Raw genomic sequence first — 57,671 nt, forward strand, 5'->3', positions numbered from 1 at the left:
AGTCTCCCTTGGAGAGGCGATTCATCCCCTACCTACTCATTTGGTTTTACCCTATACATTCCTTGAGGAAGGGGTCTTCTCGCCAAAGGAAGATAAAACCCGCTAATTTTGTCATAAAACATTTTTGACCATATTGAATCAGGGCTCCCTATCCTATGCAAAACTGATGAAATATTAAAAAGGAGTGGCCTCGTTCACAGCCTGCCACTCCTTCACCCATCATTCCAAACAATCACACCACATTGTTCATCATGGTCAATTTTCACATCAAAATCATGCTTGCCGTAAAAATGTTTTAGCCGGTTAACATGATCAAAATCACGTTCCACAATGTCACCAGTTATATATTGAACATTTTCATCACGGGCAACTTCTTTCAGATGTTTCATAAGAACAGATCCGTATCCTTTATTTTTCTCCCCTTTTATATCCGCAATAAACAGGGTATCCTCCCCTTTAAATTCCGCTTGAATTGCAGAATGCCATTTACCACGATACGGTGACTCGCAATCATGCAGCATTAGTTGGAGAGTGTCTTCCTTTTTATCCGCATAAACTACTACCAATTGCTCATCTCCAGCCCGATCAATACTAATCACTGCTGATTTTTTAGCGATTTGTTTAATATTATTTTGCATTCTCGCCAATTGTATTTCCAAGGCGTCCAATTCTTCTTTTAGTTCCGCTTTACCTTTTTCTTGTTGCAAAAAGGCTGAATAAACCATCGTTACACCCCCTTCTCTTTCCTCCGTTCAACATACACAATTTGCTATTTTACAAGAAAGACAACCTTGATTTCAAGTGTTAGAAAATTCTTTTTCCCAAAACAAGAATAGTACTTAATACTTAGACGAATGATGCCGATATAATAGAAAAACGCGTTTCAATTAAATGGGGGATATAAATGAAGAAAGGAAAATCGGCTAAGCCAAAAACAAAGAAGCAAACGATGAAAAATCGGCGGTGGCACAATATAAAGATTGGTCAAAAATACCTAACTGTATTTATGATCACAGTAGTTTTATTTATTGTTGCTGGCGCGGTTGTCTATTTTCAACTGTATAAGAGCCAACAGGATATTGATGCAATTGATCAAAGAAGCGATCGGGCCAATGATATAGCAAAAATGGCCGAATTAATCCAGACCAAGGATGTGCAAATTGCCGATTTTATCGTTACTGGCAATGAAATGTATATTGCTGAATTTGTTGAATACCAAAAACAATTCAATGCTTTGGAAGAAAAAATAGAGCCGAAAATGGATACTGCCAAGCAAAAGAAAATATTTGCTGAGGTTAAAAAAGCGGATGAAAAAGTAAACGATATGTTTTTAAACGATATTGCAGCGGCTGTACACACGGAACAGGCTTATATGTCCCAATCACTGAGAGACCAATCGAGCACACTACGGATGAAAAATACAGAACGCATGGGTGAGCTAATGGAAATTGTTGATCATACCCAAAAACAAGCTGTAGAAAATGCAAAGGCCGGCATAAACTACAGTATCATCTCACTGGCGATTGCAATCATTGTTGCGATTGGGATTGGCGTTTTATTGATGTTTGTCATCAGTAGAAGAATCACCGCTAATTTGCAGAAGGTTGTTACCGTTACCACCGAGGTAGCAAATGGAAATTTACTGACTGAATCCGTCCATTATCAAGGGAAGGATGAGGTTGGGCAGCTATCCGCTGCTGTTAACCAAATGAAAGAAAACATTCGTACTATTTTATTTAAAGTTGCCGAGGCTTCTGAATCTGTATCCTCCAGAAGTAAAGAACTAACGCAATCGGCAAACGAAGTAAAAGAAGGAAATGAACAAATCGCAACAACGATGGAGGAAATTTCAGCAGGCGCGGAAACGCAGGCCAACAGTGCTTCTGATTTATCAGAGAACATGAATGATTTTGTCCAAAAAGTGCAGCACTCGGAACAAAATGGTAAGGAAATCGCTAAAAAATCTGATGATGTACTGGGGCTGACCTATGAAGGTACAAACCTGATGCAAAGGTCCGTGACACAGATGAAGCAGATCGATGCAATCGTCACAGAAGCAGTTGATAAAGTTCAAGGATTGGATAAACAGTCGGATCAGGTTTCCAAATTGGTTCTTGTGATTAAGGATATTGCAGATCAAACCAATTTATTGGCACTAAACGCTGCAATTGAGGCTGCACGTGCTGGTGAACATGGAAAGGGTTTTGCCGTTGTAGCAGATGAAGTTAAGAAACTCGCGGAACAGGTCACTGCATCTGTAAAGGAAATCACAAAGATTGTAACGAATATACAAAATGAAACGGATCAGGTAGTCGAGTCCCTGAATTCCGGATACAATGAGGTTAAAGAAGGTACGAAACAAATTCAGACTACAGGCAAAAACTTTCAATCGATAAATAATGCCGTCTTAGATATGGTTGAAAAAATCTCAGAGATATCCTCTAACTTAATGGATATAGCTGATAACAGTAATGATATGAATAACTTAATCGAGGAAATTGCTTCTGTTTCCGAAGAGTCAGCGGCTGGCGTCGAACAAGCGGCAGCATCCGCACAGCAAACCTCAAGCTCAATGGAAGAGGTTTCCAATAGTGCAGATGAACTGGCAAAACTTGCAGAGCAGCTTAATGAGGAATTGAAGGTGTTTAAACTATGACCTTTGGAAAACAGCTACTTCAAGTGAAGCAGCTGTTTTTATTATTTGTTATTCCCGTGATACAAAAAGCAATCCTGCGTATGATCATTCACCATGCCAGTTGCCTGCATAAACGCATAACAAATGGTTGGTCCAACAAATGTAAACCCGCGCTTTTTTAAATCCTTGCTCATTAGCTCTGATTGCTTAGTCGAAGCGGGAACCTCAGTATGTGTTGCCCAGTCATTTAATATAGGTTTCCCGTCAACAAACTGCCAGATATAGGAGTCAAATGAGCTGAACTCCCTTTGCACATTCAAAAAAGCTTGTGCATTCGTAATAGCCGAATGGATCTTTCGTTTATTCCGGATAATTCCTTCATCTTGCAGGAGCTCATTTATTTTATGTTCATCATAAGCACTTATCAGCTCCGGGTCAAAATTATCAAACGCGGCACGATAATTTTCCCGTCTTTTTAATATCGTAATCCAGCTTAAACCTGCCTGTGCCCCTTCCAAACAAAGCATTTCAAACAATTTCTGATCATCATGGGTTGGTTTTCCCCATTCGTCATCATGATAATCAATGTAAATTTGCTCTGAGGTTGCCCATTCACAGCGTGTCTTCATTTGCTAACTTCCCCATTCTTTATATTACTCAGCATCCGTCTCCACTTCGTTTTCCTCATAGGAGATCCAGTCACTGAAACTTCCCGGATATAGCTTCACATTTTCATAGCCTGCCATTTTTAATGCCAGTACGTTTGGACAGGCTGACACACCCGATCCGCAAGAGACAATGATCTCATCGTCTTTGGATAGTGCCTTAAAATGAGAAGCTAGTTCCTTCTCATTTTTCCACAACCCATTTTCATCAAGAACATCTTTCCAAAAATAGTTTTTAGCTCCTGGAATGTGCCCAGCTTTTGCATATAATGGTTCTGTTTTACCCAAGTACCGATCTCTTGCACGCGAATCCAGTAATACAGCTGATCCGTTTTTCAACCTCTCTTTTACGCCATCGATGTGAACAACTTTATTGGCGCGTACCGATGGCTTAAATTGCTTCACCTCTGGAACCGGGATTTTATTAGTCGTTACATGGCCTTGTCGCATCCAACTTGCTAAACCTCCATCTAAAATGTAGACATGCCCATGGCCAGCATAGTGCAGCAACCACCATAACCTTGCAGAGAACATATCATTATCCTGATCGTAAATGACAACTGTCGTTTCGTTGTCAATACCGATCTCACCCATTTTTTCGGCGAAGTCATTGATATCTGGTAATGGATGGTTTCCACCATGCGTTTGAACAGGGCCTGACAAATCTTTGTTCAAATCCAAATAGACCGCACCGGGGATATGCGATTTTTCATATGCCATTCTCCCTGCTTCCGGATCGGCTAAGGAAAACCGGACATCGATGATTGCTGTGTTTTCCGGCTGATCCTTCAAGCGTCTAGCTAACCATTCTGACGATACTAAAACAGACATCCAAATCCCTCCATTTCTTATTTCCATCATAACAATTTCGCCATGCAATATTCATCCACAAAGGCTCCGTCAATGAACAGAGAATGTTTTTTTACACCCTCCATCTCAAACCCTGCTTTTTTATATAAGCCAATTGCCGCTTCGTTTTTCGCAACAACTGTTAGCTCCAAACGGTGCACCCTCTGCTTCCGTGCCCATTGCTCTGCCGCTCGAAAGAATGCTGTTCCAATTCCTTTCCCACGAAAAGCCGGCAAAATACCGATAACTATATAGGCACTATGTCTTGTCCGATTCACTTTTCCCCCAACTGCTAAAAAATAGCCGACCAATGTTCCTGCTTCCTCCGCAACGAAAATGACCGAGTTCGGTTCAGCTGTAAATGCTGCTATCATTTTCTTTATCGATTCTAAAGTCGTTTTTCTTTCATTCGCATCATGGAGCATATAAGCACTTTCATTATCCACTTGTTTGAGCAACTGTAATAATGCCTCTGTGTCGTTTTCAGTAACTTGTCTGATCATGTTTTCACCTTCATTGAATATTCCTTCTACAATAATTCGACAAATACGCTACTGATACCTTTTCATTACGAAAAATAATTCGCCTTGTGATATGCTTATGTAAATATAAAGTGTTCAAAAAACACCAAATTAGCAGTAATTAAGTCGAGGCACCGTAGTGTGAGCACAATGGAGAACTTACCAAAAGTATGTATCGGCACAGAAAAAAAGTAATATTTGCCAAAAAGCGAAGAAACTAGTAAGGGATTATCATTTGGTGGCTTTTTGAACATCCTTATCAGAAAAAGGAGATGGATTCGTATGAAAGACGAACTTATCAAACGGTTCACTACATATGCCAAAGTGGATACACAGTCAAATGAAGACAGTGAAACAACACCATCAACCCAAGGACAATGGGATCTTTTGAACATGCTTGTCGATGAATTACGGCAAATCGGCATGACCGATGTCACAATCGACGACAACGGATATGTAATGGCAACACTACCCGCCAATTCGGAAAAGGAAATTCCAACGATTGGGTTTCTTGCCCATGTGGATACCGCAACAGACTTTACCGGGAAAAATGTTAATCCACAAATCGTTGAGAATTTTGATGGAAATGACATTGCGCTTAACAAAGATGTTGTTTTGTCAGCCAAGGATTTTCCGGAATTGCTAAGCTACAAAGGTCATACATTAATTACAACTGATGGAACAACATTGCTCGGAGCTGATGATAAAGCCGGTATCACTGAAATTATGACGGCAATGGCGTATCTAATTGAACATCCGGAAATAAAGCATGGAAAAATCCGTGTCGCATTTACACCTGACGAGGAAATTGGTCGAGGTCCACATAAATTTGATGTCGATCGATTCAATGCAACATTCGCCTATACAATGGATGGTGGCCCGCTTGGTGAACTGCAATACGAAAGCTTTAACGCGGCCGCTGCAAAAATTACCTTTAAAGGAAACAGTGTTCACCCAGGTACAGCAAAAAATAAAATGGTTAATGCAGGACGAATGGCAGCTGAATTTATTAATAAATTCCCAGCGGATGAAACACCGGAGCAAACAGAAAAATATCAAGGATTTTACCATTTAATTTCCGTAAAGGGAGATGTGGAAAGCACCCAGGTTTACTATATTATTCGTGATTTTGACAAAGAAAACTTTGCCAAACGAAAAGAAACGGTAGAAGCGAATGTCCAAGCAATGAAAGAAAAGTATGGTAAAAGCCGTGTCGAATTAACCATGAAGGATCAATACTATAATATGGGTGAGAAAATTAAACCGGTAAAAGAAATTGTTAATATCGCCTATCAAGCAATGGAAAATTTGAATATCAAGCCAATCGTTCAGCCGATTCGCGGTGGCACGGATGGATCCCAGCTCTCATACATGGGACTGCCAACCCCTAACATTTTCACTGGCGGCGAAAACTTCCACGGTAAATTTGAATATATCTCTGTTGATAATATGGAAAAAGCAACAAATGTGATTGTGGAGATTTGCAGGTTGTTTGAGGAACGGGGCAAGGGAAACAGCTGAGGATTTGCCTCTTATAACATATAAAACACACAGAATGTCAAAATGAACTTCTGTGTGTTTTGGTTTATTCCGCATTAACGGGCTGTAATACAGTTTACTGCAAAAACCTGGAACCCGCATGTTTATGAATATATCTATAATTTAATACTGCCTCCCCTATCCTCATACCTTACCCATAGATTGAACTTTATCCATATGAAAAAATTTCTCATAACGTTGTGCCCCATCCTCGTGCTATAATAGTAAATGGCAAATTCAACATGAAAAAGGGAGATTTAATTAAGATGGTTAAAAAGTCGCTGCCCGTCATCATCACGATGATCATGGGTATTTTCATTCTGACAGCATGTACGAATCAGCAATCAGATCAGAGCGGAAAGAAAAATAATGAAAGCGGAGAAACGGATAATACAAAACTAGTACTGCCAGATCCCGAACTTAAAGAAGGTTCCAAGAGTGATGATGTAAAGCAATTGAAAAACATACTTACTAAACTTGGCTACACGGTCTCGAATAACAGCACATTTGATTCTGATACAAAATTGGCGATCAAGGATTTTCAATCGCAACAGGTTAAGCTCGCAGCAACCGGTATTTACGATCAAGATACGAAAACGTGGCTAAAGAAAGCATTGGATGGGGACTTTAAAATAGACCCTGGTAAAGGTTTTTCACAGGAGGATGTGACAGCAAGTAAAACAGAATCGATTACAGTCACCAATCCGAAAGATATGCTAGTCTTAGTTAATAAACGCCATGCCTTACCAGCCGATTTTGAGCCGGACGACCTGGTAATTCCAAAAGTCCGTTTTCCGTTTACAGAGGATATACCAAAGAAATATATGCGAAAGGAAGCAGCTGATGCACTTGAAAAAATGTTTGCCGCCGGAGATAAGGAAGGACTGGATTTATTTGCACAATCCGGCTATCGCCCCTATGACAGGCAGCAAACCTTGTTTGATGCTTATGCAGAGAAGGACGGCAAGGAAGCGGCAAATAAATATAGTGCACGACCTGGGGAAAGCGAGCATCAATCCGGGTTAGTAATGGATATTACAAGTCCTGATATAGACTATCAGCTGAACATTGAATTTGGCGAAACGGACGAAGGTAAATGGGTCAAAGAAAACGCGCATAAATTCGGGTTTATTATTCGTTATCCAAAAGGAAAAGAGGATATAACGGAGTACCAATATGAGCCGTGGCATTTACGATATGTAGGGAAAAATGCCGCAACGGTTATCTATGAAAAACAGCTCACGCTTGAGGAATATTTAGGTGCCGTGTAAATCAAGAAGCATATATAAATCCTGTATCCCATTATGGTGCAGGATTTTTCTTGTTAATTTTAATTCAATTGCAAATGGATAGGACGAGGAGTTAACTTTGAAAATAAAGATTACCATTTGTATGCCATCCGTGTTATCTGGGTGTAATACGATCCTATTTGGTGTCGCTCGACCGACTTTATCCGTGGCTCGAACGAATTTCGGTGTCGCTCGATCGATTGCCGGTACCTGGATCGATTTTGCCCTTCTTTCGATCAACTTTATATGATTTGATTATTCTGCTCCCCACTTCTATTACCAATCCGCAAATCTAACATGCGAATCCGCTCCAAAGCTTCTGTATCATCAATTTCCCGGTAATGGTGCTTGCCTCCTAATTCCTCATCCGCCTCATCTGCCAGTGCTACAACGTACTGTAATGGTTTTAATTTCAAATTCCCTTCTGGCAAATAGGAATCGGTATGAAGCAGTATCGCTACCGCAATTTCCTTTGCAGCATGCCGATCCTCACCAATTCGAATTAACAATTTATGCGCACGGCTAGCCCCTTTGATCGCATGAATATCATTCTCACGGTATAATTCATAATCCCATTCACCGTCGCGATACCAAGTATAGTGCCCCACGTCATGAAGCAGTGCCGCTTTTGTCGCGAGATCCGGATCAACATGATATCTTTGGGCAAAGCTATAGGCATGCTCCGCCACCGCGACAGCATGAGCAACACCCGAACGCCCCAAATATTTTTGGGTGATTGGATGGATGAAAATCTGTTCTAATGTAATTCTTGCCATTTCAAATCTGCTCCTTTCTAAAATATATTGTTATATACAATAGCATGCTATACCTTCTATTGCAATACGTTTTAACCGAAACTCCATTCTATGAAACTTCTTCTTCCAAAAAAGACTGTTTATGAATTAATTTGATTGTTTTTGGTTGATTTGTGTAATCGCTTCCCTTATACTAAAGGTATTAAAGGAAAAGGGTGCTGTAGAAATGCTCACGACAGAACGACATGATATCATTCTACAATTACTGCGTGAAAAACAAACGATAACACTTCAAGACATAATTAGTGCTACGTCTGCTTCCGAGTCAACCATCAGACGCGATCTGACAGAACTTGAAAAACGCCATGAATTGGAGCGTATTCATGGTGGGGCAACACTGACAGAACGTAAACTGCAGGAATTCAGCATTTCCGAAAAATCAGCCAAAAACCTTCAGGAGAAAATAGCGATTGCCAAATATGCCGCTTCGCTCGTTCAAGAAGGAGATTGTATTTTTCTTGATGCTGGAACAACAACATTACAAGTTATCCCTTTTCTGCAAAACAAAGACGCTGTTATCGTAACCAATGGGCTAACTCACTTGGATTCACTAGTTGAACATGGGATTACAACCTATTTAACCGGTGGATTAATCAAGGCAAAAACCAGTGCACTGATCGGCCAGCAGGCAGTACAATCACTGCAAAATTATCGGTTTGACAAATGCTTTCTCGGTGTAAATGGTTTCCATTCAACATATGGGTATACTACACCTGATCCCGAGGAAGCACATATAAAACAAAGTGCAGGTTCCCTAGCCAAGGAAATTTATGTGCTAGCTGACTACACAAAACTCAATAAAGTAAGTTTTGCCAAAATCTTTGATTTAAATGTTGCTCAGTTGATCACAAATAAACTTGACCAACAGATTTTGGCGGCAATATCACAAGAAACAGAGGTGGTCACAACATGATCTATACATGCACGATAACACCATCAATTGATTACACCGTTTATCTGCCGGAATTTCATGCTGGCGAATTAAATCGCAGCAAGGAAGTGTATTATTACCCGGGCGGCAAGGGGATTAACGTTTCACGGGTCCTGAAAGGACTTGGCGAAAGCAGTATCGCCCTAGGGTTTGCCGGTGGTTTTACCGGCAAATATATTACCGACTTTTTAGAACAGGAAGGAATTCGAACTGATTTTATTCATACTCCAGAAATCACACGTATTAATGTCAAAATTAAAGCAAACGAGGAGTCAGAATTAAACGGTCCAGGGCCGGTGATTACTCCGGAACAACAAGAAGCTTTGCTAGTAAAAATGAAGACATTTGCTGAAGGAGACTGGTTTATTTTAGCGGGTAGTTTGCCAAGTTCTATCAACCGTTCCTTTTATTTGGAAATAGCGAACGTATGTAAACAAAAAAATGTCCATTTTGTCCTTGATACATCTGGACCTGCACTCAAAAATTTAATACCCGCAAAACCATTTTTAATCAAGCCTAATCAACAAGAACTTGGTGAATTATTTGATACAGAGGTCACAACTATTGCTGAGGCAGTCCAGCTTGCAAACCAACTTGTGGAAGAAGGTGTTAAACATGTGATTGTCTCGATGGGTGGTGAAGGGGCTATTCTGGCTACAAAAGATCATGCCTTCGTTGCAAAAGCCCCGCAAGGTACTGTTGTTAACACGGTAGGTTCTGGTGACTCACTGGTTTCCGGTTTTATCGCTTCATATATAAACAATGGGGATCCAGTTCAAGCATTCCGATATGGTGTTGCAAGCGGCAGTGCAACAGCATTTCAAACAGATTTATGTAAAAAAGAAGACGTAATGAAACTTTTCACAAGCGTGCAAATTATTCCATTCCAAGAATAGGATGTGATCAACATGAAAATCACGGATTTGTTAAAAGAAGATACCATTAAATTGGATTTACAAGCAACCTCCAAAACGGATGTGTTAAGTGAATTGGCCGACCAGCTGAACAATGCTGGCAGATTAAACGATAAAGCAGCATTTATTAACAATATCTTTGAACGTGAGGAGCAAAGCACGACCGGTGTTGGCGAAGGGATTGCCATTCCCCATGCCAAGTCGGAAGCGGTAAAAACTCCAGCAATCGCATTCGGCCGTTCGCAAGCTGGTATTGACTATGATTCGCTGGATGGCCAGCCAGCCCATCTATTCTTTATGATTGCTGCAAGTGAAGGTGCAAATAATGCCCATTTGGAAGCATTATCGCGATTGTCAACATTTTTAATGGATCCGAAGTTTCAAGAAAAAATGTACCAGGCAACTACTGAAGCGCAAATTTTGGAAGCGGTAAATACCAAAGAAATGGAATTGGATGGCCCAGAGGAGGAAACCGACCAAACTACTAGTAAGGTTTTAGCGGTAACGGCTTGTCCAACCGGCATTGCCCATACCTATATGGCCGCGGAAAAACTGGCGGAAACCGCAAAGGAAATGGGAATTACCATTAAAGTGGAGACAAACGGATCAAGCGGTGTAAAAAACCGCTTGACAGATGAGGAAATTGCTGAGGCAGATGCGATCATTGTCGCTGCTGATACTAAGGTAGAAATGGATCGATTCAGCGGAAAGCCTGTGATTGAAACAGGCGTCGGTAAAGCGATCCATGAAGCGAAGGACTTATTGAATCGAGCTGTAAATCAGGATGCTCCTATTTATAAAGGAGAAGGATCAAAAAAGAAATCCGATGATAAACAACAGCGAAGCGGCTTTTATAAGCATTTAATGAATGGTGTTTCCAACATGCTGCCATTTGTTGTTGGTGGCGGGATATTAATTGCCATATCTTTTTTCTGGGGAATTAACTCAAGCGACCCGGACAGTCCTGAGTATAATGCGTTTGCTTATATGCTTAACACTATCGGCAGCGGGAAGGCATTCTTCCTGATGGTGCCAGTGCTTGCCGGCTTTATCGCTTCCAGTATCGCTGATCGCCCAGGTTTTGCACCGGGTATGATTGGCGGATTAATTGCAGTCACGGTCACTGGTGTAGAGGGTGCTGCAGGTGGATCCGGTTTTCTAGGCGGACTGATTGCTGGTTTCCTTGCTGGTTATGTTACAGTGCTTATTAAAAAGGCGTTCGAGAAATTACCCGATTCATTGGAAGGCTTAAAACCGGTTTTGTTTTACCCTTTATTTAGTATTGCTATTACTGGATTAATCATGATGCTGATCAATCCACCGTTAACGACCATTTATACAGGTCTAACATCATTTTTGGAAAGTATGAGTGGAACAAACCAAGTACTGGTCGGAATTATTTTAGGTGCAATGATGGCACTTGATTTGGGGGGACCGGTCAATAAGGCTGCCTACACATTCGGGATTGCCATGCTGGATGCACAGAACTATACCTTTATTGCAACAGTAATGGCAGCAGGTATGGTACCACCACTCGGTATGGCACTGGCAACAACATTATTTAAGCGCCGCTTTACCAAACAAGAACGTGAGGCAGGAAAAACAGCATATGCACTTGGTGCGTGTTTTATCACAGAGGGTGTTATTCCATTTGCCGCAGCCGATCCAGCCCGGGTAATTCCATCCGCCATGGTGGGAGCTGCTGTTACAGGTGGACTATCGATGTTATTTGATATTGGATTGCGTGCACCACACGGCGGGATCTTTGTCATTGGATTGGTAGAAGGTGGCATTGGCAAAATACTGCTTTATTTACTGGCAATTATTATTGGCGCGATTGTAACAGCTTTGCTAGCCGGTTTATTGAAAAAGGATATCGAAAAAACAGCATAACAAAACGGGCTTCGTCATATGATGAAGCCCGTTTAACTTATTAAAACGGTTTTGTTATCATTAACGCGATGACTATTAAGAAGATCAGATTTTCGATCCGTTCATAAAAGAATAGCTTTTTTGCTAAGGTGTAGTACCTATCCGGAATATCATCGCCTGCATAACTTTTTAATAATGCTTTGATCGGCTTTGACCTCGGCGACAAAACAATTGGTCCAAAACCGAGTGCTATCAGGAAAAGAATCAGACTTGTTACATACCACCCAGCATGGAATAAATACGGATTCAGTGCTCCCATCCATAACCCGGTTATTAGCAATAACGTTCCCCCTACCATCACAAAAATATGCAATCGATTTCGTATCGCATAAGCGTGACGTAATTCTGTCATCGTCGTTGCTTTCGTTACAACATAAATCATTACAAATCCAGGTCCCATTCCTATTATTGCGGAAAAAACATGAATAAAGACAAGAAACTTATAGAATGTCACAGGCTACTTACCTCCAACTAACAAAATCTCCCTTTGTAATTTTAGTATACCTAACCGAGATATATGACGCTGTGACATTCGCCACGTTTCATAGAACTTTTGTAGTTGAATTTGAGTCTGATCTGCAAATTTTGTGTCTGTTGTTAGCGGCTTTCGTTTCTATCGGCGGGTTTTATAGTTTAATCGGCGCTTTTTTCTCTTCTATCGGCGGGTTTTGTTGTTTTATCAGCGCTTTTTTTCATTTAATCGGCGAATTCCTATGTTTTATCGGCGGGTTTGCACCTTAACAACACCCGCCTCCTTTTACGGTGATTTCGGCCAAATCTACTGTTTCAATTCATCAAGCTTTCCTCTTATTCGCCTTATCTCTTCCATTGCCCGCCTCTGCTCCTCTTCATCCACAGCACTCATTGTCATTAACTGCGTTAGTTTTAATTCCAGTTCCTGGATTTCATTTTTCTTGTGAACATCTTGCTTCCTCATCACTTTATGCGCTAAAAACGCATCATAATCACCATGGTAATCAACAATTTCGCGACCGCCCAGTTCAATAAAGCGGTTTGCCACCTTTTTGACTAAATATCGGTCATGCGAAACAAGCATGATCGCACCCGGATAGGTAACAAGAACGTCTTCAATAATTTCCTTCGTATCCACATCCAGAAAATTCGTCGGTTCATCCAGGATAAGCAGATTCGCGTTACTAAAATACAAATGAAGAAACGCGACACGGCATTTTTCCCCCATGCTAAGATGGTTGATTTTTTTAAAGACCGTTTCTCTTGAAAATAAAAAACAGCCAAGAATGGTTCGTGCCTCGGATTGGGTCATATTCGGCAATTCCAGCATACTATCAAGAATGGTTTTCTCCCCATCCAAATTATCAAGCTCTTGCGCAAAATAACCAATTTTCGTTTGTGGGTTGAATGTAACCATTCCTGATGAAGGCTGGAGTTTGCCGATAGCCAGTTTAAGCAGTGTCGACTTACCGGAACCATTCGGACCTACAACTGCAAGGCGATCTCCTCTGTTAACAGATGACGTAAAATCTGAAAAGAGCACATCTTCGTCACGATAGGAAAAGGTGATATTTTCCATATGCAAAAGCCGTCTCGCGGAAAATCCGCTTCCTTCCAAGTTCATTTGTAACTGTTTGTCGGATTGCGGTTTCTCCACTCGATTTGCTTCTAGCCGCTCCAATTCTTTTTCCTTAGCCTTAAATCGGGACACATTCTTTTTCGCCTTTGACCGTGCAAAATCATTTTGCCCAGCCGCTTTATGAGCCTGTTGAAACCATTGCTGATACTGCTGGATGGTTTGCAGCAGTTCATCCCGCTTTTGCTCCTGTTTCCGATAAAGCGTGGCCTGGGTGCGCTGCTCCAGCTCTTTTTGTCTGCGATAATCTGTATATCCGCCAGCATATTTTTTACACTCATCCGGGTTCAGCTCATAAATGTGATGTGCTGTTTTGTCCAAAAAGTACCGATCATGCGAGACATATAGCACTGCGCCGGAAAAATTTTGCAGCCACTCTTCCAACCATTCAATGGTCTCTTTATCTAAATGATTTGTCGGTTCATCCATTAAAATACAGGATGGATTCTGCATCATTAGACGAGCTAACTGAACCCGTGTCTTTTGCCCACCGCTTAACTGCTGAAAGGAATTCTCCCAGGCTAACTCATCCAGTTTTACATCGTGCAAACATTTTTCAGCCTCGGGCTCAAGCTGGTAGCCATCAACTGCTAAAAACTGGTTATAAATATCATTGTATTTATCTAACAACGCAGTATCGGCACTATCTAATTGCGCTTGAATTTTTTCCAGTTGCTGTTTTAAAAGATAGCGTGTTTCAGCAGCTGATTGTACATAATCCATTACCGTAATGGATGGATTAACGCTTGGGTCCTGCTCAAGCACTCCCCATTGCTGCAAGGGAACAAACCTTGTTATTGTACCATCATCGAAGGCTATCCGGCCTAACAGCCCGTTTAATAATGTCGTTTTACCAGATCCATTCCGACCAAATAATGCAACATGTTCCCCTTTTTTCAGTTCCAGATCAATATAGTCAAATAGTGTTTTTCCGTTCCATTCTTTACGAAGTCTTTTTGCTTTAAAAATAAACATATCTATACCCCCACTCATTTTCTCATTAAAAAACACAGGATTCTGTCCCGTGAATGAATGCGATGGAGATATGGATATGCCTAATAAAAGAAGCCAGATACCAAAGCCCAGAGCTCCAAAACACACCTAGGCTGGCAACCTTCCGGAAAGTCGGCTATCCTGCAAAAGCACACACGTACCCCATTCGTTTCATTCAGACAGAAACGTTTGCCTTGACACCATTCTCAAGACGAATTGGAATAAACGTGGGTTTACTTCATTGCAGGATAGAACCTCCTTCATGTATTGTTGTTTTTATCATACTAATGAGAGTCTCTGTTGTCAACTGGTTCAGGGCTTTCACCCTATAGCTTGCACCAATCCCAGTCATAGCACTAAAAAACGACCCTTTAACAAGAGTCGTTATGATTAAGGTTCAAAGTCGTTTTCCAATTTGGACTCATTGGCTTTAAATGAATAAATTCTATTCCTTTCTTTTTTTATTTTCTTTTCCGCATACTCCCTGAACCCTTCGACATCTTGTGTTGACAAGAAAAAGATATACCTTTCTTTCTCTTCTTTCTCAATAATTAAAGGAGCTAAATCATTCTTTAGCAATAAATAATTCTTCATTAATCTTCCAGTTCGACCATTCCCATCTGCAAATGGATGGATACGTTCAAACGAAATATGACTTTCACAGACCAGTTGGACGATTTCTTCCTTTGAGGTTGCTAAATTCACTCGGTAATTAATATTATCCAACCATTGTTTCATGGCTAAAGGGGTTTCATTTGGTTTCGTTGTTTCGAAATCGGTTCCTTTAATATAGTTCACTTCTGTTTTAAACTTTCCTCTTTCATGATGTAGACGGTTCATCAATAAAGAGTGTGTTTCCAATAAAACATCCATTGTAAAATCCTTTTGTAATGTATCGGGATCAAATAAATACTCCATTGCGTATCGGTGATTATCAATTTCATATAATTCCCGTAAAGAAACCTTATTCGGTACGGTATGATGGAGAATAATCGACACGGTTTCAGGTAAACTAATTGTGTTGTTTTCTATTGCACTGGAATGGTGAGTCATTCGAACAAGAAAATCATCCATATATTCCCTTGGCAGCTCCATATTGCAACCTCCCCACTTTTTCCATAATATCTTATGGAACAGTATACCACTCTACTTATGGCTTTATCACCCAATTTGTTATTGAAAAATATAATTCTTCAGAGATAAATTATAAAAACATTGATTTAACGTATTCTGTAGTGAAAACTAAAACTTCTGGCTGCCTAAGACTGTTTTACGATTTGTCCTATACAATAAACAATAACTTAATTAGCAATCCATCATAAAAGGCCTGTCAAATCGACAGGCCTACCGTTCCACTATCTACAGTCAATGTACGTTCTGAATATTATCCAGTGCAGTCCCTGCTGTTTAAGATCGTTCCTTCCAAATCTTCATCGGATCTTCCTGTCCTTCATCCAGCGGCATTTGCACTATTTTTAGCGCACGTTCTTCTTTTGACTTTTGCAAGTCCTCATAAATTGCCTTCGATTTACCCAACCCCACTTCAACCGCATCCTCAACTGAATTACAGTAATACACCTGATCGATTCCGGCAAAACTCATGGCGGTTAAGCACATTGGGCATGGTTCACCGCTTGCATACATGGTATAACCTTCTAAAACGGTCGTATGCATCTTCTTTTGCGCACGTCTTATTGCCAGCATTTCCGCATGGGCACTCACATCAAAGCGCTTATGTAGTTCGTTTACCCCTTCTGCTACAAGATGACCGTTTTTGACTAACACCGCACCAAACGGCTGGCCACCCTCGCGAACATTTTCTACAGCTAATTCAATAGCACGTTCCATAAATTTATCCATTATGCCTGCCTCCCTTTAACCTTTTGCCTTTTCTGTATTATACCATTTGACAAGCGCAAAATCCTTATACATAAAATGCGGCTATTCGAACCAGAAAGACTGTATTGCTGCTACACAAAATACCATGATAACCAGCACAACGATTAAAACAGCAAACGCTATTGATTTCCGTTCTCTTTTCGGGTACACTTTAATTGATAACAATTATCAATTACACACAGGAATTACAAAGGAGTGGATTTCCGGTGGAAGAAACAAAAGAACAAACTTCGATTGCCAAGATTATCCGTGAACGACGTGCTGTAAAAAAAGGGTATAATGATAAACCTGTAACAAAAGAAGCTGTATTTGAACTATTAGAAGATGCAATTTGGGCACCAAACCATGGACTTCGGCAGCCATGGCGCTTTATTTTTATTGGCCCTGAACATAAACAAAGCTTTGCCAAACAGGTAGCTGCGACCTACCCGGAAGAGAGACAGGAAAACCGTGAAGAATATCTTAACGAACCAAATGCCTTTCTCGCTGTCATCATGCAAGTCCCAGAAACCAAAAAGCAATATGATGAAAACTTCGGTGCGACCGCATGTATGATCCAAAACTTTTGGCTGCTGGCATGGGAAAAGAAACTCGGTGTTGTATGGAAAACAAACCCGCATATCTATGACCCTAAAATGAAAGAAATTTTAAACATTGATGAAGACGAAAAAATCGTTGGCCTCCTGCATCTTGGCTATTTTGATGAAGAGCCGGTAAAGAAAGACAGAATACCTGTAGTTGAGAAGTTTTCAGTGTTTGAAGAGTAATGTAAATAACCTGTCCACCAAAATCACTCGGTGGACAGTACCTCATTTCTGAATCAATAATAAAAAATCCCCAAAGATCGCTAACCTGCCAAAAAACATGACAAAATAGCATCAATTATTCATAATTAGTAATGAATACCTTTACTTTTTAAATGAAAATTAATGAAAACATCAGTTAAGCTTTCCTCAGTAAGCTGATAATTACGTACCTTTTCCGAATCCATTCCATGGCGATAGAGTTTATTTTTCAAATTATAAACATCAACATTTTTTTCTATCCCTTTTTGATATGTTGTTACAATTTCTTTTTTAATTTGCTTTTTTACAATCCGTTCAATTTCTTTTTCTGGCAGCTCCTTCATTAAATCAGTAACAAATCCCTTAAGTTTTACTTCAATTGTAAATTTCGTTTCCTTACCAGAACCTGATAACTTTATATGCGCTTTAGGTTTTTGTATTTCTACCATGCCGATCGTTTCTCCATGATAACGAATGGAAACCGGAGTATTGCTTGTTTTTGGCTCGATCCATCTCAGACCGACAATCTCATCAAACGACATCCACTGCTTATATTTTCCTTCTGATATTGGAAATACACCATTTACTTTCACTGTTTCTTTGTACATTTTATCTTTTTCTTCCTTTTTCACCCAATCACCTGTAGTGAATGAGAGTGAGGGCAATAGGGCAGTACCACCTGGATCTTTATAAGTAGAAACGAAACTGTACATACGGATTGGCTCAATGTAAGAAAAAACTTTATAAGTATCATTCGGTTTATATAAAATTGTATACAAGGGAGGAAGTTGAAAAAAACCTGAAGTACCAAGTATTTTCTCTATCGGCTCTTTTGTTCCAAACATCCATGGCGTATAGCGAAATTCGCCATTTCTCTGTATTGATTGCTGTACCTTTTGAATTCCGTTTTCTAATACAGATTTTGAAAAAATAATTGCACCAATGTGCCCCCAATTAATTGGCTGTTGTGAGGTTCTATACAAATTATTTACTGCCTCTGCTATGGTTTCGCCAGAGCCTTTTCCTAAAAATAATGGAGCACTTTCTCCCTGCTTTTCACCTTCATGTTTCGCCACGTTAACAAAATCGAGTATTTGAACATAAAGCTTATACTGTCCGTCGACATAATCTATTCCGATTGTTGAAGCATAGTTGACCTCTCCTATCTCTTTTTCATCCCAGCAACCAGATGTAATGGCTAAAATCAATATACAGATCCAAATATATTTACATAACTTCAATTATTGTCTCCCCTGTCCTTATCCCTTGTTTTAAGCATTTTTGCACGTTTATTTTCCTTTGTTACCGGCAGCTTGAACAGTGATTTTAATACGTCCTGTTTAACAAACGGAGATATCGGGCTCAAATATGGGATACCAAACGACTCCAACTTAGCAAGATAGGCAACAATAAAAAATAGACTGATAAAAAAGCCAAACATACCTAATACAGATGCACACAAAATTGAAAAAATCCTTAGAATGGTTACTGTTCCAAATAATGATTGATTACCAAGTGTAAAAGTTGCGACCGCAGTGATAGAAGAAATAACAAGCATCGTTGGAGATGTCATACCGGCTCGAATTGCTGCATCTCCTACAATTAGCCCGCCAACTACTGCAATGGTTTGCCCGACAGCCTTCGGCAAACGAACTCCTGCTTCTCGAAAAAGCTCAAACAGACCTAGCATTAATAAAATTTCAATTGTTGTATTGAATGGAATTCCTAATCGAGAGGCACCTATAGTTGCCAGCAAGGGAAATGGAATTTGGTCCACGTTATAAGCAGATAAAGCTATCCAAAATGCTGGTAAAAAAATGGCTAGTATTAGACCGGTAATCCGGAGGAATAGTTCAAGGGTTACATAATAATACGATATATGAGCATCTTCAGAGGAATTTAAAAGCAAACCCAAATTTGCCGGACCAATAATTACGTTTGGGTTATTATCAATAAAAATGGCAAAACGTCCACGCATTAAACAACTCACAACTCCATCCGGACGTGAAATGGATTCCATTAAAGGAAATAAGGAATATTTGGAGTCCCCAAGCAGTTCAATTAACTGATTATCACTGTTAAGGATGTCTATATCCACATTGTTTAACCGTTTTGTCACTTCGTTAATCTTTTCATCATTCTGTATATCTGTCAGATAAACAAGATTAACTTTTGTATTACTTCTCTTGCCAATGGTGAATGATTTTGTCACTAAAGAATTTGTCTTTAGTCGTTTACGCACTAGTCCGATATTAGAATTAATATCTTCGATGAATCCATCCCTTGGTCCTTTTAGTGAAACTTCAGTTATAGATTCCTCGGGAGTTCTTTTTGGCGGATTGGCTGTATTAAAAAAATAAATCGTCTTACCTATTGCAATAGCTGTGAAACCGTCGAACACTTTTTTTCGAATTTGCTCGCTGACCGCAGAGTCTTTTTTGTTCCACTGAACAGATTCCGCTTCGTTCTTTCTTTCTATTGCTCTCCGTCCATGTAAAAAATAAATTCGCTGCAAATCCGGCAAAATACTCTTTGTTAAGAGATCTGTATCGGCCAAAGCCTCGCAATAAACAATAATAATTTGTTCGGAATCAGTATCATTGACTAAACGGTGTTCTTTAACATTAATGTCTAATGAATACTGAAAAAGTTCCAGGAAATAATCGATTTGTTCCGACTCTCTTTTACTTTTCACTTAAGTTCCTCCTGTCCTTTGATTTCCAAACCAAGAACGCAATTAAGAGCGTCACAATAACCGCAAAAAGGCTGCTTCCATAGTAAAAGTAATCCCGTAAAAACAAAATGAAATGTTCATCTGAAATGGGTACATAAAGAAAAATCAAATAAAGAACACAAACACAACTTTGAATAAAAAGACGGCCCTTTTTTGTCTTTATATTAAATGCACTAGTAATTAAATACAGGATCAGTGCCAAACGTATAAAGGCACCGGATAACCATTGATAGATCGATAAAAAATCCAAATGGTTAAAATATGTACCAATACTAAGAATCCTCCATTGAAAAAAAGCGGGATATTTTAATGCTGCTACTTCTTCTGCTCCAAAAACCGCAATGCTTCCTAACAACGGCCCGATTGTTAAAATACTTAGAAAAAAGGTTAGTAATAATAAATGGGAAAGGTTAATTTTTCTTATGATATGCTGTTGAAGAAACAGCAGTAAAAAGACCTCAATATTGGAACCAAAAACTAAAACAACACCATTTATTACATTAATCCAGCTATTCTCTACTAATATTGGTGTAATAAGAGAATAATCTTTATCGGGAATTGTCCCTATCGTTACAAATAAACCAAACACAATCACAAATGGGAGGAGAACCCCTGCACAAATTGCGATCACATTAATTTTTCCGATTGAAATATATAGTGAAGCTGCCAGTATCGAGAAACCAATTATGAACATAGGAGTATTCGGCAAGTATGTCTCATTTGTCCAACTAATTGTTTCTTTGAACGTAATCCATCCTGTAATAAGAAGAAATATAATAAGACAAATAGCCAATAATCTGCTTAATACAGGGCGATATGCAATTTCAAGCCACTCAAATACAGATCGTTCTTTAAAATGCCTGCTTACAAATACAAGTAAAAACATAAACAGTGCGCTAATCAAGTAACCCACTATCACACTAATCCATGCATCTCGCCCGGCAACATCAATAAGTAAAGGGATAATAAGTACGTGATTACTTAAACCAGTGCTTAATAAGAAAATAAAAAAAAACTGCGGTATGTTAATTTTGCCACCCATGTTTTTCCCCCGTTTGTTTCAGTAATATTTAGCATGTGATAGTTGCAGTTTTACTATGTACCTAAATAAGGATTTTGTTACTAAGAAGGTTTGGACAGTGAATATATACAATCTATCGAAAATCACCGAAAAAAGGGAAAGGAAATAATGCAATACAGTTTAGAGAATAGATGGAATTATCAATTAACATGCAATACAAGCATCGCGGTATAAATTGAAGTGAAAAGATTGTATCCGTGGGGAGATGAATAATTGGAAGTGAAGCAGACTTCCTAAAATGGAATTATCCTATTTTCTGTAAAATTATATCTCACTTTCGTTATGGTTTCCTCAGGTAAACAAAATAATTAAAACAATCGATATTTTGGGAAGTATTATTATAACTATGCAAAATGAAATGGATTAAAAGTATCTCAAGAGGGAACTAAGATTTTTAATTTGTTACATTCTGTTCTTTCCTTTACAGGTTACATTCAATTTTAAAGGAAGCAAACAATAGCAGTCTGCTTCCTTCTCTATGAAACTTCACCTCAACCGTTTCCCTTGTAATTACTTGCTTAGGAGTATACCCTGCAACCAGAGATCTATTCCTCACCCCAAACAGCGCTTTTCAGCATTCTATCATTTTCATGACGCTCTATTGCCAATTCAATTAACCTATCAATCAATTCTGGATAAGAAATACCGCTCACTTCCCACAGCTTTGGATACATACTGATTCTGGTGAAGCCTGGTAATGTGTTCACTTCATTGACGTAAATGTCACCCGTCTCTGTTAAGAAAAAGTCAACACGGGCAAGACCTTCACATTGAAGTGCTGTAAATGCATTTACCGCAACTTGTTGTACATTTTTCACCAATTCCCCGGGCAACTCAGCCGGTATCGCCAATTCTGCTCCTTTTTCATCAATATACTTCGATTCATAGGAGTAAAATTCTGTATTTGGCAGAATTTCACCTGGTAAAGATGCGATAGGCTCGTCATTGCCAAGCACCGAGCATTCAATTTCACGGCCGACAACACTTTCTTCAATGATTACTTTATGATCATACTGAAATGCAGCTGCAATTCCCACTTCAAACTCCTCTTTAGTGGAAACCTTGCTGACCCCAACTGACGACCCCTGATTTGCTGGTTTAATAAACATTGGTGTTCCTAAATGCGCAACAATATCTTCGTAAACAATTCGGTCTTTTTTGGCCCTTGTGAAGGCAAATCCTTTGGCAACGTTTATACCTGCCGCTTCCAAAAGACGTTTGGCAATTTCCTTATCCATGCAGATCGAGGAGCTCAGGACGCTTGGTCCGACAAACGGGAGATTTGCGATACGCAGCATTCCCTGCAAACTTCCATCTTCGCCAAGTGTCCCGTGAACAATCGGAAATACCACATCAAGCTGTTCGAGATTTTGAGCACTTGCCTTATTAATTAACTGGTGGTCATTTTCGCCAGGAACAATTGCCACATTTTCATTTGATTTATTCAATTGAATTAGTTTCGGATTTTCCGCATTTAATAAATAGGAGGATTGATCATTTAAATGCCATTTCCCCTGTTTATCGATGCCAATTAACATAACATCATATTTATCTTTATCAATTGCTTCTACAATGTTTTTTGCCGACTGGAGGGATACTTCATGCTCCGCGGATTTTCCGCCAAAAATAATTCCCACTTTTTTCTTTGTCATTAAATGAACTCCCTTTTTTATAAAAAATTCTTATGTATTTAAAATAGCATAAAATAGCTTGTTTGCGACAGTAGAAGCTTGAAATTAGAAAAATGAATAAAGCGCACTGCCTGTAATAGGCAGTGCACTTTATTTTGGTAAGGGCAAGTTACATTCATGAAATACAACTTTTAAATCCTTTCAATTCCGTTCAAATCATAATAAACATTCCTTGCCCTGAAAGGTGATGGGTTTGTATACTGTAATTTAAATTTCTCAAAGTCACTTATTCGTTTGGGGAAATAATAGGGTTTATCAAACTTTAGTTTCTCGTTTCTAAGCCACCTTGGAACGTCTATTCCATGAATTTGTAAATAATAATCTATTAAGGCTGATACCTTTGTTAAGTATTTTAATTCTGCATCATTACATGCACTTATATCCACTGGTGTACACAAACTTTTAATAAATGCCTTGTCTTTTGAGTTTAAAAGTTCCAGCAGCTGGTTTAAACCCGTATCTTCATCTGGATATGCAAACAAGGATTGCAAATAGTTATTTCCAATCATAACCTAAGTCCTCTCCTATTTTATAAACGCCATTTGTCTTTCCCAATGAGTGTTAATGATATATAGTTTATCTTTATCCATTAATCCAATATTATTGGGATTCGCCATCCCTCTTATTTCAGAATTCCTGCACATAATAATTATATCATTTTTGAACCGAAGTTATAATCATTCTCATATATAAAAACACTGAACCGAAATGGACGTAAAGCCACGGTTAGATATTTGCTAAAGAACATTTAGGAAAACTTCCTGCATAAAATTTTCTTTTTTACCCCTTGACATTTAAAATCAATTCCCCTATCATTAATCTCAATAATTAAATTTTACGAACAGTGATGACGAAGAATAGTACTCTTTCTGGATACTTTTAGAGAGCTGGTGGTTGGTGGAAACCAGTAGTATTGGTTAGACGAATGGGCTTCTGAACTCCCAAACCGAACCATATTGCAGTAGGCTTTGGCGAACGTCTCATCGTTACAAGAGACAAATATTAAGTCTTGATATGTGTTCAAAAGGAGGATTTACCGGACTTTTTGAACATCCCCTTACTTGATATTGCCAAAGTGAGCTGTTTGTCAGCTAATAAAGGTGGTACCACGGGTTCCTCGTCCTTTTGGGATGGAGGAACCCTTTTTGCGTTCTTAAAAATTTCATACGGAAAAATCGCTGAGTAAGAAGAGTAAGCTTTACCTGAAGCGTTACAGAGAGCCGGTGTCGGTGTAATTCCGGTACGTTGATAAAGCTGAATGGCCTTACGAGAGGTTTCTTGAACTTAAAGTAGGGAAACACGGAGCTCCGCCGTTAAACGGATAGGATATAGGTTAGCAGAGGTCGGATGTTAGAGTCCGGAAGTCGGAACTTTTCCATCAGACTAATCTAAATGCTTGATCCCGTATCCGAAAGAGATGAAAGCTGTATATCAGTCAGTTTTCAACAGAGGTGGCACCGCGGTCGCAATCGTCCTCTATAAGCACATTAACATGTGCTTATAGAGGATTTTTTATTTCAACTGAAACGAAAGGGGTTTTAACAAGTGACAACACTCCCATATAAAGTAATCAAGCAAAATGCTGATACACTAACACCGATAACGATCTTTAGCCGATTAACCGGAAAGAAAAAATTCCTGCTGGAAAGTTCATTTCAGCATGAAAAGAAAGGAAAATTCTCATTTATTGGGGCAAATCCATATCAGGAAATTATTGGCGAAGAAAGTACTACAAAAGTTCTGCACCATGATGGCAGCGAACACAAAGAATTTTCAGAGGAGCCACTACAGTACGTCCAAAACCATTTACCAAAAATAGAAACAAATCTCCCCTTCCCCTTCTACGGCGGGGCAATTGGGTATATCGGCTATGATGCGATTCGCCAATTCGAGGATATTGGTGTGGCCTTACCGGATGAACGGAACATGCCTGACGTCCATCTGATGCTGTATCAAGATGTCATTGTATTTGAGCATAGAACCGAAACCGTCTATCTTATTGCTATGAATCTTGACAGACAACCGGAAAAAATACTTGATGAGCGTCTGGAACATTTACAGTATTTACTAAACAATAATCCGGAATCGCTCACTACCGAAGATATTGTGCCTGTTCATTTTGAACCGGAAATCACGGAAGAAGCGTTTAAGGAAAAGGTTAAAACTGCCAAGGAGCGGATTCAACAAGGCGACATTTTTCAGGCCGTATTATCCCAACGGATGAAAGCAAAATTTGCTGGCAATCCCTTTACCTTTTACCGGAAGCTCAGGAAGGCAAATGCATCTCCTTATATGTTTTATATCGATTTTGATGAATATCTCGTATTAGGTGCATCACCAGAAAGTTTAATTCAAACGTCCGGTAATAAAATTATTACCAATCCAATCGCAGGAACGCGAGCCCGCGGACAGACAGAGGCAGAAGAAGCCATGCTGGAAAAAGAACTTCTTGCAGATGAAAAAGAACTTGCAGAACATCGGATGCTGGTCGATTTAAGCAGAAATGATCTTGGCCGCGTTTGTGAGGTGGGCAGCATTTCGATTCCAACCTATATGAAAATAGAAAAATACCAGCATGTGATGCACATTGTCTCCGAAGTTCATGGAAAGCTGAAAGCAGGAATGTCAAGTTTGGAAGCACTAAGCGCCTGCCTGCCAGCGGGTACCGTGTCTGGGGCACCAAAAATTCGCGCAATGCAAATCATTAATCAGTTGGAGGCAACGAAACGCGGCGTGTATGCAGGTGGGGTCGGCTATATTAATTTCAATCATGATCTAAACATCGCACTTGCCATTCGTTCCCTTGTCATTAAAGAGAAAATCGCCTATCTGCAAGTTGGTGCCGGAATTGTGCATGACTCGGATCCGGAAAAGGAATTTCAGGAAACATTACACAAAGCAAAATCTTTAATGGAGGTGGCCCAATATGATCTTACTCATTGATAATTATGATTCATTCACCTATAACCTTTATCAATATTTTTCCGAGGAAAACGAACAGGTAACAGTTGCTCGTAACGATGAAATCAGTTTGTCCGAAATCGATGTCCTGAATCCGGAAGCAATCGTTATTTCCCCTGGCCCTGGGTTACCAGATCAGGCTGGCATTTGTATCGAAATGGTCAATGCCTTTTATAAACGAATACCCATTTTAGGTGTTTGTTTAGGTCATCAGGTTATTGCCGCTGCACTCGGGGCAACCATTAAGCAGGCGAAAATAATCAAACATGGGAAAACGTCCCGGATTACCCATAACGGTTCAGGTGTGTTCAGTTACATGTCACAGCCGCTCGAAGTGATGCGTTACCATTCACAAATCGTTGATCCAAAGTCAATCCCTGCGGAGCTTGCAATCACTGCGACATCATTGGACGACAATGAAATCATGGCAATCAAACATCGGCGGTACCCGGTGTATGGGGTACAATTTCATCCCGAATCAATCGGAACTAACACAGGCAAGAAAATGGTACGAAATTTTTTAGCAGAGATCAGAGAGGAGACTAGGTATGAGAAATTATCTTGAAAAATTGGCGAATAAGCAAAATTTATCTTTTGGCGAGGTAAAAGAAGCGGCTTCCCAATGCTTTACGGACCAGATTTCTGATAGCGAAATTGGCGCATTTCTCATTGCTTTACGGGCTAAAGGGGAAACAGCTGAAGAAATAGCAGGACTTGTACAGATTATCCGTGAGCATTCATTACAAACAACAAACAGCATCCCAAACGCCATGGATAACTGCGGAACTGGCGGTGATGGCTCCAATAGCTTCAATATCAGTACTACCGCTGCATTTGTCATCGCGGGCGCTGGTGTTACCGTTGCAAAGCATGGCAACCGCAGTATTTCCAGTAAAACCGGCAGTGCGGATGTTCTGGAGCAGTTAGGTATTTCGTTAGCTTTATCGAAGGAGCAGGTAGAAGAAATTTTAACCGAAAACCAAATCGCCTTTCTGTTTGCACCAAATGTCCATCCGAAAATTAAGCGATTTATGAAGGTTAGAATGGATTTGCGAATTCCGACGATCTTCAATTTGATAGGACCATTAACAAATCCTGTTGAACTGAATACGCAATTACTCGGAGTGAATCGGCGTGATGTCCTGCCAATGATGGCGGAAACATTAAATAAACTTGGGCGTAAGCGCGCGATCGTTATTAATGGCGCGGGATACATGGATGAAGCATCACTCGCAGGTGATAACTACATTACATTGCTTGACAAAGGAACCATTACATCCTTTACCCTTCACCCAACTGAGGTGGGTCTGCCTGTTTATGACAACGGTCAAATCCGGGGTGGGGACGCGAAGCAAAACGCTGAAATTTTATTGAGTGTTTTAAAAGGAAACCACGGTCCTCATCTGGACACAGTACTATTAAACGCTGGACTTGGTTTATATGCAAATGGTGCCGCAGCAACGATCCGTGAAGGTGTTACCATGGCTAAAGAAAGCATCATGTCGGGGGCCGCAATGGAGAAGCTGCAAAAACTAATCCAGTATAGTAAGAAGATACCTAGTGAGGCGATATAAATGACGATTTTAGATGAGATTTTGGAACAGAAGCAAAGGGAAATCGCACAATTAAAAGCATACGGAGGCGGGTTTCCCAGTACATCCGAACAAACAATACCTTCGATCAGACAGACGTTTGCGGAATCAAAGAACATGAATATAATTGCTGAGATTAAACGGGCATCGCCATCTAAAGGTGCGATACAAATGGAGGTAGATCCAGTCAAACAGGCGAAGCGGTATGCACAATTAGGCGCTGGTGCCATTTCCATTTTGACCGATGAGACATTTTTTAAAGGATCAATGGATGACCTGCGAGCGGTACGGGCAGCAGTTGACATCCCATTACTATGCAAGGATTTTATAATTGACCCTATCCAGATTGAACAGGCGAAAGCAGCTGGCGCGAATATTATTTTGCTTATCGTTGCCGCGTTGGATAAAGATCAACTAAGAAGCCTTTACAACTATGCGAAAAGCTTACAATTAGATATACTTTGTGAAGTGCATAACGAGAAGGAAATGCAGATCGCCGTGGAGCTTGATGCCGACATCATTGGGATCAACAACCGAAATTTGAAAACCTTTGAAGTTGACCTGCATGTTACGAAAAAACTTGCACCAATGGTTGAAAATTCAGCTGCATTACTAATTGGCGAAAGCGGGGTCAAGTCTCGCACCGATGTGGAGCGATTGGAGGCCGCTGGTGTAAAAGGAATATTAGTTGGAGAAACGCTAATGTGTTCTAATAACCTGACGGAAACATTCCAGGATTTACGGATTTCACTCACGAAAGGGCGATTGCCAAATGCTCGTTAAAATATGCGGAATTACAACGCAGGAAGCAGCGAATACAGCAGTTCAGGCGGGGGCAGATTTTATTGGTTTTGTTTTTGCTCCAAGCAAACGGCGGATAACACCGGCTAAAGCTGCCACCATAGCGGCGACACTTCCTTCGACAGTTAAAAAGGTTGGCGTTTTTGTCAATGAATCGTTGGAAGAAGTAAAAAAAATTGTTGAACAGGTTGGCCTTGATTATATTCAGTTACATGGAGATGAAACACCGGAGTATGCGAAAATCCTCGATATCCCGATTATAAAAGCATTTTCCGTGAATCCGGAAAATTTGGCGGCAATAAAGACATACCCATGTGATTACTATTTACTGGACAGCCCAAAAGGTGCAAATCGCGGTGGAAACGGCACAACTTTTGACTGGGATTTGCTTGCAAAGGTAAATCTGGAACCAGAAAAAATTATCCTTGCTGGCGGGCTCCATCCAGATAATGTACAGGATGCAATTGCAGCTGCCCGCCCTGCCGGTGTTGACGTTTCAAGTGGAGTGGAAACAGATGGCCAGAAAGACTTAGCTAAAATCAAACAATTTATCACAAATGTAAAACGAAAGGATGAGCACATTGACCACATACGCAATGCCTGACAAACAAGGACGTTACGGAAAATTTGGCGGCAGGTTTGTTCCGGAACTATTAATGCCTGCTTTGTTAGAATTAGAGGAAGCCTATGAAAAGGCAATGAAGGATCCTGACTTTACGGAGGAACTAGACTATTATTTAAAGCAGTATGTTGGACGGGAAACGCCATTGTATTATGCAGAAAACATCAGCAAACAGCTTGGCGGACCAAAAATCTATTTGAAACGGGAAGACTTAAACCATACTGGCGCACACAAAATTAACAATACAGTTGGTCAGGCATTACTAACCAAACGAATGGGAAAACGAAAAGTTGTAGCAGAAACGGGTGCCGGTCAGCATGGCGTCGCTACTGCTACGGTTTGTGCATTGCTCGGCTTGGAATGTGTCGTATTTATGGGCGAGGAAGATATTCGCCGGCAAAAGCTGAATGTTTTCCGAATGGAATTGCTTGGCGCTAAGGTCGAAAGTGTTTCACAAGGCAGCGGCACATTAAAAGACGCTGTCAATGAAGCACTGCGCTACTGGGTCAGTCATGTAGAAGATACACATTATATTTTAGGATCCGTTGTTGGTCCGCACCCTTTTCCAAAAATCGTCCGTGATCTGCAATCCGTCATTGGCGCCGAAACGAGAAAACAAATGCTGGAACAGACTGAAAAACTGCCAGATGCGGTTGTCGCATGTGTCGGCGGCGGCAGTAACGCGATGGGCATGTTTTATCCGTTTATCCAGGATGAAACCGTAAAGCTGTATGGCGTTGAGGCAGGCGGTGCCGGAATTACAACCAATAAGCATGCAGCAACGTTAACTGCGGGAAATCTTGGTGTTTTACATGGGACGATGACACATTTATTGCAGGATATGCACGGACAAATCCAAGAAGCCTTCTCCATTTCGGCAGGCCTGGATTATCCGGGGGTTGGACCGGAACATAGTCATCTGCACGATACTTCACGCGTAACCTATACGTCCATTACCGATAAAGAAGCGTTAGAGGCATTCCAGTATTTATCTAAAATAGAAGGTATTATTCCGGCCTTGGAAAGTGCCCATGCTGTTGCGTATACAATGAAACTGGCAAAAGAAATGGAGCCGGACCAATCACTAGCCATTTGTCTATCAGGTCGTGGCGATAAAGATGTTGAACAAGTAAAAGCTGCATTGGAGGGAAACAAAAATGGGTAAGCAACGTATTGAAGAAGTTTTTCAGGATAAATTAGCCGCTGGACAAAAATTGTTTGTTCCCTATATTATGGCTGGTGACGGTGGACTGGATATTTTAGAGGAACGTTTGCTGTTTTTGGAGGAATGCGGTGCTTCTGCGGTAGAGCTTGGTATCCCCTTTTCTGATCCAGTAGCAGACGGTCCAACCATTCAAGATGCAGGAATCCGGGCGTTACGTAACGGGACAACGCTCACTTCTGTTTTCGAGACACTAGAAGGCTTTAGGAACAAGCTTAGCATGCCAATTATATTTATGGCCTATTTAAATCCAATCTATAAATATGGTATTGAAAAGTTTGCGGCAGATTGTGAAAAAGCAGGCGTCGATGGGTTGATTATTCCTGATTTGCCGCTTGAAGAAGAAGCACTTGTGGTTGACTATTTACAGGAAAAGTCGATCGCATTGATTCGTTTGGCCGCTTTAACCAGTCCGGAAGAACGCCTTCGGGAAATAGCCAAACGGACAGAAGGCTTTTTATACGCTGTTTCGGTTACAGGTACGACCGGAGCAAGAGCCGCTCATCAGGCGAATGTAATAAACTATTTACGGGATCTGAAAGAAATAACCGATGTTCCTGTTTTGGCGGGATTTGGCGTGTCAAACCCGGAACAGGGAAGGGAATTGGGATCAGCTTGTGATGGGGTTATTGTTGGAAGTAAAATCGTGGAATTGTTATATCAAGATAAGATCGATGAGGTTAAACGGTTAATCCAGGGAAGTATCTATAATACAAGCATTAGCAGTTCCAGTACTCGCTAAAGAAAAAAGTGCATCTACATGCTGAAATAGACAGCAGTAGATGTACTTTTTTATAAAAGTGAAACATTTCCCCCGCCTATTATATTTTTAGAAGCAACGTTTAAATTACCTGGAAATAGGCAAAATAGTAATAACAATGATACATTGGAGGAGTTAGGATTGAAACGCTTCATTCAGATTATTTTTACACTATCAATTGCATTATTATTAGCTGCATGCGCCAGCCAGCAAAATGATAATGGCGGGGCCTCTGATAACGACAATGCCGCTTCCAACAATCAAGCCCAAAATAGTAATCCGAAACAACCAGATAATACGATGAATAACAACGATAGCAACACAGATATGTCCGAAAAAATGGGGCAACTGGATTATACTGATATCGAATTGGAAGTTGGCTATGGCAAGAATCAAGAATATGAGGCAGAAATTGAACGGGAGCACAACTCTGAGTTCATTGATGCAAAAATAGAGGATTCGGTGAATGATGTTTATGAAAAGGGTGAAGAGGCCTTTAATGACCTATATCCAAAAGTCAAAAAACTTTCCATTACTCAAGACACGAAAAAAGACGATGCAATTAGTCAGGTCTTAAAAGCGTTTGACCTGCCAGATGATTACACCAAATTCGAAGTCGAAATTACCTTTAAAGATAATACGAAACTTGAATTTGAGGACAGAAAGTAGTAAAAAGGTCTTCCTTGACGGAGACCTTTTTTGCTTTTGATTCCGCAATTAAAGCGTCATCCACGCCCGATCGTTACTCCAGTCAATTTGGACAGGCAAATCAAAAAAACGTGATAAATGTCCGCCGGTTAACATTTCTTCCCTTTTCCCTTTCGCATAAACTGTTCCCTGCTTTAATAATAGGGTGTGCGTGAAAACAGGTAATATTTCTTCTATATGATGGGTTACAAACAGGATCGTTGGTGCATTCTCCTGTACAGCTAATTGATTAACGGAAGACATTAGCTCCTCACGGGAAATAAAATCAAGACCGTTCGTCGGCTCATCTAATATCAATAACTCTGGTGATCCCATTAAACCACGTGCGATAAGAATCTTTTGCTTCTCCCCCTGCGAACAGGTTTGATAGGTTCTTCCTAGCAAATGACTGCATTGAAGCTGCTCCATAAGCTTGCAGGCTTTTACAACATCAGCTTCTGTTGGATTTTCGTACAACCCGATGGAAGCAAATTTCCCGCTAACGATTATATCTTCGACGGTCTCTAGCCCCTTCATTCTTTCTTGAAGGGAGGAACTGACCCAGCCAATTGATTTCCGTAATTCCCGAATATCAGTTTGTCCAAACGGTTTCCCCAATACACTAACCTTTCCCGTCGTCGGCCAAATGTAGCCGTTTATCATATTTAATAATGTCGTTTTTCCAGAACCATTCAGTCCAAGAATTGCCCAGTGTTCCCCTCTTGAGACCCCCCAACTGATATCCGATATAATCGTTTCCCCGTGCCTTTTCCATGAAATATTCTGTATATCTACTATTTTGTCCAATGCTGTCCTTCCCCTCTCTAGCCGCCCATTCTTCTAATCTAGCATATGATGAATTTCTTATATACTACATTTGGTTTGGGAGAAAAACAAATTATTCGAATTATTGCATGGATTTGAGAAGACAATTATCAGATTCATTATTGGCTGAGATAAAACTGCGATATATAGCAGACATTCAGACTTTCGTTTGAGTGTCTGCTATTAATAAACATCACTTCTTCACAATTGGAATCCAAATTTCACAACAATGATCCTCAGCCGTTACATCGCCATTTGGCGGGTAAGCTTCTATTTCCGGTGCATCAACATGCTCATACCCGGTTGAGGGAAACCATTCGGAAAAAATACGATCCCATATCTTTTCAATCGCATGCGGCACCGGACCGATCGCCTGGAAAACCCCCACGTTGATGCCGGAATCTCCTTTTCCTCCCAATCGGAAGGAACCGCTTGATTACTCCGTTCAGCACAAATAAAATAAGTTAATTCTTCTTGCTGTTTATCAAATTCCATACATACACCAAGTAATCCCATTGAACCACAATCGTTTACGAGCTTCTCCGTAAATCCGTTCCTGTTCGATTCATCCCAAAAAGCTGGAATATCACGATGGTTTTGACCATCAATTGTTGCCGTACGTATTCCTTTTCCAACAACCCGAAACGCTTCCTTCTCAACAATTCTGTAATTCATTTCTTCATCACCCTTTAATTGAATTTGAAAAGAGAGACGAGGGAATGCCTTCAACGATTGATTGTAACGGCGTGCGGCTGATGGACTTAAACCATGCAGTTTACGAAACGCCTTGGAAAATGACTCCGGAGTCTCGTAGCCATACTTATACGCAATCTCAATTACTTTGCTTTTCGAATGCGTTAATTCCTGAGCAGCCAAGGTTAATCTTCGGCGTCTGATATAATCAGCAACGGTCACACCCGTCAACATATGAAACATTCGCTGAAAATGAAATCTAGACATACATGCAACCATTGCCACATGTTCAATAGGGAGGTCAGCGTCTAAATTTTTCTCAATGTAATCAATGCTGGCAATCATTCGCTGCAACCCTTCCATAATCGTTCTCTCCTTTCTTAATGCAACTTTATCAGGTGACAATTCTTCTTTCCTGTTCATCTGTGCTTTTTAAAGACATGTCTTTGATCAAAGGTTGTTAATCCTGGAATCGTTAACTTTTATTATACCGTAAGAAGGTAATCCAAACAGCTAAAATTTCCAATTTGCTTTACAATCTGTATGAATCCCTTTACCATATAAATAGTTTAAAAAATATCAACAAATTCACTAGGGGAGCTTTCAAGAGCTGAGAAGAACATTTTCGTTCTGACCCTTTGCACCCGATCTAGGTAATACCAGCGTGGGGAAGTGTAGCTGTATGTAACATGGAACTAATTGTACATACAACCAAAGCTGCATTCCACTGGGGAGCGGTTTTTGTTTTTTTATCACCCTTCCACGTATTTCAGGACATAACATAACAAAACGAGGAGGCGATACATGTGCGTGATGAATGGGGATTTATCGATACTGGGATACACGATGCCATAGTGAATATGGCGTTGGATGAGTTGTTGCTTCATTGGCATAGTGAGGGGAAAACACCTCCAATTTTACGTTTCTATCAATGGTCTGCACCAAGCCTGTCCGTTGGCTATTTTCAGAATGTTGATAAAGCAATTGATTTACCAGCATTAGATCGTTATCAGGTTCCACTCGTTCGACGGTTGACTGGAGGAAGCGCTGTTTTGCATGATGATGAGCTAACTTACAGCATCATTATTGCGGAAGATAAGCCCTATATCCCGGCTTCAGTTGGAGAAGCTTATTACATACTATCGAAGGGGATTTTTGCAGGGTATGAAAAGCTCGGGATTACAGTAAATTATGCGGAAACAACGAAATCAAACAAGAGCCGTTCTGCCGTATGCTTTGAAAAACCTGCATTATATGAATTAATGGTGAATGGAAAGAAAATATCTGGAAATGCACAAACTCGTCAAAAAGGAGTACTGCTGCAGCACGGGTCGATACCACGATCGATTGATAAAATCATGCTTTTCGATCTGTTCCGTTTTCCGAGCGAAGAACTACGGGAAAGAAACAGAAGGGCATTTGATAAGAAAGCAACAACGATCAGTCAAGAGTCTAATGTACCTATTTCAATTGACACCATGAAAGACGCGTTTAAAACAGGATTTGAAACAGGAGTAGACATAGAACTATTTCCATTTGCATTAACCAATGAGCAATGGGATGAAGTATACCAGCTTGCTGAGAAGAAATACAACACAAACGAATGGAACTTCAAACATCAATTAAGGAGCGTGTAAAATGGCTAAACAAGAAGAATACATACGAAAACCGGAATGGCTGAAAACAAAAATCAATACAAACCAATCCTATCGAGGCCTTAAAAAGTTAATGCGCGATAAAAAGTTAAACACCGTTTGCGAAGAAGCCCGCTGCCCGAATATCCACGAATGCTGGAGTGAGCGTAAAACGGCAACATTTATGATTTTAGGGGATACGTGTACACGCGGCTGCCGCTTTTGTGCAGTAAAAACCGGGTTACCTAATGAGCTTGATTGGGGGGAACCTGCACGGGTCGCTGAATCCGTGGCTATTATGGGATTAAAGCATGTGGTAGTTACAGCAGTAGCGCGGGATGATTTGAATGATGGTGGGGCAGCCGTATTTGCTGAAACGGTTCGAGCCATTCGCCGGGAGAACCCTGGCTGTACCATTGAAATCCTTCCATCCGATATGAAGGGTGATTATGATAGCCTTCATACATTAATGGATAGTAAGCCGGATATTTTTAACCATAACATTGAAACCGTACGCCGATTAACGAAGCGTGTCCGCGCACGGGCGATGTATGATCGTTCCCTGCAATTGCTGCAGCGTGTTAAAGAGATTGCCCCAAACACACCAACGAAATCAAGTATTATGGTGGGGCTTGGAGAAGAAAAAGAAGAAATTATTCAGGCTATGGATGATCTCTTGGCACACGATGTGGACATTATGACAATCGGGCAATACTTACAGCCAACGAAAAAACACTTGAAGGTAGAGCGCTATTACCACCCGGATGAGTTTGCCGAGCTAAAGGAAATTGCTTTGGAGAAAGGCTTCCGTCACTGTGAGTCAGGCCCACTTGTCCGCTCGTCCTATCATGCAGATGAACAAGTATCGCAAGCATCCGCCCAACGCAGAATTGATTATATGAAAGGCTATGAGAAGCAAGAAAATAAAAAAGTGGATTTTCAAGTAGAGATGTTTCAAAAATAAGTATTGTACTCGATTGATTTGAGCTTCACTTGATGGAATTTGGCTTGTGCTCGATCGTTTTTTAACGGCACTCGATCGACTCTGGCTTGCGCCCGGTCAATTCTGAACGGCACTCAATCGATGTTGGATTGTACCCATCGATTTTGAACGGCACTCGATCGATTCTACGTTGCGCTGCCTTAATAGATTGTGCGCTCATATATAGTGGAGGCTGTCATGCAAAAGGTACTTCGATAACATGACAGCCACTACATTTATGCCTTAGCTAATTTTCCGTTAATAGGCCAGATCCGTTTCTTATTCCTTTTCCCAAATCGTACAAGTCGTATAGCGTTCAGGATGACAATTAATACGCTCAATTCATGAATTAGCATGCCGGATGCTAGGAATACTTTGCCAAAGAGCACCCCCGCCAATAGTAACCCGACCGTACCGACTGCAAAGAACATGTTTTGCTTCAAGTTCCGGACAGTTGCTTTTGCCAAACGATAGGTGTATGGAATTTTGGCAAGGTTGTCGCCCATTAAAACAACATCTGCCGTTTCCATTGCTGCGTCAGTTCCGACCGCCCCCATTGCAATCCCCACATCGGCTAGTGCAATTGCTGGTGCATCATTGATTCCGTCCCCAACCATCGCTACCCGTTTTCCTTCCGCTTTTAATTGTTTAATCTGGGCAACTTTATCTTCCGGCAGCATTTCAGCAAACACGCGATCAATTCCCAGTTGATCCGCCACTTTTTTTGCGGAATGTTTGTTGTCACCTGTTAACATAATTGTTTGTTTTATTCCCAATGCCCGCAAGTGTTCGATCGTTTCACGGGCCTCGCGGCGGATCTGGTCTGCTATCGAAATAATCCCTGCCAGCTGGTTATTAACACCCACAAAAATGACTGTATTCCCATATTTTTCTTCCTGTATTGCAAATGAGTAGGCATCATTATTAACCCTGGTACCATTATTTTCTAATAATTTTCTATTTCCAATGACTACATGCTTCTTATCAAGCGTTGCGGTTATACCTTGACCTTTTTTTACTGCAAAATTGAATGGCTGATTCGTGAGTACCATATCTCTATTTTTGGCTTCTTTTACAATCGTTCGTCCTAAATGGTGTTCCGAACGTGCCTCTACCTCAGCTGCCAGCTTTATTAGCTGATCTTCCTTCATTCCGAAGCCCTTCACACCTGTAACTTCGGGCTTTCCTTTTGTTAATGTTCCCGTTTTATCAAATACAACAACATCCATTTTCGCCAGGTTCTCCATCACTTCCCCGCCTTTGACCAAGGTTCCCGCCTTTGCGCCATTTCCAATACCCGCCACAAGGGATACTGGAGCCGAAATGACAAGGGCACCAGGACAAGCAATTACCAGAAATGTTAAAGTTAGTTCTATATTTTGCGTGAACAGAAATACGATTACCGATAAAACTAGAATTCCTGGTGTATAAACATTGGCAAATCGTTCAAGAAACCTTTGCGTTTTTGCTTTTGCTTCCTGGGCCTCCTCCACCAATTCGATAATTTTGGCAAATGCTGTATCATCACCCACCTTTTCCGCTTCAACCTCTAGATAGCCATTATCAAGGATTGTTCCACCAAATACAGTATCTCCCCTTTTTTTATTAGCTGGTACCGATTCACCGGTTATCGTTGCTTGATTTATAAATCCCTGCCCCTCTACTACCTTTCCATCAACCGCAATTTTTTCACCTGATTGAATCAGAATTCGATCTCCCTTTACGATATTTTCAATAGGCAATATTACCTTCCGTCCCCCCTGCAATACGGTTGCTTCAAGTGGTACCATATCCATCAATGTTTTTAACGAGTTCCGTGTCTTTTCTAACGTACGAGTTTCCAAATACGCCCCGAACAAAAATAGGAAAGTTACTGCCGCGGACTCTACATATTCTCCAATAATCAAAGCACCCACTACCGCTATTATTACAAGCAGTTCAATGCTAAATGCACGCATTCGTACCGCTTGAACGGCCTTTTTTACAATTGGATACCCTGCCACAACCGTTGCCAAAATTAATGCAGCATCTCTCCAGAGCAATAGTTTTAGCAAATAAAATAAAAATGCAATACCTAGAAGCATTCCCGAAACCATTACAATGTGGGACTTCTTTATCTTTTCCATTCGTATCATCCCTTTCTATGATCGGAATGCTGAATAGAGCCTTCCGAACTGCTATGCGATCTTTTCTGATAAAACCGGGTATCCCAGTTTTTCAATAATTGTTCGTAATGTTTCCACTTCAACATGTGTTTCATCAAACGTCACTTTAACCTTACTGGAATGAAACAGTACCTTCGCTTCTTGAACACCTGTCTGTTTACCAAGCGCCCCTTCTATTTTCTTAATACATGTCGGGCATGTTAACGGTTCTAATTGAAATTTAACTGTTTTCATGTAGTATCTCTCCTTTGTTTTACTGTATCTTTAGCATAATCGAGAACTACAATGGATTCCTTGACACAGGTCAAAATTTCGCAAAAAGCCCGCGAACCATTAAATGTGATAGCACGGGCTAAAAAATTACAGCAAATCTATTGAAGAAATACGAAAAATGTATTATTATACTCTATGTGACTTTAAGGAATGTTCAAAAACCCATCAAATGATAAGCGGAAGATTTTTAAACACGCCTTTAAGATACATTTAAACGCTGGTGTAGCACAGCTGGCAGTGCACTTCACTCGTAATGAAGGGGTCGGAGGTTCGAATCCTCTCACCAGCATCATTTCTTTTCCGGAGAAGTACCCAAGCCCGGCTGAAGGGGACGCACTCGAAATGCGTTAGGGCGCTCTGCGTCGCGTGGGTTCGAATCCCACCTTCTCCGCCATTACATTACTTACAACGGAAAAAGTATTTCCTCCCTAAAACATTTAAACAAACGTTTGATCTAACTTCTACTTATAAAACCCGATTGAATGAAGAAAAAAGACACCAACTATCGAGAAGATAAATCCGGTAATTAAGATTAAAATAGGCGTTTTAAAATTCTTTGTATCTTCAAACCATGCAATAATGGCCACCCCAAGAATTAATAACATACTCAAAAGCACTGCCACAAACGGATTAGTCGGTGTTATCCAATCATACCAATGAACTACATTCACGAACAACACTCCCTTTCGATTGCTTATTTATTATTCTATCTGATCCTTATAATGATAATAACCCTCAGATTGCACGCACGTCATATTTATCTTTCGGCGATTCCATTATGAACGGGCTTTTATTTCCATCTGTCATTAGAACCAGTTCATGCATTGCTCTTGTGCAAGCAGTATAAAAAAGCGTCCGATCTGACTCCAAGTGGTATGAAACGAAGGATGCATCCGGAATAATCACCGCATCAAATTCAATTCCTTTGGCAAGGTAAACTGGCAGAACCAGGATTCCTTTTTGGAAAGAACGGGATTCTTCATTAATTTGCACTATTGACAGATCTTCTTTTAACATATCATAGATCGTATCACTTTTCTCCTGTGTTTTCGTGATAATCGCTATTGTTTCATGTCCGGCAGCCTTTAATTCATTTATTTTTCTATTCAGTTGTCCCTTTATACCAGCCTGATCACCCAGTTCGATAAGCTCTGGCTTATTTCCTTCCCGATTAAACGGTTCAATCATCTCTCCACCTGGAGCAAAATGTTTTGTAAACTCCACAATCTGTTTGGTCGAGCGGTAACTTTTCGTAAGGGTAATTTTTTCTATTTTTTCTACCCCTTCTTCCAAATTCGATGGAATCAGCGGGCTTCCTTGCATCGTATGCGTAAATATTGCCTGATTCACATCTCCCAGTAAAGTCATGCTCGCATATGGAAAGATATGCCGGATATACGCAAACTGAAACGGAGTGTAATCCTGAGCCTCGTCGATGAATAAATGACGAACCGATCTGTCTGAATGCTCACCTATCAATCTTTCCTTCACATACAGGTATGGCGCGGCATCTTCCCATGTGATATACTTTCGTGACAGATCCACTGCCGTTTGTGCGCATATCTTCTCCCACTCATCGGGTGCGTTCTTCGGGTCCCACATTTTAAAAAAAGCTCTATATGTGGCTAATACGTTAACAAAATCCAATCGCTTAACCCGTTTTTTAATACCTGCAAATGCCCTTGCTGTCACTTTCCTTCTCAGATATTCTTCTTCCCTCCCGGAATCATCGATATGCTCCTGTTTTTGCAGTTCCTTGTATACGTGTAAGAAATCCTCTTTACTTAATAATTCGATTTCATCCATAACCCAATCTTTTTTCCTCTCTTTTCGCTCGGTTTTGCGGATCTTGGCTAGCAGCCACTTTGCCACAAGCTCCATTTTATTTGGGATGGAGATGGAATTATCCAATGAGTAAAAGTAATCACGTATTTCCTCTTTTGCAATAATCACTTGTTTTCGGAAAGTTATATTTCGGAATAACAATCCTTCATTCTGCAGCTGGGAAATGAATTCATCCAAGTCCGACTTAAATGTTAAACTCGATTTATAATCAATACTTTTTCTTCTTACTGTGCAAGCTTCATCATTTTCCTCTGTTAAGCTATATTCCATTTGTTGAAATGGTGATTCTACAACAAGTTTATCAGTCATTTTTGCTTCCAGATATTCTTGGAAGGTAATTTGCCTAATATTTGCTTCGCCTAATTCTGGAAGTACATTGGAAACATAACTGCTAAATAATGGGTTTGGTGAAAGCAAGACAATATTTTCTGCATGTAGCGTCTCGCGATATCGATACATCAAATAAGCTACGCGCTGTAAGGCGGCAGACGTTTTTCCGCTTCCAGCTACTCCCTGAACAATGAGGCACTTACTTTTTTCATCCCGAATAATCTTATTTTGTTCCCTTTGAATGGTTGCAACAATGCTTTTCATGGAGGTACTGGCATTATTTCCGAGCGCTTGCTGCAATAATTGATCCCCGATCGTAATACCTGTATCAAACATACCTTTTAGCAAACCATTACGAATAATAAATTGTCTTTTTAACGTCATTTCGCCGCAGATCGTTCCCTCTATTGTTTCGTACTTCGCCTTACCTGGAGAAAAATCATAGTAAAGACTCGAGATCGGTGCCCGCCAATCATAGACTAAAAAGTTCTCATCATGTTTATCCATCAACGAGGCAATACCAATATAGATCGGTTCGCTTTCTGTTTGACCAGCTTCCAGAAAATCGATCCGTCCAAAATACGGGGAGTTTTCCAATCTTTTTAATGTCTTTAATTCCTCACCAATTTTCCCGTGAAATCTTTCCCTTTCCGATAATAACTCCGCCTGCTGTTTAATACTTGCCTGGGTTTCAATGACATCGTCAGGCTCATCTAAATTAACGGTTACGTCTTCCCAAAAGTTTTTTCGGAGATTGATCACACTTTCCTTTAGCCCCGATGCCTTGGTATAAAGCTCCTTTTCCTTCGCCTTAATTTCAAGGATCACCGTATCCACACGTTGCTGCTCTGCTTCACGACTCTGATTTTTTACACCCATTTGATCGCCTCCGTTATTTTCACAAAACTTATCTGTTGACTTACCATAATAAACATGGTAAAATTTATATAGGATATTTATTGACTATTTTATAAAAATAGCAATAATACGTTCATTATACTACTTTAACGTTTGGCATGCAATGTAAATTTTATTATTAGTTGGAGGTTTTGCTATGCGGGAATTTAAACAATTGACCTCAATAGCGATGGTAAAAAATTTCGTGCAAAGCCACTCCCTCACCTTCTTATTCATTTCCCGCCCCGACTGCAGTGTTTGTCATGGATTATTCCCACAAGTACAAGCATTAATGAGTCATTACCCAGAAATTAAACCGGGCCATATCAATGCTGATCAGGTGCCAGAAACTGCAGGTGAGTTTTCCGTTTTCACTGTCCCTGTTCTATTGCTTTTTGTCGAGGGAAAAGAATATTTACGCGAGGCCCGAATTGTACACCTCCAATTGCTGGATGAGAAGGTGGGCAGAATTTATAAAAATGTGGCTGGTTAATGATCCAGCCACATTTCCTTGTTTTCTGATATAAGTGAGATCAAGCCCTAATGTAAGTTGTTCTTTATCATAAAATCGTGAACGATGCGAATACACTATGTTAGACTGTGAAATACAGGACATGTGATATGATATAACGGAAAGGAAAAGAGGTTTAAAAACATGAAAATATTACTTATTGGTGCAAGCGGTACAATTGGCAAAGAAGTTAAGACAGCATTGGAGGCTGATCACGAGATTATTTGCGCTGGGAGGAATGGATTTGACGTAAAGGTTGATATTACCTCCACAGAAAGTATTCAAGAAATGTACGAGAGAGTTGGCAGCATCGATGCGGTCGTAAATGCCTCGGGCGGTGCCAATTTTGCCCCTATTACAGAATTAACACCGGAAATAAATGAAAAAGGCATTGAAAGTAAATTAAAAGGGCAAATTAACTTGGTGTTACTAGGATTAAACCATGTTACAGATCATGGCAGCTTCACATTAACAACCGGTATCATGATGGATGACCCAATCCGGCAAGGCGCCTCCGCTGCCATGGCAAATGGCGGTGTAAAAGCATTTGTAAAATCAGCTGCAGTCGAAATGCCTAGAGGGATTCGCATCAATAGTGTTAGTCCAAATGCCGTTCAGGAATCATGGGAAAGGCTAGAAAGTTTCTTTCAAGGTTTTGAACCTGTTCCCGCACATCGTGTGGCATTGGCTTATAAAAAAAGTGTTCTGGGAGCACAAACCGGACAAAATTATGAGGTGTATTAGACTGAACTACTAAAAGAGCGTGAAAAAGCCTTGCTTAGAGAATCCTCTTAAGCAAGGTTTTTCAATAGGAAAGAAAGTATAAGAATCCGGGTTATATTCCACTTATGTTAGGATAGGCCATGTCCGGATCCAGCTGCTAGCATGCTTCCTTTCTTTACATAGCGTTTCTAATTTTCTTCTTAACAATTTCAGAATCAGTATCCTCTTTCAAACTATCCCTAGGTCCAAATGATTTTCCACCTTTACTAATCAGCTTTGTAATCTGAAGCATGATGGAAGCCAATGAATAATTTTTCCGATAGGCTAAATATTTCCCCGACCATTCTGGATGATATTTATTTTTAAAGTTTCTTAGCCCGCTAAACTTATACATATAACGGATATTGTTAAACACCGCTTCCGCAATTCGTTCACGTAAAAAGGAATGTTTTGTACATCCTACGTTCGATAATGGCGCCATCCCAATATTGAATTTGGTGTAGCCCTTTTCCTTCGCCCATTGAAACAGATGGATAAACATTACATCTGTTGCTCCGCCTGGCGCGTCCGGAAGATAGCGCATTAAGTCAACAGAAACTACACCCTCCTGATAAGTAGGCATAATATTCATAAAAGCTATCATCGTACCTTCCTTATCGCGTAACACAGCAATCGGTGTCCGAGCTAAATAATCCTTATCAAAATACCCTAACGAGAACTGTTTTTCCCGTTTTTTGCCAAGCCATTCATCCGAGACATATTTCATTTCCTGTAAAAAGTCATCCGATAATGGCAGGTCGTTAACAGAAAATGTATACCCATTTTTCTCAAAACGATTAAAGGTTGATCGCAGTCCTGCTTTCTTCTTTCCGGATATGGTAAATGAATCAAGGTCTACTACCGCTTCTTCGCCAAGCTTGAAAAAGAGAAATCCAAGATCATGGTACAATGGCAATAGTTCTTCACTTATCTGATAAAAGATGCAGCGGTAACCAAAATAATCGGCTGCCTCATTTAGTTTAATTAACACATTTTCAAAGGACTTTTTATCGCCTTGCGGATCTCCCAAAACAATAATATTTTTCCCTGTAACTGCAAATTGGAGCATCGCTTTCCGGTCATCACTAAAAAACATCCGCTTGTCCCCTAAAAAACCTAAGTGGCTTAAGGAATGACCGCCATATTTTTGTAAAAACCCGGTTAACTTTTCATCACTATATGCTTCGCCAATCACTATTTGATGACTTTTTTCATAAATGATAATACTTAGCAATACATATAGGAAGGCAAGCAGACATCCGGAAAATCCGATGCTAAATACACCATATAAAGGTTTATTATAATCAACGAACAGTAAGCTTTCCCGAACTAAAACAACGAACAGAATGAAGCAGATGCCACACAAATAAACTAACCACCGAACACTGGCTGAGGTGAATGGCAAACTTTGCCGGTTAAACTGTTTCCGTAATAAAACAAGAACAATCAAATGAGCCGCCGCCATTAGACCGATAATAATATTTTCCGATTGAAAAAGTAATAGAATAGTAGATATGATCAATGTTACGGTCAGAATATGCAAAGATCGCTTTGTCCGATAATATTGTTCCTTCATAAAATACCAGAGTGTAATACCACAGACAAACAAAGCCAAATTGTAAGAATCAAGTGTAAACAACGAAAGTTTTGATTTTCCCAGTCCGTGGATGGTAATAATATCGACAACTGGAACAACAATAAGAAAATAGCCAGTGATAAAAGCTAAAAGTGATAACGACCAATTTCCCAATTTATTAAACACGCGACGCTGTAATGCCCACAGTACGCCTGATATTTCCACAATCGAAGTAATCATATAGTTGTCTTCGGACTTTTTCATGACAGTTGAAGTTACTTCTACCGATGATAAAATCAAGCCTATTACGAATGGTACCAAATAATAAGCAAAGCGATACAGTAAAAGTGCTGTTAGCAGCATTTCCGAATTTATGCCGTATACTTCTCCACTCAATAAAACGACCAAATCAAACGATCCGAACCCGCCAGGAACCATACTGATAAATCCTGTTACAGCGGCAACGATAAAAATGCCAAATACTTGTAAAAATGTTAACTTTATATCAACAAAAACAAAGCTTAAATAAAGGACAACGCCCGCACCGAGCCATTCCATAATCGAAACGATAGAATACTGAATCGTGATTAAAGGAGAAAAATAGGTTGACTTTCGATATCTTGATAAACCAATATAAATAGGTGTAAGTAACGATGTTCCTAATAGTACAAGAAATAACCAGCTTTTTTCAGCAAGCATTTCCTTGATAGGGAATAGCCCGACCAATGCCAAAAACGAGAAAAAAGAGAGTCCCATGGCAGCGGCCGGAGCCAACCAGGCAATGCCTTTTGCCAGGTCACTGCTGTTTTTTGTATACTCTCGATATAACATACCACGAATACCGGCACCAACTAGTCCACCAAACCCAAATATACCGTTAAAAGAATTCGCTATCCAGGATACACCGAATATCTTCGTCTTTTTTACCTTTAGGTGCTGTGATCGAATAAAGAAATAATCATAGAAAAACATGGTTCCGACTGAAATCAATGCAACAATTATTATGATAACTACGTGTACAATAGAAATTTGATTTACGATTTTCAGTGCTTCTTTTAAAGAAATATTTTGCAGCTCTTTCTTCCCCTGAAAAAATATAATGGCCATAACACCAATCATGAATGCAATTTTACCGAATCTAGTCCATTGTTCTTTATTTTTAATCATAAACATCCCTCCCCCAGCAATAAACATCCCCCGTAATTACAAAAATAGAATCTATAATACTAACTTATTTCGATGTTTGTAATACGCCTTATTCGTAAAAAGGTTCCAGTTTTCTCAATTCCAATTACTAATTTTTCCATTTAACGATAAAACCTAGCATGCAATTTTTATTTTACAAACAAAAACAGAATCCATCCTATTGAATCTCCTTACAAAACCTTACGTAATTGTAAGAAAAAGAATGGAAGCGCCCTGATGGCGCTCCCAAGTATATCAAATTATACCTCTCGTCGCATTGCTTTTAATACATCAATTTTGGTTGCACGCTTAGCTGGGCGCATTCCTGATAGAATGGTAACAAGTAAACAGATCCCGACCGCTATTAAAACAAGTGTTGCAGGGATTGACGAGAACTTCAAACCTTCTGGAAGTTCTTCATCAAAAGCCATTTCCAATATTAGTGGCAGCCCGCTATTAACCAATAGACTCACACCATAAGCAACGATTGTCCCAATAATGGCTCCAATAATCCCAATATAACTGCTCTCCAGTAGAAATATTTGTTTGATTGTTTTTGGATTGGCACCAATTGCTTTCATAATCCCGATATCGGGTGCACGCTCCGTTACCGCCATTGTCATCGTATTATAGATGCCAATCGACGCGATTACAATGGCGATTGTTCCAACCAGGATCAAGCCGGCTTTTGCAATTGTAAAGAGTACGTTAATCTGCTTCATTTCACTAACAACAGAGTACGTTGCATAGTTTGCATTATCCAATTGTTTTGAGATGGCCTCTACACCCTCGAGATTTTTAGCATAGACCTTTACATCATCAAATGTATTTGAATCGTCCTCTGCCTCATAATCCGAATCTGGGATAACCCCTTTTGCAGTACCAGTGAAGGCCTCCACCTCCACCAGGACTTGTTGAGAAATGTATACTTTCGCATCCTCCATCCATTCCCTTGTCGGCTTTTCCGTCATACCCACAATTTTTAATGGAATCGTCTGTGTTTGCTCCTTGCCAGCCTCCTCCCCTTTACTGACTGTCATCTTTATTGTCTTACCAATCAGCTTCCCCTTGTATTGATATTCCTTTTTTAACTTTCCTTCTTCATCATATATGGCCTCGCCGTCAGATTCGGAATGAAGATAATTGGCAAAATCATAGCCGACAACAATTTCATTATCCTCCTTTGGCAGCCGCCCTTCATGCAGTTCCAAACCGGATTTTAATTCAGATGGAAAATCAGCTACCACTGTTTCTGCCTCTATCTGGTAATCTTCTATCTGGTAAACCGGCATTTGCTGCAGGTTTTTCTTTCTGGTAACAGCTTTTACTCCTTCAATCGATTCCATATATTCAATGTCACTCACCGTTAATGGCTGATAATTACCATCTTTACCCTCATGGCCATGGACGTCGATTTGGGTAACAATCTGCTGCTCCATCGTGTCATCAACGACTGTTTGCTGTAATCCATAGCCAATGGAAGCCAGCACAATGAGAAATGCGCAGCCCATTGCCGTAGCTAAAATGGTCATAAAAGTTCTGACCTTGTTCTTTTTAATATTTTGTCCGACAAATGAAAACCGATCTTTTAATCTCATAAGCTATCACCATCTTCCAAAAGTCTGCCATCCGCTATGGTAAGACTGCGGTTGCCGATCCCTGCAACTGCATCATCATGTGTAATAATTAGAAAGGTGGTCCCCAACTCACGATTCAACTGCTGGATAAACTGTAATAAATCCGCTTCTGTTTCACTGTCCAAGCTGCCAGTCGGTTCATCAGCAAGAATTAATGGCGGATTTAATACTAACGCCCTTGCAATACTAACCCGCTGCTGCTGTCCCCCGGATAATTCACTTGGATAATGATCCTGAAAATCAATTAACCCAACCTTGTCCAGCATTTCCTTCGTTAATTCTTTTCTTTTTGCAGCATCCATCCCTTGAAACGTTAATGGCAGTTCAATGTTTTGAAAGGCTGTCATACTTGGAATCAACTGGAAGCTTTGAAAAATAAACCCCAGATGCTCTAACCGAAAATCAGCAAATTGTGCCTCTGTGAATCCAGTTACCCGCTGATCGTTAATCCAGATTTCTCCTTCACTTGGCTGGATAAAACCACTAATCAAATTGAGCAATGTCGATTTCCCGGATCCACTTTTACCGACAATGGCAACTATCTCTCCCTTTTCCACATGAAAGGATATATCCTTCAGTACTGGCAAAATAGTCTTTTGCCCTTTTTTTCCTACTTCAAAGTGATGACTAAGTTGTTTTACGGTTATCAATGTTTATCCTCCGATTCTTAAATTCAATAAAAGATTTATCTATAAGTCGCTTTTACTTTTCAGTTCAGTTCAGCTTAGAAAGCAGGATTTGCTTTTTATGACTCAAAGCAAACCCCTTTATAGTGTTTCATTATTCGATTTCCATATCACCTAAATACAATGAACAGTTATCAAATTCAGCAGCTGGTTTAGCTTTGACTATTTCCCCTTGATAAAGTGATTTTCCCGTTTCCAAGCTCACGATAGTTAAAGTTGCTGTTTTGTTCTCATCTGTGCCATGAACAAGCACGTATAATTTCCCGCCTTTAATTGCTTTAAAAGATTCTGCATCTTTATCGATTTGTGGCTGCTTAATCGTAAATTTAGCTTGAACCGCTTTATCTTCTATATTATAGGGGGTAACAACAATCCCGTTTTCGTCCGTTTTCATACTGTAGATCGTTGAACCATCAAATATTTTCTCTTGGACTTGAAGCTCCTTTGGCAATTTCACAGCCTCTTTTTCTCTCGTTTCCAAATTATAAACATATAGCTCATTATCTATTTCTTTAGAATTAGATGAACCATCATTCAGTTGCACCTCTTCCCTGATAACCTTGTTAAGAAAAATATACTTAGACACCTCATTACTGGCTGTGCCATTTAACATGGAGATATCTGCATAACGATTTTCCTTCTGTTCCTGTGCTGCTGACATAATCGGTGATTCTCCGATAAAGCTGTTTGTTTTCATGTTAAAGCTGTATAGTTTGATTTCCATCTTGTTTTCACCATAACTTTGTGTAATTAACTGAAGTTCATCCCCAACAATTTGTACATCTATTACGTCTATATAACCTAGATATTTACCATTTGGTGCATCCATATCAAAATCGGTGGTTTTATCATTTTTCTTATTTAATATCGATACTGTAAACTCGAAACCCCCAGGGTTCATAGTAATGGGTTTATATTCGATAGCTCCATATACAAGATAGTCTTTATTTTCAACAAAGGATGCTGGATCGGGATATTTTCCTCGCATAAAGTTCCTATATTCCGTTTGATATTGTTTCATTTGTTTCCCTGGATTGCCTTTTAACCTGTCAAAAAACGAACGCTCGCTTGCATAATGTGAACCATCCTTTGTTATCTCTATTGGTTCATTTATCGACCTATTGTAATAAGTACCGTTCAGTACAATGTTATTTATTTCATTTTCGTTGCCTTGAATTGTTTTAATGACAAACTCCGGATACGGGCTCGCTGCAATAACGGAGTTTATATAGAACATTCCAATAGCGAGCACAGAAACCAGCGCAATCGCAATTAGCTTCCAATATTTTTTCATCATCATTTTCCCCTCCTACACCCTTATCTTTTTATTAAGTAAAAACCTGCTTACCAATATAGAAACAGCAAGGACAATTACTCCAATTCCAATTTCGATACCGAGCATTTCCAGCGGATAAAAATAGTTGACCTGTAAAAATTCTTCGATAAGAACTGGCGTAAAGAAAAAAATGACTCCTACAAGACAATAAGCAATACCCATTAGAATTCCTTTAATACGATAGCTTCGTTCAAATAATATGGCCGTAAACAATATCGCAACCGCCGTGAATCCAGCACCGTAATAAAGCACAAATTCAATAAAACTCTGTGGGATGATGATGGACAATTCGCGCATGCTTCTAATAATCTCCTGAGGAATTGAATCCACGCGAAACTCTTTTGGCACCATCCACTTTAAAATTGTACTTTCAATTGGTAACAGGATTAATTGCAGTGCAACAAACCCGAATGTCGATAATAAAATAGTTGTGATTTTCGCGAAAAACACGTTCAGTCTGGCAGTTGGCAGCATTAAAAGCCGGTAAACAAATGTATTTTTACCAAACCAATCGCGATACCAAATAAAAAAGATGTAAAACGCTACTGCTGCTATACAAAGTGCAATTGGTCCAAAAAACCAGTTACTTGTAGTGATGTCAATCATGCTCATTGGCCCTGTTTCAGAAAGAAATTGTGCTTTTGGTATCATATCCTCATTAATTGCTTTGTTCGCCTGGTTTAAATAACTTTTTGATTTAACAATGACTCCTGCTATTTGGAGAACTACCGTAATAGCTAATAAAACCGCATATAGCTTTGCAAAACGATTGAATTCAAAATTAACCAGCTTCAAATACCGTTTCATGGCTGATACACCTCTCTCATCACATCAATAACAGACTTTCCTTCAGTTTCTCGAACCTCTTCCGTATTGAATTCCTTTAATACAATTCCATTATCCAGCAACACAACTTTATCGATTAAATGCTCAATATCGTTTATTTCATGAGTTGTTATGATCACACCACGGTCCTCAATCAAATGACTGGTAAATACATCCGCAATCTGTTCTCGGCTAAACATATCAATGCCGGAAAATGGTTCATCCATTAAAATAAATTCAACATCCATTGCCAAACCAAGTAAAAGATTAACTTTTGCTGTATTTCCTTTTGATAGCTCTGCTATTCGGTCCGTTTCTTTCAGCTTAAAGAAGCCGAGTAATTCCGTTGCACGTTCCGGATTCCAGCAATCATAAAAATCGTTCATAAACTCCATTGCATCCGCTATACGCATTTGCGGCAGCATCGTTATGGCATCCGGGATGAAGGTGATTTTTTCAAAGCTGGTTTTCGTGATTCTTTCCCCATTCATTAAAATCTGTCCACCGTTTATCGGCGTAAGTGCCATAATCGCGTTGAGAATCGTTGTTTTTCCTACGCCATTTATCCCAATCAAACAAGTAATCTCACCTTTATTCGCAGTAAATGACACCCCGTTAAGCACTTGTTTACGGCCAAACTTTTTCTTGATATCCTTTACTTCAATCATGGTTGTCTCCCTCCCGTTCCTTGCCTTCCTCTGCATACTTTTCTTTAACCAGATTCAGCACCTCATCAACCGGAACATTAATGGAACGGACGGCGTGGACAAAGGAACTTACCGCCTGCATAATAAGCTCCTCACGAACGGTTTTTAAAATTTGTTCATCTTTCGTAATCCTGCTAGGTAAATTGCGCTCTGTATAAATCAATCCTTCCTCCTCCATTTCCTTATATGCTCGTTGTGCCGTGTTTGGATTTATTTTTAATTTATTCGCTAATTCCCGTCGTGACGGAATTTCCTGTCCAGGTTCGAGTAATCCAGTTGCAATCTCTTCTTTAAAATGACGAATGACTTGGACATATACAGGATCCCGATTATTAAACTTTGCGTTTTTCATAGACACAGCTCCCATATTTCTCAGATGTGTAGCTTTATTGAATGGTGTATTAAGGGGGTAATACACCATTCGCATAAAAAACTGTGTATTAAGATATTAATACACCCTTGTGATGTATTATACGGTTAATACACTTTGACGTCAATAAGGTTTTTTAAATAATTGTGATAAAAAATTCTTTTATTAGCCAAAAAATATATTGTTGTTTTCATCATCCTGACAATCTTTATGTCGGTCATAGGTCGTATCATAATCCCCTTCAAGAACGATTGTATTTGCAATTAAGTCATGAATGGAACAATGATCGTTTCGAATGCAGATTATGAAAATGGATAAGATAGGCAACCCATAGATAATTACCATAAATAAGACAAAAGCGAAAACCGGGATATTCCAGTCATTATGAAATCCTGTAAAAATGAATGTATGGGCCATTTGCCACGGCAGTAGTTTAATGATATTTTTCAGTATTACCTGCGTTAATGTTAGTGGTAAATTACCAATCGAATCGATATGGATATGCATCATTCGTTTTCCAAAGGTAGCTCTGGCTTTTCCATACTCAGTTATCACAAAATATAAGAAAACAGGAAAAAGTAATGTTGAAAAAGCGATCAGTTCTTCTCCCAAACGCCCCATTGCAGGTGGCCCATCAAGAAATATATGGTACAATAACTGTGTGACCCCAAGTAAACCGATTACATATACGATAATCAAAAGAATATCTACTAGTAAGGCTAGCAGTCTCTTTTTTAAGCTGGCAGCACTTTTTGACATACGTTCACCCCTGAATTTTATTCCGATTCTAAAGTTAGCAATCATTGTTTGGCATGGTGAGGGTAATAACTCCCCTAAAATCTGTTCTTAATGGAAATAACGAGAAAGTAATTTGAAGGCTGTTCCTCCCCAAAAGAGATGGAACAGCCTGATTATCTACTGCCCTTCCATTTCATGCTCAGCAAGTGTTGTTGCAATAGCATCTTCTATTGCCGTAATCTTTCCGCTTGAACCAAGGTAATTATTAATCAAAATGGAAAAGACCAGATCCTCCCCATCCTTTGACGTAACATAGCCGGAAAGGGTGGAGACACCAGTTAAAGAGCCCGTTTTTGCAGTAACATTCCCTTTAGCTGGGCCTGAAGTCATTCGATTACGCAATGTACCGCCGACTAATCGATCCGGTTCGCCTGCAATTGGCAGTGATTTTTTGAAAGCCGGGAACCAGCTTTTATTCTGTGCTTCCACTAATAACTGGGTGAGATCGTTGGCTGGAATCATTGTTTTATGAGACATCCCTGAACCGTCACGCAATTGGATTGTGTCCGGATTAACTCCAAGGTCCTCAGCCACGTCCTTGATCACCTTGAGGCCCTCATCCCAGCTTCCTTCCTTACCGACAACCTTTCCCATTTCTTTCGTTAACATTTCCCCGTGCCCATTGTTACTCAATTTCATAAAGGGGATCAGTAATTCCTTCAGGGGCATTGATTCCTTAAAGGTAAGTATCCGTGCTCCGTCAGGGGTTGCATTATATTTTTCTTTGGATTTCCCAATAAAATCAATCCCTTGTTCCTTTAAAGAGGCTTTAAAAACACTTAACACATAGCCAGCAGGTTCCCATACAGATGACCAGGCGCGTGAGGTCGAACCATCTTCGGGCATTGTCCCTTCAACTATTATTTTATTTGATCCATGCTCCCGCTCAATAGAAATGTCCTTCTCTCCATCCGCCGCTACCATTTTTGTCTTGTTCACGATTGTAACGTAGTTTGTTTCTGGTGTAACCGTGACTTCGGCTCGTCTAGCGGGATTTTGGGAAGGGTTCACTTCCACGATAACTGTCCCTGCATCATAATCCTCATTAGGAGATAATGTTAATGCGGACACTTGAGCACCGGTGTAAAAAGGTTCATCTGACCAATTTAGATCCTGTGAGAGGCGAACATCATCATACCATGTATCGTCACTGACCAGATCGCCTTTAATTTTGTTGATGCCAAATTCTTTTAATTTCTTCGCAAACTGGTCAAGATCTTCTTTCAGTAAGGTAGGGTCTCCTTTTCCTTTGAGATAAAGGTTCCCATGCAATACCTTTCCTTTCTTATTGCCATCGGTTAAAACCTCTGTACGAAAGCGGTAATCCTTTCCGAGTGTTTCCAATGCGGCAGCTGCAGTAAGTAATTTCATGTTGGATGCCGGGTGCAAGCGAATATCCCCAAGCTGTTCGAAAAGCAATTCACCGGTTTCTGCTTTCTTGATACTGACACCGGTTGTCGTCCCATCCAGGTGCTCATTATCCAGAATAGCCTCCAGCTTTTCGTCCAGTGTGGCATTTTCGTCAAACACTGCTTCTGTATTTTCATCGGATGCCTTTACCAATAAACCTTCTTCCCGATCCATAAAAGGGACAATAGCAAGAAATGTAAGCAAAACAAGTAATAAACTGTTTCTTGTACAGGTTCTCCAATCCATGGGCATGTCCACATCCTTTTATAATTTGAATATTTTAATTATATAGTAAAGGAATAGAGAGGAATAGAGTGCTTGTTAAAAACACAACTAATGAACTATAGAAAATGTTTACAATTTAATCAAAGGGTCACTACCCGTGGGGTTACGATATTCAATTGTCCCTTATCATTATGGTTGCCATTGCGATCATTCACCGGTTTTTATTGCTATTGCTAACCACCCAGGATTTCGATCGGGATTTTCTCAAATAAACATCGGCTAATGCTATTGAAAACCGTGAATACAAAAGATACGTGCGATATATGTCGGCACGTATATCTCCTGCACTGGAATCAACCCAATCTATAATTGTCACTTTGTCCTCTGACATAATCAAATTAAACAAATGATAATCTCCATGACAAAGCCTTTCCTCAAATGTCACCGCTTTCAATTTTTGCATTAGAGCAAACTTATGTCTTTTATCCAAATTAGGGGCTGATTTAATTTGACGGCTTAATTTTTCAGACATTGGCTCAAGAGAGTTAGCGATAATCATATGAATTTTTTGTTGTATATCAATGGAAATATTCATGTAATATTCTGCTTGTTCCATGTTTTCGGATAGGATATCACCTATTGTTCTACCCTTAATATATTCCATTATTATAGCTTGTTTCCCATCTATTTTCGTAACATCCAATATTTTTGGTACAGAGAGTCCACACGAATAAGCATGTTCTTGCTTATATGCTTCATATAAAGATTCCGTGTCCGGCAAATAGTTATTAAATACTTTAATGATCTTGTTTTCATGTAGATAGATTTTAGCTGTATTTCCTATTGCTATTGGAGCACCTAAATTCATTGGGGGATCTCTCCTTTCCTGAACATATAATTTTGGGGACAATACTATAAAAAAGATAATTCACCGACATCAAAATTTACCATTACCAAAACCAAAAATAAAAAAATTAGTATATACTCATAATAAGATTTGAGCTTGATCTTTTCGAAGTCTTACGTGCCACGTAGGCTATTAATGTAGAAAAGGTGGGGCTCACTTTTTGTTTTTACTAGTGTATTGTTTGTTAATTTGTTTAACAGTTAATTCTAGCATACCTTATCCAAGACAAGGTTTCATCCTTTTTCTTTCTTTACTTATAAGCTAGTACAGTGGAATCCAATTCTTTCTATTTTACAAGTACTTCTGTAGAACAGACCATCCCATTAGTACTTCTATGACTTGTTCCAGACCTTGATTATGTTAAAATTAAATTATTCATTATATATCGCCGTGTTTAATGGAAGGATGACAATAAAATGGAAAAAACAAATACAATAAGACTCACAACCCTTTCTTCAAAAGGAGGGTGTGGCTGTAAAATTGGACCTGCTGATTTATCACAGGTATTGCGCGCTTTGCCACCGACTGTAAAAAATCCTAATTTACTTGTTGGGCTGGATACGAGCGATGATGCTGGTGTGTATAAATTAAACGATGATACAGCTTTAGTTCAGACGGTTGACTTTTTTACGCCGATCGTTGACGATCCATATGCTTTTGGCCAGGTTGCTGCAGCAAATGCGATCAGTGATGTATATGCAATGGGCGGAAAGCCGATAACTGCACTTAATATCGTTGCATTTCCCATTTCATCATTAGACAAAGGTATTCTTGCTGAAATATTACGAGGTGCCGGTGATAAACTGGCGGAAGCAGGCGTCTCTCTGGTCGGGGGTCACTCAATCGATGACAAGGAACCAAAATTTGGTCTTGCTGTTACCGGAACGGTTCATCCGGATAAAGTAAGAACCAATACAGGAGCAAAACCCGGTGACAAACTAATTTTAACGAAGCCTATTGGTGTCGGTATTTACTCGACATCCATTAAAAATGATTTGCTCAGCGAAGAAGAAATAAACCGGGTTACCGAAGTGATGACAACCTTGAACAAAAAAGCTGCAGAAACAATGGAAAGCTACGATGTGCATGCATGTACAGATGTTACGGGGTTTGGACTGCTTGGTCATGCTTCGGAAATGGCTAAAGGCAGCAATGTTGAAATTCGCATTATAAAAGACCAAGTACCTGTTTTACCACGCATAAAAGAACTCGCCGAGTCAGGTGCAGTACCAGGTGGAACGAAAAATAATTTTGATCATGTAAAAGATATTGTATCCTTCCCTGAATCATTGGATCAAACGGATAAATGGATTCTATGTGATGCGGTAACATCCGGCGGACTATTAATTTCTGCAGCCGATGATGATGCGAATGCACTTCTTGCAGCACTACAAGATAAGGGTGTAGAAGCGCAAATAATCGGGGAAGTCACCGAAGGCAAAAATGGACAAATAACTGTTTTGTAGTTTTTGAATTGAGGAAGTGACGTAATTTATGTTTCACGATATAGCACTAGATGACCTATTTGCCTTACAAAAAAATGAAGCACATACATTAATTGATGTACGTTCACCAAAAGAATTTAACGAGGCCACTATCCCTGGCAGTGTTAACATCCCAGTCTTCACAACCGAAGAACGAGCTGAGGTTGGTACCATTTACAAACAGGTCGGCCCTGAAGCAGCAAAAGAACGGGGGCTTGCGATTTTTTCCGCAAAGCTCCCGGACTTTATCGATAAATTCCGAAAAGTAGATACGCCTAAAACAGTTTTCTGCTGGCGCGGCGGTATGCGCAGTAAAACAGCAGCAACCGTCCTTGATCTGATGGGAATCAAGGCCAATCGTTTAAGTGGTGGCTTTCGAACCTACCGCCAATGGGTTGTTAGTGAATTGTCCAAACATGAGTTTAAACCTGATCTGTATGTGTTAAATGGCTTTACAGGAACTGGAAAAACCGCAATCTTGAAGCAGCTTGAGCTAAAAGGATATCCGGTAATTGATCTAGAAGGAATGGCCAACCACCGCGGTTCGATTTTCGGACAAATCGGGCTTCAACCAAGCAATCAAAAAAAGTTTGAAGCACTGCTTGTCGAAAAGCTATTGCAATACAAGGATGTCCCGTTTGTATTTGTAGAAGGGGAAAGCAAACGGATCGGCAAAGTGACACTTCCGGATTTCCTTTATGAAAAAAAGGAAAAAGGTATGCAATTAATTATTGATTTACCAATGGAAGAACGAATCCGGAATATTTTAGATGATTACCAGCCTTGGAATTCCCCACAAGACTTTGTAGAGGCATTTCAAATTATTAAAAAGCGAATCCACACCCCGGTTGCCAAGGAAATTGATGAAGGATTGCGGAATGACAATTATACCGAGGCGATTCAGTTGTTGCTTGAATATTACTACGATCCAAGATATAAGTATGCGGCAAAACAATATCCGGATGATAAAAAAATCCATATCCGTGCCAAAAACATGGAGGAAGCATTACACGGTATCGAAAATGTGTTAAACCAAAAAGCTATGAATTAATAGTACTGTTTGTTTACAACTTGTTTCGCTATCTTGATTGCACAAAATCAGGTAACCACATGTTGCTGGTTACCTTTTTGTATTTACATAACTGGCAGGAACTCTATAATGCCGTTTCCATAATTTTGTTCAACTGCCTTATGTTAATGGATTCTGTTTGCTTATTGCTAATATCATACTTCCTTTTAAGCTGGATGATCCGACTGACACTTTCATTAATTCTTTCCTCTGTTAGCTCACCATTATGGACAGCATCCTCTAAAGCCTTGATAACAGTTATGACATTATGATAATCATGAGCTACCAAAATCATATCATTCCCTGCCTTAACACTCTCAACTGCCGCCTGTCCGATATCAAAATGATCCGTGATTGCCTGCATTGTCATATCATCCGTTATTACGACACCCGAAAACTTAAACTGATTTCGGAGAATCCCATCTATTATTTTGGGTGACATGGATGACGGGAATTCCGGATCAATCTTCGGCAGCAAAATATGTGCCACCATGACGACGTCTGCTCCATTTTGAATCGCACGCTCAAACGGAATGAGTTCAACCCTATGCAGTTCCTCGAGACTTTTATTCACTTTAGGGAGTTCCAAATGTGAATCAACAGATGTATCTCCATGCCCGGGAAAATGTTTAATAACGGATATAATTCCTTCTGACTGAATGCCCTTCATCGTTTGGGTACCTAGATCACTGACGATTTCGGGATTATTGCCAAATGACCGATCACCAATAACCGGATTGTCCGGGTTACTGTTCACATCCAAAACCGGGGCAAAATCCAGATTGAACCCAAAAGCAGTTAATTGCTTCCCCAACATTGATCCTATTGTATAGGAGTATCCGCCATTCCCCTGCTCACCAATATGTTTATTTGAAGGAAGGTTGATTAAATCCCCTGGCAATCTGGAGACCTCTCCACCCTCTTGATCAACCCCCAATAATAGCGGCAGACGGTTCCTGACATTTTTTGTTTTTATTTCATTTAATAAGTCAATCGTCTGGTTCGGACTTTC

At 40.0% G+C, this 57,671-nt stretch carries 54 protein-coding genes, 2 tRNA genes, 1 riboswitch and 2 other annotated features (1 of these 59 running past the window's edge); of the genes, 24 read left to right on the forward strand and 32 right to left on the reverse strand.

The features are described 5' to 3' along the window. Nucleotides 1–212 precede the first annotated feature (212 nt). Nucleotides 213–725 carry a hypothetical protein gene (locus IEX12_RS13000; RefSeq protein WP_155554288.1) on the reverse strand — a complete coding sequence of 171 codons (513 nt, stop codon included), beginning with the start codon at nt 723–725 and terminating at the stop codon, nt 213–215. Nucleotides 726–904: 179 nt separating this feature from the next. Here IEX12_RS13000 and IEX12_RS13005 point away from each other — a divergent pair, with 179 nt between their 5' ends. After that, nucleotides 905–2,656: a methyl-accepting chemotaxis protein gene (locus tag IEX12_RS13005; protein ID WP_088051154.1), complete on the forward strand. Its 1,752-nt coding sequence runs from the start codon at nt 905–907 to the stop codon at nt 2,654–2,656. 41 nt (nt 2,657–2,697) lie between these two features. Here IEX12_RS13005 and IEX12_RS13010 read toward each other — a convergent pair whose 3' ends face one another. The 3 genes from IEX12_RS13010 to IEX12_RS13020 are packed head-to-tail and all read right to left on the reverse strand — an operon-like array spanning nt 2,698 to nt 4,652. After that, nucleotides 2,698–3,264: a DNA-3-methyladenine glycosylase I gene (locus IEX12_RS13010; protein WP_102415964.1), complete on the reverse strand. Its 567-nt coding sequence runs from the start codon at nt 3,262–3,264 to the stop codon at nt 2,698–2,700. A 24-nt stretch (nt 3,265–3,288) separates the two neighbouring features. After that, nucleotides 3,289–4,131, reverse strand: a complete 843-nt coding sequence (locus IEX12_RS13015) for a sulfurtransferase (RefSeq protein WP_102415965.1) — start codon at nt 4,129–4,131, stop codon at nt 3,289–3,291. Between the two features lie 26 nt (nt 4,132–4,157). Next, a complete protein-coding gene (locus IEX12_RS13020) occupies nt 4,158–4,652 on the reverse strand; it encodes a GNAT family N-acetyltransferase (protein WP_102415966.1) in 495 nt (164 codons plus the stop codon). Nucleotides 4,653–4,952: 300 nt separating this feature from the next. Between IEX12_RS13020 and pepT the strand changes: the two genes are divergently transcribed. The 3 genes from pepT to IEX12_RS13035 all read left to right on the forward strand — a co-directional run bounded on the left by pepT (nt 4,953) and on the right by IEX12_RS13035 (nt 7,748). Next, nucleotides 4,953–6,191 carry a peptidase T gene (pepT, locus tag IEX12_RS13025; RefSeq protein WP_102415967.1) on the forward strand — a complete coding sequence of 413 codons (1,239 nt, stop codon included), beginning with the start codon at nt 4,953–4,955 and terminating at the stop codon, nt 6,189–6,191. 284 nt (nt 6,192–6,475) lie between these two features. Next, nucleotides 6,476–7,480, forward strand: a complete 1,005-nt coding sequence (locus IEX12_RS13030) for a D-alanyl-D-alanine carboxypeptidase family protein (protein WP_188725304.1) — start codon at nt 6,476–6,478, stop codon at nt 7,478–7,480. 97 nt (nt 7,481–7,577) lie between these two features. Further along, a complete protein-coding gene (locus IEX12_RS13035) occupies nt 7,578–7,748 on the forward strand; it encodes a hypothetical protein (protein WP_155554286.1) in 171 nt (56 codons plus the stop codon). On the opposite strand, the gene IEX12_RS13040 is transcribed toward IEX12_RS13035, so the two are convergent. Beyond that, nucleotides 7,741–8,274: an HD domain-containing protein gene (locus IEX12_RS13040; RefSeq protein ID WP_102415968.1), complete on the reverse strand. Its 534-nt coding sequence runs from the start codon at nt 8,272–8,274 to the stop codon at nt 7,741–7,743. The genes IEX12_RS13035 and IEX12_RS13040 overlap by 8 nt on opposite strands. Before the next feature lie 205 nt (nt 8,275–8,479). Between IEX12_RS13040 and IEX12_RS13045 the strand changes: the two genes are divergently transcribed. From IEX12_RS13045 to IEX12_RS13055, 3 genes are read left to right on the forward strand one after another with little or no spacing between them, the layout of a single operon-like run. Then, nucleotides 8,480–9,226 (forward strand): DeoR/GlpR family DNA-binding transcription regulator, encoded by a 747-nt coding sequence (locus IEX12_RS13045; protein WP_088051162.1) that lies wholly within the window; start codon nt 8,480–8,482, stop codon nt 9,224–9,226. Further along, nucleotides 9,223–10,140 carry a 1-phosphofructokinase gene (pfkB, locus tag IEX12_RS13050; protein WP_102415969.1) on the forward strand — a complete coding sequence of 306 codons (918 nt, stop codon included), beginning with the start codon at nt 9,223–9,225 and terminating at the stop codon, nt 10,138–10,140. The genes IEX12_RS13045 and pfkB overlap by 4 nt, the downstream gene beginning before the upstream one ends. Before the next feature lie 12 nt (nt 10,141–10,152). Continuing rightward, a complete protein-coding gene (locus IEX12_RS13055; protein ID WP_188725305.1) occupies nt 10,153–12,051 on the forward strand; it encodes a PTS fructose transporter subunit IIABC in 1,899 nt (632 codons plus the stop codon). A gap of 40 nt (nt 12,052–12,091) precedes the next feature. On the opposite strand, the gene IEX12_RS13060 is transcribed toward IEX12_RS13055, so the two are convergent. The 4 genes from IEX12_RS13060 to IEX12_RS13075 form a co-directional block, all read right to left on the reverse strand. Next, a complete protein-coding gene (locus IEX12_RS13060; protein ID WP_188725306.1) occupies nt 12,092–12,544 on the reverse strand; it encodes a DUF2269 family protein in 453 nt (150 codons plus the stop codon). 324 nt (nt 12,545–12,868) lie between these two features. Next, on the reverse strand, nt 12,869–14,674 hold the full coding sequence (gene abc-f / locus IEX12_RS13065) for a ribosomal protection-like ABC-F family protein (RefSeq protein ID WP_188725307.1): 1,806 nt from the start codon (nt 14,672–14,674) through the stop codon (nt 12,869–12,871). Between the two features lie 408 nt (nt 14,675–15,082). Next, nucleotides 15,083–15,787 carry a Fic family protein gene (locus IEX12_RS13070; protein ID WP_188725308.1) on the reverse strand — a complete coding sequence of 235 codons (705 nt, stop codon included), beginning with the start codon at nt 15,785–15,787 and terminating at the stop codon, nt 15,083–15,085. A gap of 312 nt (nt 15,788–16,099) precedes the next feature. Then, on the reverse strand, nt 16,100–16,552 hold the full coding sequence (locus tag IEX12_RS13075) for a nucleoside deaminase (protein WP_188725309.1): 453 nt from the start codon (nt 16,550–16,552) through the stop codon (nt 16,100–16,102). Between the two features lie 245 nt (nt 16,553–16,797). Here IEX12_RS13075 and IEX12_RS13080 point away from each other — a divergent pair, with 245 nt between their 5' ends. Continuing rightward, nucleotides 16,798–17,358: a nitroreductase family protein gene (locus tag IEX12_RS13080; protein ID WP_188725310.1), complete on the forward strand. Its 561-nt coding sequence runs from the start codon at nt 16,798–16,800 to the stop codon at nt 17,356–17,358. A 125-nt stretch (nt 17,359–17,483) separates the two neighbouring features. On the opposite strand, the gene IEX12_RS13085 is transcribed toward IEX12_RS13080, so the two are convergent. The 5 genes from IEX12_RS13085 to IEX12_RS13105 all read right to left on the reverse strand — a co-directional run bounded on the left by IEX12_RS13085 (nt 17,484) and on the right by IEX12_RS13105 (nt 23,391). Continuing rightward, nucleotides 17,484–18,617, reverse strand: a complete 1,134-nt coding sequence (locus IEX12_RS13085) for a Ger(x)C family spore germination protein (protein WP_188725311.1) — start codon at nt 18,615–18,617, stop codon at nt 17,484–17,486. Further along, nucleotides 18,614–20,071, reverse strand: coding sequence for a spore germination protein (locus IEX12_RS13090; RefSeq protein ID WP_188725312.1), 1,458 nt, complete (start codon nt 20,069–20,071; stop codon nt 18,614–18,616). The genes IEX12_RS13085 and IEX12_RS13090 overlap by 4 nt, the downstream gene beginning before the upstream one ends. Then, the gene (locus IEX12_RS13095) at nt 20,061–21,152 is read right to left on the reverse strand and encodes a GerAB/ArcD/ProY family transporter (RefSeq protein WP_188725313.1); all 1,092 of its coding nucleotides are present in this window, start codon (nt 21,150–21,152) and stop codon (nt 20,061–20,063) included. Before IEX12_RS13095 ends, IEX12_RS13090 begins: the two co-directional genes overlap by 11 nt. A gap of 584 nt (nt 21,153–21,736) precedes the next feature. Next, nucleotides 21,737–22,843 carry a D-alanine--D-alanine ligase gene (gene ddlA, locus IEX12_RS13100; RefSeq protein WP_188725314.1) on the reverse strand — a complete coding sequence of 369 codons (1,107 nt, stop codon included), beginning with the start codon at nt 22,841–22,843 and terminating at the stop codon, nt 21,737–21,739. Between the two features lie 170 nt (nt 22,844–23,013). Further along, on the reverse strand, nt 23,014–23,391 hold the full coding sequence (locus IEX12_RS13105) for a hypothetical protein (RefSeq protein ID WP_188725315.1): 378 nt from the start codon (nt 23,389–23,391) through the stop codon (nt 23,014–23,016). A gap of 329 nt (nt 23,392–23,720) precedes the next feature. Continuing rightward, nucleotides 23,721–24,010: a binding site (T-box leader), on the forward strand. A gap of 41 nt (nt 24,011–24,051) precedes the next feature. Continuing rightward, nucleotides 24,052–24,362, forward strand: a binding site (T-box leader). Between the two features lie 65 nt (nt 24,363–24,427). Here IEX12_RS13105 and trpE point away from each other — a divergent pair. The 8 genes from trpE (at nt 24,428) to IEX12_RS13145 (ending at nt 31,509) form a co-directional block, all read left to right on the forward strand. Beyond that, on the forward strand, nt 24,428–25,825 hold the full coding sequence (trpE, locus tag IEX12_RS13110; RefSeq protein ID WP_188725316.1) for an anthranilate synthase component I: 1,398 nt from the start codon (nt 24,428–24,430) through the stop codon (nt 25,823–25,825). Then, a complete protein-coding gene (locus tag IEX12_RS13115) occupies nt 25,809–26,408 on the forward strand; it encodes an anthranilate synthase component II (RefSeq protein ID WP_188725317.1) in 600 nt (199 codons plus the stop codon). Before trpE ends, IEX12_RS13115 begins: the two co-directional genes overlap by 17 nt. Beyond that, nucleotides 26,392–27,417: an anthranilate phosphoribosyltransferase gene (trpD, locus tag IEX12_RS13120; protein ID WP_188725318.1), complete on the forward strand. Its 1,026-nt coding sequence runs from the start codon at nt 26,392–26,394 to the stop codon at nt 27,415–27,417. Before IEX12_RS13115 ends, trpD begins: the two co-directional genes overlap by 17 nt. Then, nucleotides 27,418–28,218 carry an indole-3-glycerol phosphate synthase TrpC gene (gene trpC, locus IEX12_RS13125; RefSeq protein ID WP_188725319.1) on the forward strand — a complete coding sequence of 267 codons (801 nt, stop codon included), beginning with the start codon at nt 27,418–27,420 and terminating at the stop codon, nt 28,216–28,218. After that, a complete protein-coding gene (locus IEX12_RS13130) occupies nt 28,208–28,840 on the forward strand; it encodes a phosphoribosylanthranilate isomerase (protein WP_088051178.1) in 633 nt (210 codons plus the stop codon). The genes trpC and IEX12_RS13130 overlap by 11 nt, the downstream gene beginning before the upstream one ends. Further along, a complete protein-coding gene (gene trpB / locus IEX12_RS13135; protein ID WP_088051179.1) occupies nt 28,818–30,023 on the forward strand; it encodes a tryptophan synthase subunit beta in 1,206 nt (401 codons plus the stop codon). The genes IEX12_RS13130 and trpB overlap by 23 nt, the downstream gene beginning before the upstream one ends. Then, nucleotides 30,016–30,822, forward strand: coding sequence for a tryptophan synthase subunit alpha (gene trpA / locus IEX12_RS13140; protein ID WP_155554279.1), 807 nt, complete (start codon nt 30,016–30,018; stop codon nt 30,820–30,822). The genes trpB and trpA overlap by 8 nt, the downstream gene beginning before the upstream one ends. 159 nt (nt 30,823–30,981) lie before the next feature. Beyond that, complete coding sequence (locus tag IEX12_RS13145; protein WP_088051181.1) at nt 30,982–31,509, forward strand: YusW family protein; 528 nt, start codon at nt 30,982–30,984, stop codon at nt 31,507–31,509. A 48-nt stretch (nt 31,510–31,557) separates the two neighbouring features. Here the strand turns inward: IEX12_RS13145 and IEX12_RS13150 are convergent, their stop codons facing one another. The 3 genes from IEX12_RS13150 to IEX12_RS13155 all read right to left on the reverse strand — a co-directional run bounded on the left by IEX12_RS13150 (nt 31,558) and on the right by IEX12_RS13155 (nt 33,468). Beyond that, on the reverse strand, nt 31,558–32,334 hold the full coding sequence (locus IEX12_RS13150) for an ABC transporter ATP-binding protein (RefSeq protein ID WP_088051182.1): 777 nt from the start codon (nt 32,332–32,334) through the stop codon (nt 31,558–31,560). 211 nt (nt 32,335–32,545) lie between these two features. Then, entirely contained in the window at nt 32,546–32,692 is a 147-nt protein-coding gene (locus tag IEX12_RS23715; RefSeq protein WP_308777810.1) for a GyrI-like domain-containing protein, read from the reverse strand. Continuing rightward, nucleotides 32,623–33,468: a helix-turn-helix domain-containing protein gene (locus tag IEX12_RS13155; protein ID WP_308777802.1), complete on the reverse strand. Its 846-nt coding sequence runs from the start codon at nt 33,466–33,468 to the stop codon at nt 32,623–32,625. Before IEX12_RS13155 ends, IEX12_RS23715 begins: the two co-directional genes overlap by 70 nt. 160 nt (nt 33,469–33,628) lie before the next feature. After that, nucleotides 33,629–33,733: riboswitch (TPP riboswitch) on the forward strand. 118 nt (nt 33,734–33,851) lie between these two features. On the opposite strand from IEX12_RS13155, the gene lipM reads away from it, so the two are divergent. Both lipM and lipA read left to right on the forward strand, forming a co-directional pair. Continuing rightward, nucleotides 33,852–34,682, forward strand: coding sequence for an octanoyltransferase LipM (lipM, locus tag IEX12_RS13160; RefSeq protein WP_088051184.1), 831 nt, complete (start codon nt 33,852–33,854; stop codon nt 34,680–34,682). A 1-nt stretch (nt 34,683) separates the two neighbouring features. Further along, a complete protein-coding gene (gene lipA / locus IEX12_RS13165; RefSeq protein ID WP_088051185.1) occupies nt 34,684–35,643 on the forward strand; it encodes a lipoyl synthase in 960 nt (319 codons plus the stop codon). Nucleotides 35,644–35,897: 254 nt separating this feature from the next. Here lipA and IEX12_RS13170 read toward each other — a convergent pair whose 3' ends face one another. Then, nucleotides 35,898–37,787 (reverse strand): heavy metal translocating P-type ATPase, encoded by a 1,890-nt coding sequence (locus tag IEX12_RS13170; RefSeq protein ID WP_188725320.1) that lies wholly within the window; start codon nt 37,785–37,787, stop codon nt 35,898–35,900. Between the two features lie 51 nt (nt 37,788–37,838). Further along, entirely contained in the window at nt 37,839–38,060 is a 222-nt protein-coding gene (locus tag IEX12_RS13175; RefSeq protein WP_088051187.1) for a heavy-metal-associated domain-containing protein, read from the reverse strand. A 255-nt stretch (nt 38,061–38,315) separates the two neighbouring features. Between IEX12_RS13175 and IEX12_RS13180 the strand changes: the two genes are divergently transcribed. Further along, nucleotides 38,316–38,388 (forward strand) — tRNA-Thr (locus IEX12_RS13180). Between the two features lie 13 nt (nt 38,389–38,401). Beyond that, nucleotides 38,402–38,493: transfer RNA gene (locus IEX12_RS13185), tRNA-Ser, on the forward strand. Between the two features lie 67 nt (nt 38,494–38,560). On the opposite strand, the gene IEX12_RS13190 is transcribed toward IEX12_RS13185, so the two are convergent. Beyond that, on the reverse strand, nt 38,561–38,770 hold the full coding sequence (locus IEX12_RS13190) for a hypothetical protein (RefSeq protein ID WP_188725321.1): 210 nt from the start codon (nt 38,768–38,770) through the stop codon (nt 38,561–38,563). Nucleotides 38,771–38,834: 64 nt separating this feature from the next. Further along, on the reverse strand, nt 38,835–41,153 hold the full coding sequence (gene helD, locus IEX12_RS13195) for an RNA polymerase recycling motor HelD (protein WP_188725322.1): 2,319 nt from the start codon (nt 41,151–41,153) through the stop codon (nt 38,835–38,837). A gap of 175 nt (nt 41,154–41,328) precedes the next feature. On the opposite strand from helD, the gene IEX12_RS13200 reads away from it, so the two are divergent. Both IEX12_RS13200 and IEX12_RS13205 read left to right on the forward strand, forming a co-directional pair. Next, nucleotides 41,329–41,664: a thioredoxin family protein gene (locus IEX12_RS13200; RefSeq protein ID WP_188725323.1), complete on the forward strand. Its 336-nt coding sequence runs from the start codon at nt 41,329–41,331 to the stop codon at nt 41,662–41,664. Between the two features lie 162 nt (nt 41,665–41,826). Then, on the forward strand, nt 41,827–42,426 hold the full coding sequence (locus tag IEX12_RS13205) for a short chain dehydrogenase (protein WP_188725324.1): 600 nt from the start codon (nt 41,827–41,829) through the stop codon (nt 42,424–42,426). A 154-nt stretch (nt 42,427–42,580) separates the two neighbouring features. Here the strand turns inward: IEX12_RS13205 and mprF are convergent, their stop codons facing one another. From mprF to IEX12_RS13255, 10 genes are all read right to left on the reverse strand, one after another. Then, on the reverse strand, nt 42,581–45,187 hold the full coding sequence (gene mprF / locus IEX12_RS13210) for a bifunctional lysylphosphatidylglycerol flippase/synthetase MprF (protein WP_188725325.1): 2,607 nt from the start codon (nt 45,185–45,187) through the stop codon (nt 42,581–42,583). Between the two features lie 278 nt (nt 45,188–45,465). Beyond that, the gene (locus tag IEX12_RS13215) at nt 45,466–46,803 is read right to left on the reverse strand and encodes an ABC transporter permease (RefSeq protein WP_102415996.1); all 1,338 of its coding nucleotides are present in this window, start codon (nt 46,801–46,803) and stop codon (nt 45,466–45,468) included. Continuing rightward, a complete protein-coding gene (locus IEX12_RS13220) occupies nt 46,800–47,492 on the reverse strand; it encodes an ABC transporter ATP-binding protein (RefSeq protein WP_188725326.1) in 693 nt (230 codons plus the stop codon). Before IEX12_RS13220 ends, IEX12_RS13215 begins: the two co-directional genes overlap by 4 nt. 130 nt (nt 47,493–47,622) lie before the next feature. Beyond that, entirely contained in the window at nt 47,623–48,825 is a 1,203-nt protein-coding gene (locus tag IEX12_RS13225; protein ID WP_188725327.1) for a hypothetical protein, read from the reverse strand. Between the two features lie 12 nt (nt 48,826–48,837). Then, nucleotides 48,838–49,671 carry a hypothetical protein gene (locus IEX12_RS13230; RefSeq protein ID WP_188725328.1) on the reverse strand — a complete coding sequence of 278 codons (834 nt, stop codon included), beginning with the start codon at nt 49,669–49,671 and terminating at the stop codon, nt 48,838–48,840. Beyond that, the gene (locus tag IEX12_RS13235) at nt 49,668–50,357 is read right to left on the reverse strand and encodes an ATP-binding cassette domain-containing protein (RefSeq protein ID WP_088051199.1); all 690 of its coding nucleotides are present in this window, start codon (nt 50,355–50,357) and stop codon (nt 49,668–49,670) included. The genes IEX12_RS13230 and IEX12_RS13235 overlap by 4 nt, the downstream gene beginning before the upstream one ends. Continuing rightward, complete coding sequence (locus IEX12_RS13240) at nt 50,350–50,748, reverse strand: GntR family transcriptional regulator (RefSeq protein WP_088051200.1); 399 nt, start codon at nt 50,746–50,748, stop codon at nt 50,350–50,352. The genes IEX12_RS13235 and IEX12_RS13240 overlap by 8 nt, the downstream gene beginning before the upstream one ends. 183 nt (nt 50,749–50,931) lie before the next feature. Beyond that, nucleotides 50,932–51,525 carry an RDD family protein gene (locus tag IEX12_RS13245; protein WP_188725329.1) on the reverse strand — a complete coding sequence of 198 codons (594 nt, stop codon included), beginning with the start codon at nt 51,523–51,525 and terminating at the stop codon, nt 50,932–50,934. A 156-nt stretch (nt 51,526–51,681) separates the two neighbouring features. After that, nucleotides 51,682–53,220 carry a D-alanyl-D-alanine carboxypeptidase/D-alanyl-D-alanine endopeptidase gene (dacB, locus tag IEX12_RS13250; protein ID WP_188725330.1) on the reverse strand — a complete coding sequence of 513 codons (1,539 nt, stop codon included), beginning with the start codon at nt 53,218–53,220 and terminating at the stop codon, nt 51,682–51,684. Nucleotides 53,221–53,410: 190 nt separating this feature from the next. Next, nucleotides 53,411–54,067, reverse strand: coding sequence for an aminoglycoside phosphotransferase family protein (locus tag IEX12_RS13255; protein WP_188725331.1), 657 nt, complete (start codon nt 54,065–54,067; stop codon nt 53,411–53,413). A gap of 455 nt (nt 54,068–54,522) precedes the next feature. Between IEX12_RS13255 and selD the strand changes: the two genes are divergently transcribed. Both selD and mnmH read left to right on the forward strand, forming a co-directional pair. After that, nucleotides 54,523–55,572, forward strand: a complete 1,050-nt coding sequence (selD, locus tag IEX12_RS13260; protein WP_102416002.1) for a selenide, water dikinase SelD — start codon at nt 54,523–54,525, stop codon at nt 55,570–55,572. A gap of 28 nt (nt 55,573–55,600) precedes the next feature. After that, nucleotides 55,601–56,641 carry a tRNA 2-selenouridine(34) synthase MnmH gene (gene mnmH, locus IEX12_RS13265; protein WP_155554275.1) on the forward strand — a complete coding sequence of 347 codons (1,041 nt, stop codon included), beginning with the start codon at nt 55,601–55,603 and terminating at the stop codon, nt 56,639–56,641. A 103-nt stretch (nt 56,642–56,744) separates the two neighbouring features. Here the strand turns inward: mnmH and nagZ are convergent, their stop codons facing one another. Beyond that, on the reverse strand, nt 56,745–57,671 hold the 3' portion of the coding sequence (gene nagZ / locus IEX12_RS13270) for a beta-N-acetylhexosaminidase (RefSeq protein ID WP_102416004.1). It continues 324 nt past the right edge of the window; 927 of the gene's 1,251 nt are visible here — the last part of the coding sequence; its start codon lies off the right edge, out of view — the gene reads right to left on this strand; its stop codon occupies nt 56,745–56,747.

It is taken from the genome of Lentibacillus populi, assembly GCA_014642895.1.
Lineage (GTDB): Bacteria > Bacillota > Bacilli > Bacillales > Amphibacillaceae > Lentibacillus_C > Lentibacillus_C populi.

Bases quoted from the DNA above. Each gene is read 5' to 3' on its own strand.
- IEX12_RS13000 (WP_155554288.1), bottom strand. From the start codon at position 725: ATGGTTTATTCAGCCTTTTTGCAACAAGAAAAAGGTAAAGCGGAACTA.
- IEX12_RS13005 (WP_088051154.1), top strand. From the start codon at position 905: ATGAAGAAAGGAAAATCGGCTAAGCCAAAAACAAAGAAGCAAACGATG.
- IEX12_RS13010 (WP_102415964.1), bottom strand. From the start codon at position 3,264: ATGAAGACACGCTGTGAATGGGCAACCTCAGAGCAAATTTACATTGAT.
- IEX12_RS13015 (WP_102415965.1), bottom strand. From the start codon at position 4,131: ATGTCTGTTTTAGTATCGTCAGAATGGTTAGCTAGACGCTTGAAGGAT.
- IEX12_RS13020 (WP_102415966.1), bottom strand. From the start codon at position 4,652: ATGATCAGACAAGTTACTGAAAACGACACAGAGGCATTATTACAGTTG.
- pepT (WP_102415967.1), top strand. From the start codon at position 4,953: ATGAAAGACGAACTTATCAAACGGTTCACTACATATGCCAAAGTGGAT.
- IEX12_RS13030 (WP_188725304.1), top strand. From the start codon at position 6,476: ATGGTTAAAAAGTCGCTGCCCGTCATCATCACGATGATCATGGGTATT.
- IEX12_RS13040 (WP_102415968.1), bottom strand. From the start codon at position 8,274: ATGGCAAGAATTACATTAGAACAGATTTTCATCCATCCAATCACCCAA.
- IEX12_RS13045 (WP_088051162.1), top strand. From the start codon at position 8,480: ATGCTCACGACAGAACGACATGATATCATTCTACAATTACTGCGTGAA.
- pfkB (WP_102415969.1), top strand. From the start codon at position 9,223: ATGATCTATACATGCACGATAACACCATCAATTGATTACACCGTTTAT.
- IEX12_RS13055 (WP_188725305.1), top strand. From the start codon at position 10,153: ATGAAAATCACGGATTTGTTAAAAGAAGATACCATTAAATTGGATTTA.
- abc-f (WP_188725307.1), bottom strand. From the start codon at position 14,674: ATGTTTATTTTTAAAGCAAAAAGACTTCGTAAAGAATGGAACGGAAAA.
- IEX12_RS13070 (WP_188725308.1), bottom strand. From the start codon at position 15,787: ATGGAGCTGCCAAGGGAATATATGGATGATTTTCTTGTTCGAATGACT.
- IEX12_RS13075 (WP_188725309.1), bottom strand. From the start codon at position 16,552: ATGGATAAATTTATGGAACGTGCTATTGAATTAGCTGTAGAAAATGTT.
- IEX12_RS13095 (WP_188725313.1), bottom strand. From the start codon at position 21,152: ATGGGTGGCAAAATTAACATACCGCAGTTTTTTTTTATTTTCTTATTA.
- ddlA (WP_188725314.1), bottom strand. From the start codon at position 22,843: ATGACAAAGAAAAAAGTGGGAATTATTTTTGGCGGAAAATCCGCGGAG.
- IEX12_RS13105 (WP_188725315.1), bottom strand. From the start codon at position 23,391: ATGATTGGAAATAACTATTTGCAATCCTTGTTTGCATATCCAGATGAA.
- IEX12_RS13115 (WP_188725317.1), top strand. From the start codon at position 25,809: ATGATCTTACTCATTGATAATTATGATTCATTCACCTATAACCTTTAT.
- trpD (WP_188725318.1), top strand. From the start codon at position 26,392: ATGAGAAATTATCTTGAAAAATTGGCGAATAAGCAAAATTTATCTTTT.
- trpC (WP_188725319.1), top strand. From the start codon at position 27,418: ATGACGATTTTAGATGAGATTTTGGAACAGAAGCAAAGGGAAATCGCA.
- IEX12_RS13130 (WP_088051178.1), top strand. From the start codon at position 28,208: ATGCTCGTTAAAATATGCGGAATTACAACGCAGGAAGCAGCGAATACA.
- trpA (WP_155554279.1), top strand. From the start codon at position 30,016: ATGGGTAAGCAACGTATTGAAGAAGTTTTTCAGGATAAATTAGCCGCT.
- IEX12_RS13155 (WP_308777802.1), bottom strand. From the start codon at position 33,468: ATGAACAGGAAAGAAGAATTGTCACCTGATAAAGTTGCATTAAGAAAG.
- lipA (WP_088051185.1), top strand. From the start codon at position 34,684: ATGGCTAAACAAGAAGAATACATACGAAAACCGGAATGGCTGAAAACA.
- IEX12_RS13170 (WP_188725320.1), bottom strand. From the start codon at position 37,787: ATGGAAAAGATAAAGAAGTCCCACATTGTAATGGTTTCGGGAATGCTT.
- IEX12_RS13175 (WP_088051187.1), bottom strand. From the start codon at position 38,060: ATGAAAACAGTTAAATTTCAATTAGAACCGTTAACATGCCCGACATGT.
- helD (WP_188725322.1), bottom strand. From the start codon at position 41,153: ATGGGTGTAAAAAATCAGAGTCGTGAAGCAGAGCAGCAACGTGTGGAT.
- IEX12_RS13200 (WP_188725323.1), top strand. From the start codon at position 41,329: ATGCGGGAATTTAAACAATTGACCTCAATAGCGATGGTAAAAAATTTC.
- IEX12_RS13205 (WP_188725324.1), top strand. From the start codon at position 41,827: ATGAAAATATTACTTATTGGTGCAAGCGGTACAATTGGCAAAGAAGTT.
- mprF (WP_188725325.1), bottom strand. From the start codon at position 45,187: ATGATTAAAAATAAAGAACAATGGACTAGATTCGGTAAAATTGCATTC.
- IEX12_RS13215 (WP_102415996.1), bottom strand. From the start codon at position 46,803: ATGAGATTAAAAGATCGGTTTTCATTTGTCGGACAAAATATTAAAAAG.
- IEX12_RS13225 (WP_188725327.1), bottom strand. From the start codon at position 48,825: ATGATGAAAAAATATTGGAAGCTAATTGCGATTGCGCTGGTTTCTGTG.
- IEX12_RS13230 (WP_188725328.1), bottom strand. From the start codon at position 49,671: ATGAAACGGTATTTGAAGCTGGTTAATTTTGAATTCAATCGTTTTGCA.
- IEX12_RS13235 (WP_088051199.1), bottom strand. From the start codon at position 50,357: ATGATTGAAGTAAAGGATATCAAGAAAAAGTTTGGCCGTAAACAAGTG.
- IEX12_RS13240 (WP_088051200.1), bottom strand. From the start codon at position 50,748: ATGAAAAACGCAAAGTTTAATAATCGGGATCCTGTATATGTCCAAGTC.
- IEX12_RS13245 (WP_188725329.1), bottom strand. From the start codon at position 51,525: ATGTCAAAAAGTGCTGCCAGCTTAAAAAAGAGACTGCTAGCCTTACTA.
- dacB (WP_188725330.1), bottom strand. From the start codon at position 53,220: ATGGATTGGAGAACCTGTACAAGAAACAGTTTATTACTTGTTTTGCTT.
- IEX12_RS13255 (WP_188725331.1), bottom strand. From the start codon at position 54,067: ATGAATTTAGGTGCTCCAATAGCAATAGGAAATACAGCTAAAATCTAT.
- selD (WP_102416002.1), top strand. From the start codon at position 54,523: ATGGAAAAAACAAATACAATAAGACTCACAACCCTTTCTTCAAAAGGA.
- mnmH (WP_155554275.1), top strand. From the start codon at position 55,601: ATGTTTCACGATATAGCACTAGATGACCTATTTGCCTTACAAAAAAAT.